At 55.0% G+C, this 57,671-nt stretch carries 39 protein-coding genes and 1 tRNA gene (1 of these 40 running past the window's edge); 19 read left to right on the top strand and 21 right to left on the bottom strand.

Annotation, left to right across the window (positions count from 1 at the left end):
• From B5F54_RS04545 to B5F54_RS04535, 3 genes are all read left to right on the top strand, one after another.
• Positions 1 to 899, top strand: partial view of a glycosyltransferase gene (locus B5F54_RS04545; protein ID WP_087231135.1) — the 3' portion only. It extends 82 nt beyond the left edge of the window; 899 of the gene's 981 nt are visible here — the last part of the coding sequence; its start codon lies beyond the left edge, outside the window; its stop codon occupies positions 897 to 899.
• Positions 900 to 1,112: 213 nt separating this feature from the next.
• Positions 1,113 to 3,029: an NAD(+) synthase gene (locus tag B5F54_RS04540; protein ID WP_207651949.1), complete on the top strand. Its 1,917-nt coding sequence runs from the start codon at positions 1,113 to 1,115 to the stop codon at positions 3,027 to 3,029.
• Positions 3,030 to 3,055: 26 nt separating this feature from the next.
• Positions 3,056 to 3,400 carry a TIGR04076 family protein gene (locus B5F54_RS04535; RefSeq protein ID WP_087231129.1) on the top strand — a complete coding sequence of 115 codons (345 nt, stop codon included), beginning with the start codon at positions 3,056 to 3,058 and terminating at the stop codon, positions 3,398 to 3,400.
• 319 nt (positions 3,401 to 3,719) lie between these two features.
• Here the strand turns inward: B5F54_RS04535 and B5F54_RS04530 are convergent, their stop codons facing one another.
• Together B5F54_RS04530 and B5F54_RS04525 are read right to left on the bottom strand one after the other, a co-directional pair.
• Positions 3,720 to 5,396, bottom strand: a complete 1,677-nt coding sequence (locus B5F54_RS04530) for a S1C family serine protease (RefSeq protein ID WP_242969632.1) — start codon at positions 5,394 to 5,396, stop codon at positions 3,720 to 3,722.
• Positions 5,397 to 5,831: 435 nt separating this feature from the next.
• Complete coding sequence (locus B5F54_RS04525; RefSeq protein ID WP_087231127.1) at positions 5,832 to 6,020, bottom strand: ribbon-helix-helix domain-containing protein; 189 nt, start codon at positions 6,018 to 6,020, stop codon at positions 5,832 to 5,834.
• A gap of 111 nt (positions 6,021 to 6,131) precedes the next feature.
• Between B5F54_RS04525 and B5F54_RS04520 the strand changes: the two genes are divergently transcribed.
• The 7 genes from B5F54_RS04520 (at position 6,132) to B5F54_RS04490 (ending at position 11,814) form a co-directional block, all read left to right on the top strand.
• The gene (locus B5F54_RS04520; RefSeq protein ID WP_087231124.1) at positions 6,132 to 6,425 is read left to right on the top strand and encodes a DUF6809 family protein; all 294 of its coding nucleotides are present in this window, start codon (positions 6,132 to 6,134) and stop codon (positions 6,423 to 6,425) included.
• A 155-nt stretch (positions 6,426 to 6,580) separates the two neighbouring features.
• Complete coding sequence (locus B5F54_RS04515; RefSeq protein ID WP_242969631.1) at positions 6,581 to 7,060, top strand: RNA polymerase sigma factor; 480 nt, start codon at positions 6,581 to 6,583, stop codon at positions 7,058 to 7,060.
• The gene (locus tag B5F54_RS04510) at positions 7,057 to 8,661 is read left to right on the top strand and encodes a DUF5050 domain-containing protein (RefSeq protein ID WP_087231121.1); all 1,605 of its coding nucleotides are present in this window, start codon (positions 7,057 to 7,059) and stop codon (positions 8,659 to 8,661) included. The genes B5F54_RS04515 and B5F54_RS04510 overlap by 4 nt, the downstream gene beginning before the upstream one ends.
• 13 nt (positions 8,662 to 8,674) lie before the next feature.
• Positions 8,675 to 9,202 carry a cob(I)yrinic acid a,c-diamide adenosyltransferase gene (locus B5F54_RS04505; RefSeq protein WP_087231118.1) on the top strand — a complete coding sequence of 176 codons (528 nt, stop codon included), beginning with the start codon at positions 8,675 to 8,677 and terminating at the stop codon, positions 9,200 to 9,202.
• A 25-nt stretch (positions 9,203 to 9,227) separates the two neighbouring features.
• Complete coding sequence (locus B5F54_RS04500) at positions 9,228 to 9,920, top strand: peptidoglycan recognition protein family protein (protein ID WP_087231115.1); 693 nt, start codon at positions 9,228 to 9,230, stop codon at positions 9,918 to 9,920.
• Positions 9,921 to 10,154: 234 nt separating this feature from the next.
• On the top strand, positions 10,155 to 10,685 hold the full coding sequence (locus B5F54_RS04495; protein ID WP_087231112.1) for an RNA polymerase sigma factor: 531 nt from the start codon (positions 10,155 to 10,157) through the stop codon (positions 10,683 to 10,685).
• Positions 10,678 to 11,814 (top strand): hypothetical protein, encoded by a 1,137-nt coding sequence (locus B5F54_RS04490; protein WP_087231109.1) that lies wholly within the window; start codon positions 10,678 to 10,680, stop codon positions 11,812 to 11,814. The genes B5F54_RS04495 and B5F54_RS04490 overlap by 8 nt, the downstream gene beginning before the upstream one ends.
• Positions 11,815 to 11,996: 182 nt before the next feature.
• Here B5F54_RS04490 and B5F54_RS04485 read toward each other — a convergent pair whose 3' ends face one another.
• From B5F54_RS04485 to B5F54_RS04475, 3 genes are all read right to left on the bottom strand, one after another.
• Complete coding sequence (locus tag B5F54_RS04485; protein WP_087231106.1) at positions 11,997 to 14,246, bottom strand: vitamin B12-dependent ribonucleotide reductase; 2,250 nt, start codon at positions 14,244 to 14,246, stop codon at positions 11,997 to 11,999.
• Positions 14,247 to 14,502: 256 nt separating this feature from the next.
• Entirely contained in the window at positions 14,503 to 15,090 is a 588-nt protein-coding gene (locus tag B5F54_RS04480; protein WP_087231104.1) for a response regulator, read from the bottom strand.
• A gap of 21 nt (positions 15,091 to 15,111) precedes the next feature.
• The gene (locus tag B5F54_RS04475) at positions 15,112 to 16,473 is read right to left on the bottom strand and encodes a sensor histidine kinase (RefSeq protein ID WP_172749572.1); all 1,362 of its coding nucleotides are present in this window, start codon (positions 16,471 to 16,473) and stop codon (positions 15,112 to 15,114) included.
• On the opposite strand from B5F54_RS04475, the gene B5F54_RS17535 reads away from it, so the two are divergent.
• The 4 genes from B5F54_RS17535 (at position 16,463) to B5F54_RS04460 (ending at position 20,719) form a co-directional block, all read left to right on the top strand.
• Positions 16,463 to 16,744 (top strand): hypothetical protein, encoded by a 282-nt coding sequence (locus tag B5F54_RS17535; RefSeq protein ID WP_172749571.1) that lies wholly within the window; start codon positions 16,463 to 16,465, stop codon positions 16,742 to 16,744. The two genes, B5F54_RS04475 and B5F54_RS17535, sit on opposite strands and share 11 nt — an antisense overlap.
• 80 nt (positions 16,745 to 16,824) lie before the next feature.
• A complete protein-coding gene (locus tag B5F54_RS04470) occupies positions 16,825 to 18,000 on the top strand; it encodes a M15 family metallopeptidase (RefSeq protein ID WP_087231098.1) in 1,176 nt (391 codons plus the stop codon).
• A 287-nt stretch (positions 18,001 to 18,287) separates the two neighbouring features.
• Positions 18,288 to 18,563, top strand: a complete 276-nt coding sequence (locus B5F54_RS04465; RefSeq protein WP_087231095.1) for a metal-sensing transcriptional repressor — start codon at positions 18,288 to 18,290, stop codon at positions 18,561 to 18,563.
• 287 nt (positions 18,564 to 18,850) lie between these two features.
• Positions 18,851 to 20,719: a heavy metal translocating P-type ATPase gene (locus B5F54_RS04460; protein ID WP_087231092.1), complete on the top strand. Its 1,869-nt coding sequence runs from the start codon at positions 18,851 to 18,853 to the stop codon at positions 20,717 to 20,719.
• A gap of 501 nt (positions 20,720 to 21,220) precedes the next feature.
• On the opposite strand, the gene nifJ is transcribed toward B5F54_RS04460, so the two are convergent.
• On the bottom strand, positions 21,221 to 24,787 hold the full coding sequence (gene nifJ, locus B5F54_RS04455; RefSeq protein WP_087231089.1) for a pyruvate:ferredoxin (flavodoxin) oxidoreductase: 3,567 nt from the start codon (positions 24,785 to 24,787) through the stop codon (positions 21,221 to 21,223).
• Positions 24,788 to 25,229: 442 nt separating this feature from the next.
• Between nifJ and B5F54_RS04450 the strand changes: the two genes are divergently transcribed.
• The 3 genes from B5F54_RS04450 to B5F54_RS04440 all read left to right on the top strand — a co-directional run bounded on the left by B5F54_RS04450 (position 25,230) and on the right by B5F54_RS04440 (position 28,925).
• On the top strand, positions 25,230 to 26,549 hold the full coding sequence (locus B5F54_RS04450; protein WP_237966913.1) for a hemolysin family protein: 1,320 nt from the start codon (positions 25,230 to 25,232) through the stop codon (positions 26,547 to 26,549).
• A 381-nt stretch (positions 26,550 to 26,930) separates the two neighbouring features.
• On the top strand, positions 26,931 to 27,476 hold the full coding sequence (locus B5F54_RS04445) for a QueT transporter family protein (RefSeq protein WP_087231084.1): 546 nt from the start codon (positions 26,931 to 26,933) through the stop codon (positions 27,474 to 27,476).
• Between the two features lie 57 nt (positions 27,477 to 27,533).
• Positions 27,534 to 28,925 carry a TrkH family potassium uptake protein gene (locus tag B5F54_RS04440; protein ID WP_237966914.1) on the top strand — a complete coding sequence of 464 codons (1,392 nt, stop codon included), beginning with the start codon at positions 27,534 to 27,536 and terminating at the stop codon, positions 28,923 to 28,925.
• Positions 28,926 to 29,561: 636 nt separating this feature from the next.
• Here B5F54_RS04440 and B5F54_RS04435 read toward each other — a convergent pair.
• From B5F54_RS04435 to B5F54_RS04395, 9 genes are all read right to left on the bottom strand, one after another.
• Positions 29,562 to 32,120, bottom strand: a complete 2,559-nt coding sequence (locus tag B5F54_RS04435) for a GLUG motif-containing protein (protein ID WP_087231081.1) — start codon at positions 32,118 to 32,120, stop codon at positions 29,562 to 29,564.
• A 441-nt stretch (positions 32,121 to 32,561) separates the two neighbouring features.
• Positions 32,562 to 33,224, bottom strand: coding sequence for a potassium channel family protein (locus tag B5F54_RS04430; RefSeq protein ID WP_087231079.1), 663 nt, complete (start codon positions 33,222 to 33,224; stop codon positions 32,562 to 32,564).
• Between the two features lie 200 nt (positions 33,225 to 33,424).
• The gene (locus tag B5F54_RS04425) at positions 33,425 to 34,048 is read right to left on the bottom strand and encodes a potassium channel family protein (RefSeq protein ID WP_237966916.1); all 624 of its coding nucleotides are present in this window, start codon (positions 34,046 to 34,048) and stop codon (positions 33,425 to 33,427) included.
• A gap of 587 nt (positions 34,049 to 34,635) precedes the next feature.
• Positions 34,636 to 34,712: transfer RNA gene (locus B5F54_RS04420), tRNA-Arg, on the bottom strand.
• Between the two features lie 335 nt (positions 34,713 to 35,047).
• Positions 35,048 to 41,143 (bottom strand): carboxylesterase family protein, encoded by a 6,096-nt coding sequence (locus B5F54_RS04415; RefSeq protein ID WP_087231073.1) that lies wholly within the window; start codon positions 41,141 to 41,143, stop codon positions 35,048 to 35,050.
• Positions 41,144 to 41,374: 231 nt separating this feature from the next.
• Positions 41,375 to 42,871, bottom strand: coding sequence for an ABC transporter substrate-binding protein (locus B5F54_RS04410; RefSeq protein ID WP_172749569.1), 1,497 nt, complete (start codon positions 42,869 to 42,871; stop codon positions 41,375 to 41,377).
• Between the two features lie 491 nt (positions 42,872 to 43,362).
• Entirely contained in the window at positions 43,363 to 44,364 is a 1,002-nt protein-coding gene (gene galE, locus B5F54_RS04405; protein ID WP_087231067.1) for a UDP-glucose 4-epimerase GalE, read from the bottom strand.
• Positions 44,365 to 44,537: 173 nt separating this feature from the next.
• Positions 44,538 to 45,518, bottom strand: coding sequence for a galactose-1-phosphate uridylyltransferase (gene galT, locus B5F54_RS04400; RefSeq protein ID WP_087231064.1), 981 nt, complete (start codon positions 45,516 to 45,518; stop codon positions 44,538 to 44,540).
• Positions 45,519 to 45,568: 50 nt separating this feature from the next.
• Positions 45,569 to 46,855 carry a galactokinase gene (locus tag B5F54_RS04395; protein WP_087231061.1) on the bottom strand — a complete coding sequence of 429 codons (1,287 nt, stop codon included), beginning with the start codon at positions 46,853 to 46,855 and terminating at the stop codon, positions 45,569 to 45,571.
• A 470-nt stretch (positions 46,856 to 47,325) separates the two neighbouring features.
• On the opposite strand from B5F54_RS04395, the gene B5F54_RS04385 reads away from it, so the two are divergent.
• Together B5F54_RS04385 and B5F54_RS04380 are read left to right on the top strand one after the other, a co-directional pair.
• On the top strand, positions 47,326 to 49,038 hold the full coding sequence (locus tag B5F54_RS04385; RefSeq protein WP_087231055.1) for a sensor histidine kinase: 1,713 nt from the start codon (positions 47,326 to 47,328) through the stop codon (positions 49,036 to 49,038).
• Entirely contained in the window at positions 49,016 to 50,629 is a 1,614-nt protein-coding gene (locus B5F54_RS04380; protein WP_087231052.1) for a response regulator transcription factor, read from the top strand. The genes B5F54_RS04385 and B5F54_RS04380 overlap by 23 nt, the downstream gene beginning before the upstream one ends.
• A gap of 184 nt (positions 50,630 to 50,813) precedes the next feature.
• On the opposite strand, the gene B5F54_RS04375 is transcribed toward B5F54_RS04380, so the two are convergent.
• The 6 genes from B5F54_RS04375 to B5F54_RS04350 all read right to left on the bottom strand — a co-directional run.
• Positions 50,814 to 51,875, bottom strand: a complete 1,062-nt coding sequence (locus B5F54_RS04375; protein WP_237966920.1) for a galactose ABC transporter substrate-binding protein — start codon at positions 51,873 to 51,875, stop codon at positions 50,814 to 50,816.
• A gap of 24 nt (positions 51,876 to 51,899) precedes the next feature.
• The gene (locus B5F54_RS04370) at positions 51,900 to 52,871 is read right to left on the bottom strand and encodes a substrate-binding domain-containing protein (RefSeq protein WP_172749567.1); all 972 of its coding nucleotides are present in this window, start codon (positions 52,869 to 52,871) and stop codon (positions 51,900 to 51,902) included.
• Between the two features lie 160 nt (positions 52,872 to 53,031).
• Positions 53,032 to 54,813 carry a sensor histidine kinase gene (locus B5F54_RS04365; protein WP_087231047.1) on the bottom strand — a complete coding sequence of 594 codons (1,782 nt, stop codon included), beginning with the start codon at positions 54,811 to 54,813 and terminating at the stop codon, positions 53,032 to 53,034.
• A gap of 54 nt (positions 54,814 to 54,867) precedes the next feature.
• A complete protein-coding gene (locus B5F54_RS04360) occupies positions 54,868 to 56,520 on the bottom strand; it encodes a response regulator (RefSeq protein WP_087231044.1) in 1,653 nt (550 codons plus the stop codon).
• A gap of 61 nt (positions 56,521 to 56,581) precedes the next feature.
• Positions 56,582 to 56,854, bottom strand: coding sequence for a hypothetical protein (locus B5F54_RS04355; RefSeq protein WP_140400324.1), 273 nt, complete (start codon positions 56,852 to 56,854; stop codon positions 56,582 to 56,584).
• Positions 56,855 to 57,105: 251 nt separating this feature from the next.
• A partial coding sequence (locus B5F54_RS04350) for an ABC transporter permease subunit (RefSeq protein ID WP_442856104.1) occupies positions 57,106 to 57,671 on the bottom strand: 566 nt, incomplete at its 5' end.

The raw sequence follows: 57,671 nt of genomic DNA, 5'->3' as shown, positions 1-57,671 counted from the left end.
TTGTAAAACAGACCTTTCAGGATCGGGAGATTATCGCTGTCAACGATGGTTCCACCGATCACTCCCTGGATATTCTGCGTGAATTTGAGCAAAAATATGATTTTATCACCGTAATCGATCAGAAAAACCGCGGCATGTCCAAAGCGCGCAACCGCGGCTTGAGCCTCGCCCGCGGGGAATATATCTGTTTTATCGACAGCGACGATTACGTTGCGCCCAACTTCTTGGAGCGTTTGTACAACGCCTGTGTGAAAAATGACGCACAAATTTCCTGCTGTTACTATTATTATCTCTTTCCAAACTCCGGCTTTACCTTTGAGTACCCGTTCCGGTGCAATGGGGTGTTTACCCGCGAAGAGGCAATGAACAAGCTTTTGCGCGATATGCAGATTCAAAGCCTGGTATGGAACAAAATGTACAAGCGTTCCCTGTTTACCGATTACAACATCCAGTTTCCAAGCATCGCGTTTGAAGACATGGCGACCGCAAACCGCGTGTTTGCCCATGCAGAGCGCATCGCCGTCCTGGATGAACCCCTCTATTATTATGTACAGCGCAGCGGCAGCACCTTGGCCACCATCAACGCCAGCAAGATCAACGATTTTATCCGCGCTGTTGCGATGGTGCGCGTGTCACTGGAAAAGAGCGGCCAGTTCTGCCAATACCGCAAAAGCTATCTTGCGCTCACGCGAAAAACCGCGCTTTGCTGTTACTGGTACGTACTCCGCATGCACAACGAAAAGAAATCCATGCGCGGCTGTTTAACCAACATGCGCCGGATTAACCGTGCGATGCGGCATTATACGGCGGAATCATTCGACCCGCTGTCCCCGCAGTTGCCGGATGTAGTGTGTGCGCCGACGGACAAGAAATTGGAAAAAGACTATTCCATCCGTTGACACGGACGTCAACCGGCGATGCAGAAAGCTGCATCGCCCTTTTTTCTTGTTCCGTGTTTGGGAACCGGTTCCTGCAAAGAAATTGGGAACTCTCCCGCCAATATCCCTGGAATCCTACGGCTCCCCCTCCCGCACGCAGCATATAGGAAAAATACCCGGAGCGGAGGGCTAAGCGATTTCATTTCGAAAAGTAGCAAGGAAAGGATGTCGACCATGAAAAATGACGGGTTTCTTCGGATCGCCGCCGCCACCCCGCACATTCGCGTGGCAGATTGCGTCTCCAACAAAGCGGCCATCTCCGCATTGCTGCGCGCTGCCAACGAGCAGGGCGTCAGCGCCATTGTGTTCCCGGAGCTCTGCTTGACAGGCTATACCTGCGGCGATCTCTTCCACGATACGACGCTGTTGCAAGCGGCGGAACGCGCGCTTCAGGAACTCATAGAGGAAAGCGCTTCGTACCATCTTCTGGCCGTTGTGGGCCTTCCCGCCGCGTTTGGCGCGTCGCTTTACAATGTGGCCGCCGTATTCTGCCGGGGAAAGCTGTTGGGCCTCACGGCCAAAAGCCATATTCCAAACTACAGCGAATTCTATGAGGCGCGCCATTTTTCGCCCGCACCGGACACGCCTATCCCGGTCACATTCTGTGGGCAGGAGACCTTGCTCGGGCGTGAACGGATTTATTCTTGCGCGGATGCGCCGGAGTTCACCGTGGGCGTGGAGATCTGCGAGGACCTCTGGGTCCCGGAGCCGCCCTCCAGCCGCATGGCCCAATGTGGGGCGACGGTGCTCCTGAACCCCTCCGCCAGCGACGAAGTAATCGGCAAGGCGAATTACCGCCGCAGCCTGGTCCGCGACCAATCGGCGCGGCTCTTCTGCGCCTATGCCTATGCGGATGCCGGGGAGGGAGAATCCTCCACCGACCTGGTCTTTGCCGGGCACGATTTGCTCGCAGAGAACGGCGCGATCCTGGCGGAAAGCCAGCCCTTTACCACCGGGCTGGTCACCGCAGAGGTCGATTTGCAGCGCCTGGTGCAGGAGCGCCGCCGCGCAAACACCTGGGCGGACCGCTTCGGCGGCCCGGCGCCCATCCCCTTCTCCCTATCCCTTCCGGAGCTGACCCTGACGCGCCCGTTTGCGCGCCTCCCCTTTGTGCCCCAGGATGCGCAGGACCTTTCCGGCCGCTGCGAGATGATCCTGCATCTTCAGGCATCCGGATTGAAAACCCGCTTAGCCCACACCGGCGTCCAACATGCCGTGGTGGGGCTCTCCGGGGGGTTGGATTCCACCCTGGCGCTGCTGGTGACCGTGCGCGCATTCGACGCGCTTTCCCTGCCCCGCAAGGGCATTTTGGCTGTGACCATGCCCGGATTCGGCACCACCGGCCGCACCAAGGGCAACGCGGAAAAGCTGGCCGAGCTTCTGGGGGTCGATTTTTGCACCGTGCCGATCGGCGACGCGGTGAGCGGCCATTTCCAGGACATTGGCCACGATCCCACGGTACACGACGTGACGTATGAAAACGCCCAGGCGCGCGAGCGCACCCAAATCTTGATGGACCTGGCCAATCAGAACGGCGGCTTGGTCATCGGGACCGGGGACCTCTCCGAGCTGGCGCTCGGCTGGGCGACCTACAACGGCGATCACATGTCCATGTATGCGGTCAACGCCTCCGTGCCCAAAACCCTGGTGCGCCACCTGGTCCACTATGCCGCCCAGCAGTCCGGCGGCGCGCTCTGCGAAGTGCTGGAAGACATCCTGGACACCCCGGTCAGCCCCGAGCTTTTGCCGCCCGTGGACGGCGTGATCTCGCAGAAGACGGAAAGCCTGGTCGGCCCGTACGAGCTGCACGACTTCTTCCTCTATCATATGCTTCGCTTTGGTTTCCCGCCGTCAAAGATTTACCGGATGGCGCTGCGCACCTTTGCCGGGAGTTACGACGCAGCCACCATCTATAAATGGCTATACACTTTCTACCGGCGCTTCTTCGCGCAGCAGTTTAAGCGGTCCTGTTTGCCGGACGGCCCCAAGGTCGGCACGGTCGCGCTCTCTCCGCGCGGCGACTGGCGGATGCCCAGCGACGCCAGCGCACGCCTGTGGCTGGAAGAGCTGGAAGCGCTTTCCATCGAATAGAAGAATATTTGTAGGGGGTATCTTGTATGAAAAAAGTTCGTATCACCATCTTAAAGACCACGCTGGATGAAGAACTCGCCAAGGAGTATGGCGTCGAGGGGCTGACCGCATGCCCCATGATGAAGGCCGGGCAGGTGTTCTATGCGGACCACGCAAAGCCGGAAGGGTTCTGCGACGAGGCTTGGAAAGCGATCTATCAGTATGTGTTCGCCCTGGCCCACGGCGCAGAAAACGGGCTCTTCTACTACGGAGATTGGATCCGCAAGCCGGGCGTGGCGATTTGCAGCTGCAACGATGGCCTGCGTCCGGTCATCTTCAAGCTGGAAGCGACCGACGAGGAAGCCGTCATCAACTATACGCCGGTGCGGTAACGGGAAAGCACCCTCCTGGATTTCTCTGGGCCGGATTCCGATTTTGCCGGGATGCCAATTAGTTGATCCCCATCCTCCCAGAGTTGTGTGAAAATTTTGAAAAACGGTGCCCTTCTCTGCCTATTCGATGGCAAGGGGCGCCGTTTTTTGGCTTCTATTGCCAAATTGCGCGATGTGGAAAAACCAACTGGTGTGTCTCCCATCCCTTGCCAACGCCACAACGCGCAAAATGCGCCAAACCGAAAGGGGCGGAGCCTTTCGGCCCCGCCCCTCCCGGTTTGGATAAGGAAGAATTTATGAAAAAGAGTCTTGTAATCGATTATTGGCCGCTGGCCTGTACCAGCGTTACATCCGCAGTGAATGTGCGTCCTGTCAGATCGTTTACTACCGTCAGCGTCACTTTGTCGCCCGGCTTCAGCTTGCTCACATAAGAAGTGATGGTACTGCTGCTTGTGATGTTCGTATCATCGATCTTTGTGATGATGCATCCCTGGGTAATGCCCGCGTTCGAAACGGATTCATTGCTGATGGACGCTACATACATGCCGGAGGTCAGGCCATAAAAACGGGCGGACATGCTGTCCAAATACTGGCCGGTAATGCCAAGCACCGCTCTGTCTTTCACATAGCCGTATTCCTTCAAATTGCTGATAACGGACTGTGCATCGTCAATCGGGATTGCAAAGCCCAACCCTTCGTAGCCTTCCGCCACGATTTTGCTGGAGTTGATACCAACCACCTGGCCATACATGTTGACCAGTGCGCCGCCGGAGTTGCCGGGGTTAATGGCGGTATCGGTCTGGATGCAATCCATCGTGTAGCCGGTTTCACTGTTGGTAATCTGGCGGTTCAGGGCGGAAACGATGCCCTGCGTCACGCTGGAACTCAGTTCCAAGCCGCCCGGGTTGCCGATTGCCATGACGCTGTCGCCAACCTCCAAATCGCCGGAGGAACCAAATTCTGCGGCTTGCAGGCCGGTTGCATCGATCTTAATGACGGCCAAATCCGTGATGCTGTCGCTGCCAACCAGCTGCGCTTCATAGCTTGTGCCGTCCGACAAAATCACTTTCAGGGAAGAGGCACCCTCCACCACGTGGGCGTTGGTGATGATATAGCCATCGCTCGTCGCAATGATTCCGGAACCCTCGCTTGCCGGAGAGACTTCATCGCCCGCGTCACCGCTCTGCGCCCCTCCACCGAAGAAGAACATCGAATTATTGTTGCTTCTCTGATAATTCTGGATGCATACCACAGACGGGATGACCTTCTTTGCCACCTCTTGGGGAGTCAGTTCACCGGATACCGTGCTGGCCGGCTGATTGTTGTCCACCAGTTTGTTGATGGTAAACGCCGGTTCTGTGGTACTACCGGAATTATTGACGGAGATATAGCCGTTGTTAATCAGGGCGACAAACCCGCCGATGGAGCCAACGGAAACCATCAAGCACGCCATCACACCGGCTACAACCTTCAGGGCTATCTTTTTGCCTTTGGACATCGGCTTCTTTTCTTTTTTCGGCTTCTGCGGCTTCTGGGCTGCCTGTGTATATGGGTTCTGATAGCTGTGGTAATAGTCGCCCTGCCACATCACCTGGCTTTGACGGTCGCTGTAATCGCTTTGTCCATTGGCGCTGCCGGAATATCCACCGTAAGGAGAATAGGATGGATTCCCCTGCGATTGGTGGTATGCGTTGTACGGCTGCTGGCTGTAATTGGCTTGATAATTGGAATAGCCGTTGGACGGATTGGTGTAAGCGGACGTATAAGACGGCGCCTGTGTTTGTTCGGTATGGGCTTCATTGGAAGCTTGGCTTTCGTAATGGTCCGCCTCTTGGGCGCTTTCAGAAGCATCCTGCACCGCTTCGCTGGTGGGCTCTTCCGATGCGTTTTCAAATTGGGCCTGCTCCGTAGAAGCGGCGTCCGCCTCCTGATTTCTATTTTCGGGATTGTTCAATCCTTCGTTCAAAGTATTGTCCATTTCGTTCGGATTATACATAAGCTCATTTCCTTTCCCAGAAATCTTCATATTTATTCAAATGGTTTATATTCTTGGTCATCCCTTGGGTTCCTTCCGTCCCCCTCGGTGTGATTTTATTATGCCAGTGCAATGTGACCGCTGTGTGAAGACTATTTTATGTTTTCCTGATAACTTGCAGAAGAATCCCTGTATTCCATACGCGAATATCCTTTTCTGGTTTTGCCAAACGTATTCGCCCCTTTCAGGGCCAACTTTTGAAATCGGAAATCCACAAGGAACGCGAGACAGCCGGGCACGAATCCGTGCCCGGCTGGTTCTTCTGCCGCCCCTTTTCAGGAACGCGCTATATGCGATTGCCGTTTTCCAAAAAGAAAAATCCTTCGTATTCGCAGCCAAGTGCTTCGGCAATTTCCCTGCATTCCTTTTCTGAAAAGGATCTTGCTTTCACTTATGTTACAGGTTTCTTCTCAGATTGTCTTCTATCTCATAGGAAACGCCGTTCTTCTTCAAAAAATCTTCGATCGCTTCATCCAGTAATTTTGAAAGGGGAATCCGTGTCTCAATGGAATACTTGCGGATCGCTCTATATAGCCCCTTATCCACCGAAGAGGATAGGCGTTCCCGATATTTTAAATCACCCATCTCACCGCTCCTTTCTCTCTTTCTTTATTATATTGCCTGATGGACTTGCATACAACTCACATAAGCTTTATAATATTATTAAGCTTAATAAGCTAGAAAGGAGCATCCACCATGAAAACCATCCTGCAAGACCTCTATTATGGGAATCTCAATCCCAGCGGAAAGGCGTTCCTCCCGGACTCGCCCTATGGCCGTCTGGTCAACGATCTCACCGAGACGGAGGAAAAACTTCTGCCCCTGCTCACCAGCGCGGAAAAGCAGCTCTATGCCGCCCTGGTCCAGCACAACCTGGATATCCAGTCCCTCTCCTGCGAGGAATCCTTCATCGACGGAGTCCGCCTGGGGGCGCGCTTGATCCTGGAAATTTTTTCAGAGGCGGACGGTTGCCTGCGTGCCCTTGTATAAACCGCCTCTTTCTTTTATAATAGAGACAATTGCATGGACTTCCCTGGGGCCTACCGCCCTTTGGGAAGAATTTCAGCTACCGGCGGAATTTGTCAACCCTTGAAAAGTTTCGGCCGTGTAGTTTGTATTATTACTAGAGGAGAGGAGGACGCGAGGTGGAACAGAAGGAGCAGGCGGAATTCACCGAACTGCTGCAAAAATATTCTTCTATGGTCCTGCGCATCGCTTTCTCCAATGTAAAAAACCTACAGGACGCCCAGGACATTGCGCAGGAGGTTTTTATCAGCGTGCTTACAAAGCGTCCGCAGTTTGACAGCGAAGAGCACGAAAAAGCGTGGTTGATCCGTGTCACCATCAACCGCTGCAAGAACCATGTCAAAAGCTTTTGGAACCGCCACACCGAAGGGCTCTCGGAGGACCTCAGCTATCTGCCCAAGGAGGAAACCGGCGTTATGCAGGCGGTCCTGGCTTTGCCGCAAAATTATCGCAACGTGATTCATCTTCACTATTACGAGGGTTACAGCATCAATGAAATCGCAGAACTTCTACATAAAAAGCCCGCCACGGTGGGCACCTGGCTGGCGCGCGGGCGCGCCGCCTTGAAAAAGAGTTTGAAAGGAGGGTTTGACGAATGAAACAGGACGAAGGCCGTGGGCCGCAGGAAAACACCGAACTCTATCGCGCCGCCATGGACCACCTCCGGCTTCCGGAGGACTTCGAGCAGCGCACGCTGGAGCTGGCGAAGAAACGCATGGAACAGGAGCAAGAAAAGCAAGCTGCAAAAGACGTCTGGCGCGCAAAGCCCTTTCACCGCCGTCCGGCGGCGCAGGTTTGTTTTGCCCTGCTGCTCCTGCTGGTGGTCGGCGTATTCCCTGTTTTGTATTTGACACAGCCCTCCTTATCCACACAGGCCACGGATGCCGCTGTCATGCAATATGATGCGGCAGGCGGGAACGGCGGTCTGGACGGTGGGGCAGAAGCCGGCGAAGCAGAACCCGAGGCGGGGGAACCGGAAGCAGCCCTTACCGCTGGGAACCCCGCAGAGGACCGTATGGATGAAGGCTGTATCCCGGAGGCTGCCTTCTTAGGAGGGGCGGCGGATGGCGAAGTGGAAGAGCAGGCGTCCATTTCCAGCCAGGACGCTGCCGTAGAAAAGCAAGTCCAGGACACCGCCTCAAGCGGGGCCGTGCCGCCGGACACCGGCACCCCCACAGCGAATTCCTCCTGCGCCCCGCAGGTTTTCCAGGAGGAGAACCCCATGCCGGTACAGGAAGGGGCCGGCGGCAGCGAGGCCATGGATCAATCGCCAACCCCCGGCGTGATGCTCCGCTCCACCCCGGAGGATGCCGGGCAGGCGCTGTTCTCTGCGGACGGCGGGACGCTGTACTTTCAGCCGGATCCCTCCAGCGAAAACGGCGGGAAACTGATGGTCTGGGACGGAACCACCCTGTCCGACACAGGGGTTTCAAACGCCGACAGCCTGCTTGCTGCCAACGGCGGATATTCTTACACATCGGAGAATAAACTGTATCATGGAACCTCCCTGGTGCGCGATTTCTCCGGGGAGGCGCTTCTCGGCACATCCTCCTTTACGCTGCGCGTGTTCGGCGCAGACAGCGGGTATCTCTATCTGTTCGCCAACAACAGCAACCCGTCCTCCGGCAGCGATGCCCCCTATGCCATCCTGCGCGTCACGCCGGATGGAACAACCGAGCAGATTTTGTTTACCGCCACCGGAGGTTCTACCGGCGGCAAGATTACCCAGGCCCTTCTCGCGGAGAACGGGGTCATCTACTTCTCCACGGAAGACGGCTTCTATGCGCTGCCCGCGTCCGGCGGCCAGCCGCGCCGCCTCACCGCCAACTACACATCCGTCCCGTTTTATCTCTGGGAGGGCGAGCTGTTCTTCATAGACGCCCAATCGAATCTCTGTGCTGTGCAGACAAACGGGGGCGGCGCCAGGAAGCTGGTGGACGGCCGCGTCCTCTACCAACCGGCTGTGTCCGGCGGGATCGTCTACTACACATTGGCGGCCTCCGACGCTTCCGCGTCAAACGCGATCTATGCGTTTGACCTGTCCACCGGGGACAACCGGCTTGTCCTGACCAATACCGCTGGCGGGGCGGACGATTTCTGCCAGCTTTTGCCCGCGCCGGACGGCCTGTTCCTGGCCAAAGCATCCGGGGAAATCTTTCATTTCCAGTCCGAGACGGGGGCTCTTACAAAAATTTCCTAAGCGGGAGGTCTGTATGGAAAAAGGGTTGATTCACATTTACTGCGGCGATGGGAAGGGGAAAACCACCGCCGCAGTCGGCCTATGTGCACGGGCCTGTGGCTGCGGCCAAAGAGTGCTCCTCGCCCAGTTCTTAAAGGACGATTCCTCCGGCGAGCTCTCTTCCCTTCGCCTGCTCCCCGGGTTTTCGTTGATCCCAGCCCCGAAGGTGGTCAAATTTACGTTTCAGATGAACGAAGCGGAGCGGCAGGAGGCCGCGCAGCGAAGCGCGCAGATGCTGGCGCAGGCGCGCCGGGCGGCCGAGGCCGGGGAATGCGACCTTCTGGTGCTGGACGAGTGCTTTGGGGCGCTCTCCACAGGCATGCTGGATACGGAGGCGCTGCTCGACTTCGTGGAGCACAAACCGCCCCATCTGGAATTGGTCCTGACCGGCCGCAACCCGCCGGAGGAATTCCTGGCCCTCGCGGATTACGTTTCGGAGATCCGCAAGGTAAAGCATCCCTACGACGTTGGAGTTGCCGCGCGGCGGGGGATTGAGTATTAATTTACAAAATAAGGGAAGCCCTTTTATGGGCTATTGGGAGAGCGAATACAGTATGCAAACCGATCTACGGGGTGCTGCATGGCGCAGATGGGCCATCGCAGTACCCATCCTTGTTTTTGTTGTGGTCGTGGCGGCCTTCCTGGTGGTGACGGTTGTGAACAGCCACCAGCCGGAGCCGCAGGAGAGCGTCTACCCGGAGGAGATCTTTGGCATCCCCGTCCACACGGAGCTGCTCCCGGAGACCTTGCCCGCCCGCCCCGGGGAACGGCGCACCATCAAATATGTGGTAATCCATGAGACGGGCAACACCGCCGAAGGTTCCGACGCCGCGGGCCACAGCGCCTATCTGTTGAGCGGGAAGAGCGGCGACACCTCCTGGCATTATACCGTGGACGACCACCAGATTTATCACCACATCCCGGACGATGAAATCGCCTGGCATGCGGGCGACCGGCGCACACGCGACGGCGGAAACCTCTGCGGCATCGGCGTGGAGCTCTGCGTCAACGAGGACGGCGACTTCGAAAAAACCTTTGACAACGCGGCCCGGCTGACCGCCTACCTGCTCGATACATACGGCCTCCAGCTCGGCGACGTCAAACAGCACGCGGACTTTATGGACAAAAATTGCCCCCAGACCATCCGGGACAACAACCGGTGGCCGGAATTTCTTGAAAAGGTCCACGAATACAAAAACCTCATTCCCTCTGAGGAATAAATTTCCCGCGGGCACGGCCTTCAATAGCCGTATCCGCGGGATTTTTGTATATTTGCAGCCCGTCCTAGGTGGCCGCTGCCATTCCCATGGGGCGCTTTCCTACAAACGCCAGGCCCGCTGCGGGATCCGCAAAATTTTTGCAAAATTTGAACCGCCCCCTTTCCCGCGACCATATAGGGAGTGAAGGGACTCTCCCCTGAAAATCCTCTCGTTCGAACAAAGGATGAAGCAACATTGAATATACAGGAATTGAACGAACTCATTCGCCTGCATGGCGCAGCCGTCTACAGCTTTTGCTGCCGGTTGGCCGCCAACCGGCCCGACGCGGAAGATCTCTACCAGGAGACCTTTCTGAAGGCCACTGAACTGTGCCGCAAAATTGACCGGTACGACAATCCAAAGGCCTTTTTGCTCGCGATCGCCCTCCGCCTGTGGAGGGACAAGCGCCGAAAATTTGCCCGGCGGCAGCGCATCGCCCCCATGGAATCCCTGCCGGAGGACGGCCCGCAAGGGCGTTTCACCGGGGCCAAAGAGGACCAGCCGGAAGAGATCGCCATCGCCCGCGAACAAGCGGAAATGGTCCGGCGGGCCGTAGAAGCGTTGGACGACGCGCACCGGGTCCCGCTGTATCTCTACTATACGGCGGAGCTGCCCATCGAGGAGATCGCCTCGTTGCTGAAGCTTCCCAAGGGGACGGTCAAAAGCCGGTTATACCATGCACGCAAAGCAATCCTGAAACGTTTGGAGGCTGCCGATCATGAATGAATCCGATCTGAACCGCCTGCTGCAGCAGGCGCTCGCGCCAAAAGAGTTCCCTTCTGACCAATTGAATCAAACCATCCGAAACCGTGTACAGGAGGAACAGACTATGAAACGGTTTTCCAAAAAGCGGCCGCTGGCGGCCGCGCTTGTTGCGGCGTTGGTCCTCGCCCTGTCCATCACCGGCTTTGCATCCTGGCGGTTCCTATCCGCTGGGGAGGCCGCCGAACACTCCGGCATGTCCAACCTCGCCCGTGCCTTTGAAAGCGGGGATGCGGTCTCCGTGAATCAAACCGTCGCCTCCGGCGGCTATACCTTTTCGTTCTTGGGCATCGCCTCGGGAGAAAACCTGAGCGGCTTCCAATCGGATTCCCAAGTGAACCCCAAGCGCACCTATGCGGTCCTCGCCATCGCCAAAACGGACGGGACAGCCATGGCAGCGGACGGCTCAGAGTCGTTCTTTGTTTCGCCCTTAATCAAGGGGCAAAAGCCCTGGCAGGTGAACATCACCACCATGAACGGCGGTTACACGGAATTTGCCGAAGGCGGCGTCCTTTACCGCCTGATCGAATGCGACGACATCGAGATGTTCGCGGACCGCGGGCTATACCTCTGCGTGAGCACCAGCGATTTTTACGACAAAAACGCCTTTACCTACGACGAGGAAACCGGGGAGATCACGACCAACCCGGATTACAGCGGCGCTTGCGCCCTGTTCGACCTGCCGCTCGACCCAGCGAAGGCGGACCGCGCCAAGGCGGACGCCTACCTGGAAACCCTTCTGGAACCGTGGGAGGACGATTCCCAGGAATCCAGCGGGGCAACCGGCACGGGCGATTGGGCGGATGCAATCGCCAACGGGACGGTCGTACCGGGCTCAGAACAGGCGGTCACCTACGACGAGGACGGGATGGCCCACTATTCCTTCGGCGGCTACAGTGAGACCTTTGACCCGGAGCTCTTGCTGGGGGACGGTTCGCTCGGCCCCTCCAGCTGCGCCTCCTTGACCGAGGATGCCGATGGGAACCCCTTGGCCATCTGTTATTACCGCAATGAACAGGGCGTTGTCATGGGAAAGGCCGTCCGTTTGCAGGAATTCCCCTCGCTGTTAAAGGAAGCCCAAGCGGAAGAATAGCGGCCCTTTCTTCCGGCGAATGACATTCCGAAACGGGTTCCATCCGCCTGAAAATAGCCCCCGCCCTTCGGAACTCTTTTTCATACCAATCCCAAATAGCACAGCAGGCCCGTTCCGGCGTTTGTTTCCGGAACGGGCCTGTTTTTCTATCTTTATAGAATGTTTGTCGATCAAATCCCTGGTCAGGAGCAATGGGAATACCCGCACTGGCGGCAGGTGACGCAGCCGCCCTCGTGCTCCAGCTTTGCGCCGCACTCCGGACAGAAGTGCATCCGGCCGGCGATGTCCACCGTGCCGCGCGGCTTCGGGGCCGGAGGCGCAAATTCCTTCCAGTGCCCCTGCTCCACCTGCTGGTTCCAGACTTTTTCGATCACGCGCGCAATTGCGTCCGGGCAGGACGTGCACTTGAGCCCCGGCTGCCGGATGGTGGACGGGCAGCGGATGCCGCGCAGCTGGTTGACGATCGTCTTGACGTCGATGCCGCTGCGCAGGGAGATCGAAACCAGTCGCGCGGTCGCTTCGCTCTGGGACGGGCATCCGCCCGCCTTGCCGGTGTTCGTGAAGACCTCGCAGATGCCCTTGTCGTCGTAGTTGACCGTGACATAGAGGTTCCCGCAGCCGATCTGCATGCGCTCGGTCACGCCCTGCACCAGGTCCGGGCGGAGACGCGGGACAATGGGCGCAGCTGCGCCGTCCTGCGGCTCCTTCCCCTCGCCCTCCTTGTTGACCTTGCCGATGTTGAGCACCTGCTCGCTGCGGCTGCCGTCGCGGTAGATCGTCACGCCCTTGCAGCCCAGATGGAACGCTAGGCTGTACACCTCCGCGACCTCTTCCCGCGTTGCATCGTGGCGGAAATTGACCGTCTTGGAAACCGCATTGTCCGTGCCGCGCTGGAAGGCCGCCTGCATCCGGATGTGATCCTCCGGGCTGATGTCGTGCGCCGAGACAAATACCCGGCGCAGGTCCTCCGGAAGCTCCTCGATGTGGGCGATGGTGCCCTCCTTGGCGATCCGCCGCATCAGCCCTTCGGAGTACAGGCCGCGCTTTTCCAATTCCTCCCGGAGGATGGGGTTGACCTCGACCATCTCGGTCCCGTCCATGATGTTGCGGATAAACACATAGCCGAACACCGGCTCCACGCCGGAAGAGCACCCCGCGATGATCGAGAGGGTGCCGGTGGGCGCAATCGTGCTGATCGTCCCGTTGCGCTGCGGCGTATCCTGCGGCAAAATGCTCTCTTCAAACAGCGGGAACGCGCCGCGCTGTACCGCGAGGGCCGCGCTCTCTTCGCGGCCACAGGCGGTGATGAATTTCATCACCTTTTCCCCGAGCGCCACCGCCTCCTGGGAGTTGTACGGGATGCCCATCCGGAGCAGGCTGTCCGCCCAGCCCATCACGCCCAAGCCGATCTTCCGGGTCTGCTTGGTCACGCGGTCGATGTTCTCGAGCGGGTACTTGTTCGCGTCGATCACATTGTCCAGGAAATGGACCGCGTCCTTCGCGGTGCGCTCCAGTTTCTTCCAGTCAAAGGAATAGACGCCGTCCTCTTCCTTGAGCATCTTTGTCAGGTTGATCGACCCCAGGTTGCACGATTCATACGGCAGCAGCGGCTGCTCCCCGCACGGGTTTGTGGATTCGATCTCCCCCTGGGATGGGACGATGTTGTCGCGGTTCAGGCGGTCCAGGAAGATGATCCCCGGTTCGCCGTTGCGCCACGCCGCGTCCACGATGCGCTCAAACACATCCCGCGCGCGCAGCTTCTGCACCACTTTCCGGGTGTGCGGGTCAACCAGCTCATAATCCCCGCCGGACTCCACCGCATTCATAAATTTCTCTGTGAGGCCTACGGAAATATTGAAGTTGTTGATCTCGGAATTGTTGCTCTTGCAGTCGATGAACTCCAAAATATCCGGATGATCCACGCGCAAAATGCCCATATTGGCGCCGCGGCGCGTCCCGCCCTGCTTGACCGCCTCTGTCGCCATGTTGAACACCTTCATAAAGCTGATCGGGCCGGAGGCCACGCCGCCCGTGGAGTTGACCGTGCTCCCCTTCTGGCGCAGGCGGGAAAACGAAAAGCCCGTCCCGCCGCCGCTCTTGTGGATCAGGGCCGCCTGCTTGATCGCTTCGAAGATCTCGTCCATGCTGTCCTCCACCGGCAGCACAAAGCACGCGGAGAGCTGGCCGAGCGGCCTGCCCGCGTTCATCAGCGTCGGGGAATTCGGCAGGAATTCCAGGTTAGTCATCATATCGTAAAAGGTCTTCTTGGTCCGCTCCACGTCGGCGTTTTTGTCGTGCAGCAGGTCGGAGGCCGCAATCGCCCCCGCCACGCGCTGGAACATGCCGTCCACACTCTCAATCGCCTTCCCGTCCGCATCCTTGATTAAATAGCGCTTCTCCAACACCAGCCGCGCATTTTCCGAAACTCCCATGAACGTTCCTCCTATATTGATTTCTATGGCTGCGGGCCCGTCCCCTTTTTGGCGCCCGCGTCTTCCATCCATTCCAGGCATCTCCCATGCCGCATACCATATATTGTACCACAGGATCGACCGTTGTCAATCGGTGGGGGCATCATTTGCTTTGCATTCCAAACTTGTTTTTTCTCCCTCTGCCCGGCGCGCCTTGCGCCCCATAAGGCGCAAAAACGTCCGTGCGCCGTAAATGGGCCGCGGACGTTTTATCATTCTATACCTGCATCCCGTGAAAAAGGTGCTCCAACTCTTTTTGGCTTTTTAATCCCAGCTTTTTGAGAAGTGCGGTCTTCTGGTTCGCAATGGTCTTTTGGGAGGACTGCAAGTGGACGTCCCTCCCCAGCATCATCAGGCAGACCGATTGCTCCGCTGGCGAAAGGTCGGCCAAAATCAGGGAAGCAATCAGATACTCCTGCGGCGTCGGGCCCTCCGCCGTCTGCCGCACAGTCTCTGTCAGGATACTAAACTGGCTTTTAAACACATAGGACGACGCAAACGAACGCTTACAGGCGTCGATCACAATGGACTGCGCTTCAAAGGCAGTCACAAGGATCACCTTCGCGCGCGTATACAGGCGGATTTTGCGCGCCGCCTCGATGCCGTCCAATTCCTCTAAGGAGAGGTTCAAATCCATCAACACAATGTCTGGGTCGAGCCTTTGGGCCAGATACACCGCCTCCTCGCCGCTGGCCGTACTCCCCAAGATCCGCATGTCGGGTTCCCGGCCCAATGTGTCGCCGATCAAAAAGCAAAAATCGTCGTCGTCCTCAACCACCAGGACGCCGATTGTTCCGTCCTTCACCCCAATCCTCCTTCTCAACCTTTATTCCCCTGGGAAACGCAGTACAAACGTTGTCCCGCGCGTTTCGTTCTGCCGGGCTTGGATGCTGCCCCCGTGCTTGCGCATCACATTCCGGCAGTAATAGAGCCCCAGCCCGATGTGATGGCCGTTGGTTTTGGTCGTGTAATACGGGCTAAACAGCTGCCCCAAATGTTCCTTTGCGATGCCGTCCCCGGTATCGGACACGCAGATCTGATACCCACGGCCTGTGGGCTTCCCCTCCACGGTGATGCTGCCTTGCCCGCGCATGGCCTCCCCAGCGTTGTTCAACAGGTTGTTGAGCACCTCCGTCAGATGCGCCCGGTCACAGAACAATTCGTCCCCCTCCCCACAGCGGACCTCCACCTGGACCCCCGGAGAGAGCTTCCGGTAATCCGCTGCACAGGCCTCCAAAAGCGGGGCTATTTGCAGCACCTGCCGGTTCAGGACGATGTCTTTGGAATAGTGGAGCGCTTTGCCGGACAGCTCCTTCAAGCGCGTGGTCGACCGCAGGATGATGTCGGCATAATCCGCTGCTTCCTCCGGCGCGGACTGTTGGATATTTTGGGCGCACCATTCGATTTTGACCACTTCATTCTTCAGCATATGCCGTAAGAACTGCGCGCTTTGGTTCACCAATTTGCCGTCCTGATTCCATTCATACGATTCATGTTGGAAGCGCGCACCCATAAATCCGCCTTTGAAGGCATTGTATAAATAGAAGATAATCAGGAACAGGATAATCGGCAAGTTTCCCTGCCACGCCTTAAAAAGGCCCTTCAGGTCCAACAGGTGAATCAGGAATGCGCTGATTAATTGATACCAGATCGGCACCAAGACCAGGATGGCCACCATCTTTTTCTGCCGGTATACGGCTGTCCGCCGCTCCCGCCAAAGCGTTCCGAGCAGCAAAACCGTCAGCAGGACCCCGTAAAGCCAGTTGTAGAGGGCTGCACAAAGATAGTACGTCCGGTCGTACAGCTGGTAGTAGCGGGTTTCCAGATAGGGATAAAAGACGCCAAACAGCAGCGCCGGCACAAAGACCCCTATGCGCGCCCAACGGAAAAGCTTTGGGCGGCGCTCATCCATACGGCTGAAATAGAAGCCAAACACCAGGGCGGCGGGCATGGCGAAATAGTACAACACCGCCGTGAGCACAGAATAAATATCCAGGGAGAGCTCCTCGGTCATCCATCCGGGCCACGCCTGCATGACCGCTGGGAACAGCGTAAAATAGAGGTACTCTTTGAATACGCCCATGCTGAAGCACATCCCGCTGATAAAGCACCAACGGTTCAGCCGGTTGTGCCGGTTCCCAAGATAGACCAGGAAAAACAGCACCCAAATCAGGAGGGTGAACAACAATAAAAATTCCCCCGGCAGCCCTTTTGAAGTCCCAATCAACATCGCCTTCCACCCTCAAGCACTTTTCTTTCATTATACACGTTTTTTGGGGCGCTGGGGGAAGCGCTTCCAAAAAAAAGGGCCCGATATTCCCAAAGTTTTTAGGAAGACAGTCACAGCAAACTATGCTATAATGAAACCGTCAATTTTCAATCGGGATCACCTGATTTCGAGAAAAGCCACGGCATTTTTTCTGCAAATGTTGGAAAATTATTCACATATTTTCGGTTGAAATTTTGGCCACTGTCCGGTATTATAGATTTCATATGGAATGGTTTCTGAGTGAAAGGGTAGAAAGGTGAAAGAACGGTTATGAAAAACAAGTGGATTCTTCTTCCTGTGGCAGCTGCTTTATTGCTCACCTCCTGTCAAAGCGCCAGCGGTGCGGCGGTCTACCGCAACAATCCGCTCGAGCTCGCGCAAAGGGTGGGACAAACCGTGCAGAAATCCACCGAAATTCACTTATCCGCTGATTTTGCGGAACCCACGCCGCAGGAATCGCTTTCTGCTTGCCTACACTATATTGCGGCCAATCAAGAGCGCTATTTGAGCTACCAGTCCGCACACCCGGAGATGTCCCCCTGGGACGTTGTCACCTATGTGAACATCGGCCTGGATCATCCGTTTTACACCAACATTCAGACCGTCAGCGACCCTGCCGGCCTGTTGGCGCTTTGCAACAAATATTGGAAACTTCCGGACGGCTATGAACCTTCCGATTTGCGCCCGCTTTCGTCCCGGGTTGCTGTGGGTGTCTCCAATCAAATGCGTTCCGAGGCGGCCGGCGCCTTTGAACAGCTCTGTGCGGATGCGAAAAAAGAGGGATACACTATCCTGGCGCAATCCGCCTACCGCAGCTATGCCCGGCAGAAATCCCTCTATTCTCAATACGCCGCCCAGGACGGGACGGAGGGCGCAGACGTCTACAGCTCGCGCGCCGGCCATTCGGACCACCAAACGGGCCTGGTGGTGGACGTCAAAAACGCCTCGCTCCCCTACAACCGCTTTGGCGAGACGGCGGAGTACCAATGGGCGAAGGACAATATCTATAAATACGGGTTTATCATCCACTATCCTGAGGGGAAACAGGCGATCACCGGCTATAAGACGGAGGAATGGCACTGGCGCTATGTGGGGAAAAAGGCGGCGGCGGAAATCCACAGCCTTGGCCTCACCCTGGACGAATATTGCGCGATCTTCCTGGCCAACCCGGGCAGCGGTGTCCCCGCTTTGACCTCCGACACGCCGGATACGCTCTCCCTTGCGCAGGGAAGCTCGTATACCTTTGCGTTCCAGCCATCCGGAGCCCTCGCCGTCCCCACCTTTACCACCGGCGACGGGACCATTCTCTCCACCGCCGGGCTGCGGTTCCGCAGCGGCACGTATCTGCTCTCGGTGCAGGGGCTGGCCCCGGGAAGCACCAACCTCTATGCGACCTTTGATGGACAAGCCCCCATCCGGCTTTGTTCCGTCACCGTCGAAGGATGATCTATCGGGCAGTCTGTACCAGCGCTGTCCGTGCCTTTTTCGGCGCTATGCAAGTTTCAGCCATTGTTTTCTATGATTTCCTCGGACCGTATGGCGGCCATCGCCCCATGCGGTCCGTTCTGTTTTGCGCAAAGCGCAGTGCAACCAAAAAGATTGCGCACGGCAGCCGGCCGGTCGTAAATTGCCCCGCGCCTGCGCCAGTCCATCCGGCACAGCGGCCCTTGACAAACACAAACTTTTCGCGAATAATAGATTCATATCCCTAAGTTGCACAGGAGGCGTGAAGGATGAGACAATGTATGGACGCGGATAATTTGCACCGCCGTTTGAAAAAGATCATCGGCCAGGTGCAGGCCATCGATCGGATGGTCGACGAAGACGTGCCCTGCGAGGACGTTCTTTCCCAGATCAATGCTGCAAAATCAGCGCTGCACAAGGTCGGCCAGGTTGTTTTGGAGGGCCATATCCAGCACTGTGTACGCGATGGGATCGAACACGGGGACGCAGACAAGACCATCGAGAACTTTACAAAAGCGGTTGAACGCTTTTCCAACATGACATGATTTTGCACACCGGCTGTACAAAACGGCCGGTGCTTTTTTATATCCATCGCCGGACTTGGAACATGTCCCCCGCTTCTTTTGCAAGTCCCTCACAAAACGCCTATAAAGATTACGCTCTATTTTCATTTCTTACCCCCACTATAAGATTTCTGTGCCCTTCTGGCAATCATCCATTTGCCCAATCCGCACGTACTTCTTTCTAAAAAATTTTTTGCATACTTGACAACCTATACCCGTATAGGTATTATATACATATACCCCCATAGGTATAGAAAGAAGGGTGCTCTATGCAAGCATTGGAACGGTTTTTAGAATGGGGCGGGCTGAAAAAAGACATCGCCTGTCTTGTTCTCTCCGGGATTTCCTTAGTCATCAGCATTTTCCATCTGCTTCCCCTCCCCTTTGACGCCGCCTGGGTTGCGATTATCCTTTGCGGCGTCCCCATCCTTTTGGAAGCCTTCATCGGGCTTGTAACCGCCTTTGACATCAAGGCCGATGTGCTGGTGTCCATCGCTTTGATCGCCTCGGTGCTCATTGGGGAAGATTTCGCCGCCGGTGAGATCGCGTTTATCATGCAGCTGGGCGCCCTTTTGGAGGATCTGACCGTTGCAAAAGCGCGCGCCGGCATCGAAAAGCTGGTCCATCTAACCCCCCAGACCGCCCGCAGGCTTGCCGGCGGCCAGGAGGAAATCATCCCCGCCGAACAGGTTTGCGTGGGCGACCTGCTCCGCGTCCTCCCCGGGGAAACCATCCCGGTGGACGGGAAGATCGTCTCCGGCGAAACGTCGATCAACCAGGCGGTCATGACCGGCGAGTCCCTGCCCGTGGACAAACATCCCGGTGACCCGGTATCCAGCGGGACTGTCAACCAATTCGGTTCCTTCGATATGAAGGCGGCCAAGGTGGGAGAGGACAGCTCCATCCAGCGCATGATCCGCCTGGTGCAGTCGGCAGACGCCGGGAAAGCGAAGATTGTCGGCATTGCAGACCGGTGGGCAACCTGGATTGTTGTGATTGCCCTCAGCGCAGCCGCCTTGACCTGGCTGATCACCGGGGAGATCATCCGGGCGGTGACCATTCTGGTGGTCTTTTGTCCCTGCGCCCTGGTCTTGGCCACCCCCACCGCCATCATGGCCGCGATTGGGAATGCCACCAAACACAGCTTTCTCGTGCGCGAGGGCGATGCTTTGGAGCGGCTTGCATCCGTCTCCAAGATCACGTTTGACAAAACGGGGACGCTCACCTATGGGAAACCGGAGGTCGTCGCCGTCCACAGCCTTTCGGACCATTTTGCAAAGGAGGACCTGTTCCTCTACGCGGCCAGCGTCGAATCGCACTCCGAGCATCCCTTGGGAAAGGCGATTGTATCCAGCTATGGCCGCAAAGGCAAACGGGAACTCTTCCCGGTTGACCAATTCCAAATGCTCCCGGGGCGGGGCGTAAAGGCGCGGATCGGCGGAAAGGAAGTCCTGGCAGGAAATGGGGAACTGCTCGCGGAGGAAAATATTCCGACTCGTGCGGCGAAAGAACCGGCCGGCCGGTATCTCGGCCAGGGGTGCACGGTCATCTATCTGGCGATCGATCACACCCTCGCGGGATTCCTTGCGCTCTCCGATACGCTGCGCGAGGACGCCAAAGCGATGATCCGCGCTGTAAAGGAGGCAGGCGTCACCCCCGTCCTACTGACCGGCGACCACGAGAATGCTGCGCAGACCATCGCCCAACAGCTCGAAATCGACGAGGTCCATGCGGGCTGCCTGCCGGAGGACAAGCTACACTGGATTGACACCTACCAGAAGGAGCGGCATTATGTCTGCATGATCGGGGACGGCATCAACGATGCACCCGCACTGAAAAAGGCGTATGTGGGCATTGCCATGGGAGGCGTGGGAAGCGACATCGCCGTGGACGCCGCCGACATCGCGCTGGTCAACGACGACATCAAGGAGCTGCCCCACCTTTTGCGCCTGGCAAAGCGCATGATGGTCACCATCAAATGCAATTTGACGTTCTCCATGGCCCTAAATTTCATTGCGATCGTCTTGGCGATGACCGGCATTTTGAACCCTGTGGTCGGCGCGCTGGTCCATAATGCGGGCTCTGTGCTCGTCATCGTCAATTCCTCCTTGCTTTTGAAATGGAGGAAAAAGCGCTAAGAAATCTTCCATGTATCATGTATTTTTACCCCGCAGACATTTAAAAACAAATCGCTCATTCGCTTTTATGATCTCTTGAATGTACCATTCCTACGGAAATACAATTGTCAGAGAACCAGCGGCTTGGATTTTCAAAGCCGCCGGTTCTTCGATTGTATATATACAAATTGTATAATTTAAATTAATATATCTATTTGTTATATCCCTATTGGATTTCTTTGATGCGGTACCTCCCCCAGCAGCAGTGTTACGTGCAGAACCGTATTTTAAAGCATGGAGTGCGCCATCATTTCTGGCGTGGTGTAAGGTTTCTGCGTTCCTGGATGCTCCGTTGGAGTTCTCGAGGATGTTCCAACGATTCTGAAAATGATATGGGAAAACAAAACCAAATATTGGGTTTCAATCGTATTTCCTATTGCAACATAAAAAATCCCCTGCTGCGTGATGCAGCAGGGGATTTCACCTGTTGTGTCAAAAAGGGATTTGCTGGGGGAATGCGATTTATTCTGCGATTTCGCCCTTGGAGAGCTTCTCGAGGTGCTCGTAGTTCTCCTTCGCGACCTTCTCTGCCTCTGTGAAGAGCTTCTCTGCACGCTCCGGGAACGCACGGGTCAGGGAGTTGTAACGAACCTCGCCCATGATGAAGTCACGATAGCTGGCGGTCGGCGCCTTGCTGTCGAGATGGAACGGATTCTTGCCCTCTTCCTTGAGTCTCGGATCATAGCGGAAGTTCTGCCAGTAGCCAGCCTCAACTGCCTTCTTCTCTTCCTTCTGTGCAATGCTCATGCCGCCCTTGATGCCGTGGTTGATGCAGGGAGCATACGCAATGATGAGGGACGGGCCGTTGTAGCTTTCTGCCTCGGTGATCGCCTTGATGCACTGGTTGTAGTCAGCGCCCATTGCAACGTGAGCAACATAGACATAGCCATAGCTCATTGCGATAGCCGGGAGGTCCTTCTTCTTCGTCGCCTTACCGGTTGCCGCGAACTGTGCCACGGAGCCGATCGGGGTGGACTTGGAAGCCTGGCCGCCGGTGTTGGAATAAACCTCGGTGTCGAATACCAGGATGTTGACGTTCTCGCCGGAAGCGATGACGTGATCCAGGCCGCCGAAGCCGATGTCATATGCCCAGCCGTCGCCGCCGAAGATCCACATGGACTTCTTCGCGAGGAAGTCTTTGTCCTTCAAGGTCTTCTGGGACAGCTCGCAGCCAGCCGCAGCAGCCTTCTCCAGCTCCGGAATCAGAGCGTCGGTCGCCGCACGGTTAAGCTTGCTGTCGTCGAAGGTATCCAGATAGTTCTTGCAAGCTTCCTTCATCTCCGCGGAGGACTTATCGGAAGCTGCGATCTGCTCAACATATTCGGCCAATCTGCCGCGGATCGCCTTCTGAGCGAGCGTCATGCCGTAGCCGAACTCTGCGTTATCTTCAAACAGGGAGTTGGACCATGCCGGGCCATGTCCCTTCTCGTTGCGGGTGTACGGAGTAGCCGGTGCGGAACCGCCCCAGATGGAGGAGCAGCCCGTTGCGTTGGCGATATACATTCTGTCGCCGAACAGCTGGGTGACCAGCTTAGCATACGGGGTCTCGCCGCAGCCTGCGCAGGCGCCGGAGAATTCAAGCAGCGGCTGCTTGAACTGGCTGCCCTTGACGGTGGTCTCCTTGAACTTGTCGATGACTTCCTGTTTCGGGCCAATCTTGCGGCCATATTCGAAGCCTTCCTGGCTCTGCAGCTGGGTCTCCATCGGCTTCATGACGAGCGCCTTCTCGCCCTTCATGCCCGGGCAAACCTGTGCGCAGGAACCGCAGCCGGAGCAGTCCATCGCGGAAATGGTCATTGCGAACTTCATGCCCGGCATGCCGGTCATGTCCTTGTACTTCATGCCAGCCGGTGCATTGGCGGCCTCTTCCTCTGTCAGAGCGACCGGGCGGATAACCGCGTGCGGGCAGACATAGGAGCAGAAGTTACACTGGATGCAGTTCTGCGGGTTCCATTCCGGAATATCGATTGCAATGCAGCGCTTCTCGTAAGCGGAAGAGCCAGCCGGAGCCGTGCCGTCCTCCATGCCGAGGTCGACAAACGTGGAAACCGGCAGTTCATTGCCTTTGTATTTGTTGCAGGGATTCAAGAAGTTCTTGACATATGCCACGGTGTCCGCATTGCCCTCGATGGCAACGTCGGCCTTCGCCTCGTCCACGGCGTTCTTCCAGGACTCCGGCACATTGACCTTGTGGTACTCGTTCGCGCCGCGCTCGATGGCCTCGTGGTTCATGGCGACGATCTTCTCGCCCTTCTTGCTGTAGGACTTGGTAGCGGCGTCCTTCATGTACTGGATCGCCTGGTCCTTCGGGATGATGTTTGCGATGCTGAAGAATGCGGACTGCAGGATGGTGTTGATGCGGCCACCCAGGCCGATCTCCTTGCCCAGCTTCACACCGTCGATGGTGTAGAAGTTGATGTTGTTGTCCGCGATATACTTCTTCATCTTGGCCGGCAGGTGCTGGTCAAGCTCTTCATCGCTCCACAGGCAGTTCAGCAGGAAGCTGCCGCCCGGCTTAACGTCCTGAACCATGTCATACTCGTTGACATAGGACGGCTTATGGCAGGCTACGAAGTCAGCCTGGCTGATATAATAGGTGGACTTGATCGGCTTGTCGCCAAAACGCAGGTGAGAAACCGTCAGGCCGCCGGACTTCTTGGAGTCATAGGCAAAATAGCCCTGTGCATACATATCGGTGTGGTCGCCGATGATCTTGATGGAGTTCTTGTTTGCGCCGACGGTGCCGTCTGCGCCCAGGCCCCAGAACTTGCAGGAGGTGATGCCCTTCGGCGTGGTGTCCGGGTTCTCCTTGATCTCAAGGGAGAGGTTGGTCACATCGTCCACGATGCCGATGGTGAAGCGCTTCTTCGGGGTCTCGGACTCCATGTTGCGGTATACAGCGACGATCTGGCCCGGGGTGGTATCCTTGGAACCGAGGCCATAGCGGCCGGTGTAAACCTTCACGGTGCCGAACTTCGTGCCGGACAGAGCAGCCAGCACATCCAGATACAGCGGCTCGCCGATGGAACCGGGCTCTCTGGTGCGGTCGAGAACGGAAATCGTCTTCACCGTCTCCGGCAGGACGTCCGTCAGATACTCCGCTACAAACGGACGATAGAGGTGAACCTTTACAAGGCCAACCTTGTCGCCGGCAGCGTTCAGATAGTCAACCACTTCTTCTGCGCATTCGCAGACGGAACCCATGGCGACGATCACGCGCTCTGCGTCCGGTGCGCCATAGTAGTTGAAGGGCTTGTAATCGGTGCCGATCTTTGCATTGACCTGGTTCATGTAGTCAACCACAACGGCCGGCAGCTCGTCGTAATATTTGTTGCCAGCCTCGCTCGCCTGGAAGAACGTGTCGTCGTTCTGCGCAGTGCCGCGGGTGACCGGATGCTCCGGGTTCAGGGAACGGCGGCGGAACGCATCAACCGCATCCCAATCGAGCATGTCGGCCAGATCTTTGTAATCCCATACTTCAATCTTCTGAATCTCGTGGGATGTCCGGAAGCCGTCGAAGAAATGGAGGAACGGCACGCGGCCCTTAATAGCAGCAAGGTGCGCTACAGCGCCCAGGTCCATAGCCTCTTGGGGGCTGTTGGAGCAGAGCATCGCATAGCCGGTCTGGCGGCATGCATACACGTCGGAGTGATCGCCGAAGATGCACAGCGCATGAGTCGACAGCGAACGGGCGGAGCAATGAATAACGCTCGGAAGGAATTCGCCTGCGATCTTATACATATTCGGGATCATCAGGAGCAACCCCTGGGAAGCGGTGTAAGTGGTGGTCAAAGCGCCAGCCGCGAGGGAACCGTGCACTGCACCGGCAGCGCCTGCTTCGGACTGCATCTCCGTAACCTGTACTTCTCTTCCGAAAAGATTCTTTCTGTTTGCAGCAGCGTACTTGTCCGTCTCATCCGCCATCGGGGAAGACGGGGTGATCGGATAGATTGCGGCAACGTCCGTAAACGCATACGATACATGCGCGGTGGCGGTATTGCCGTCCATGGTTTTTCTTTGTCTTGCCATTCTAATATTTTCCTCCTTTTAAGGATCTTGTAATCTCCCGGTACAATTTACACCCACACTGTACCAATCTAAATTTTAGCATCTTTTATGGCGCATGTAAAGGAAAAAAACCGGATTTATCCAGAGAATTCCGCAGAATATTCGTTTTGCCCCCATAGAAAAATTTCTTTCCCAGGCCGGGCCAATCCTCTTTGCTCCGCCAAAACGCCCTAGCGGCGCATAACTTTTCAAAATGGGCGTTCCGTAGGGATTATGCCGCTGTATCGCGATTGACAGCTCCCCTCGGTATAGGCTAAAATAAGAATCACCATACTATTCTTATACTATGCAGGTTTTCACCTGCCGAAAGGGGAAAAATTTATTTATGCCTCCGGAACCCGCAGGCCATTTATGGCCGCTGTCAACGAGTGTCCAACCCGCCCAGGCGGAATCATCCTTCTCTGTGTTTTCCATTATCCTGCTGATTATCTTGATCTTGGTCAATGCGTTTTTCGCAGCGTCTGAGATCGCAGTCATCACCCTGAACGACAACAAGGTCCGCAAAATGGCAGAGGAGGGCGATAAGCGCGCTAAGCGCGTCCTCAAGCTCACCAAGGATTCCAGCCGTTTTTTGGCCACCATCCAGGTCGGCGTAACATTGGCAGGTTTCTTGACCTCAGCAGCGGCTTCGCAAACATTTGCCGGGAAACTGGCCGACGCGCTATCGTTCATACCCATTTCGCACGATATCCTCTTTGGCGTGTCCACCGTCCTAGTCACCCTGCTGCTCTCCTATTTTTCGTTGATCTTCGGCGAATTGGTGCCGAAAAAGATCGCTATGCAGCGGGCGGAATCGCTTTCCTTTAAATTCTCCGGCATTTTAAACGCCGTCTCCTCCATCTTCCACCCGTTTATCTCCTTCCTGACCGCATCGACCAATTTCGTGCTCAAATTGATGGGATATGACCCCAACAAAGATGAACAGACGGTCACCGAGGAAGAAATCCTCATGATGGTGGACCAGGGCGAAGAAACCGGCGTGATCGGGGAGAGCGCCAAGGACATGATCTCGAACATCTTCGATTTCAGCGACGCGACCATCGACGAGGCGATGACGCACCGTACGGACATCACTGCGGTGGAGGACACCGCAACCATCCAGGATGTTGTGAACCTCTCTTTGGAAGACGGCTTTTCCCGCATCCCCGTATACCACGAGGATCTCGACAACATCATCGGGATTATCTATGTGAAAGACCTTTTAAAATACGTTGGGAAGCAGACGGACGACCACATCCCGCTGACCAGCCTGATGCGGAGCGTCTATTTCGTCCCGGAGACCAAGCAGTGCAGCCAGCTCCTCACTGAAATGATCGAGCGCAAGCTGCAAATCGCCATCATTGTGGACGAATACGGCGGCACCGAGGGCCTCATCACCATGGAGGATCTGATGGAATCCATCGTGGGCAATATCCAGGACGAATACGACCACGAGGAAGAGGACATCTATCAGGTGGACGAGAACAAGTTTACCGTGGACGGCACCACGCCGATCGACGAAATTTCCGACCTTGTGGGCGTCGAACTGCCGGAGGGCGAATACGACACCATCGCGGGCCTTATGGTGGAAAACCTGGGGCGCATCCCAAAGCCGGAGGAACATCCGAGCATCGACATCGACTGCTTGACCTTGACCGTCCTGGCGGTGGACGACCGCCGGATTGCGAAGATCCTGATCGAAAAGCACGTCCCGCCAAAGGCGGAGGAAGAAGAAGCATCCTGACCGCATCCCAATCCGGATGCCCAGGGGGTGCCAACATTCTATATAGGCAATTCTGATACCAGCCAAGCGCATTCATGCGCTTGGCTTTTTTGTGCTTTATACAAGGTATACGCACCCAAAATTCCGCAGGCTATCCCCTGCAAAACACCCGGTTTTTTCGTGGGTTTTCGCCTGCCTCCGGAAACCGCGGCCGCCACAAAAACGACGCGCTGCGGGGAGCCATTGCCCTCCGCTAAAACGATTCACAAAATGTTCATTTTTACCTTGCTTTTCTCCGCGAATTGTAGTACATTATAGGGGCCGTCCAGCATGGATCATGCGGGCTGGGCACCGGTCAGTCGCAAACTCCTGACCTAAAAGAAAACTACGGAGGAATCTCAAATGAAAAAACAAACCCGAAGCACGGTTTTCCTGGCGCAGGGCGCCATGATTGCCGCCATCTACACGGTCCTGACGCTTCTGGCCGCCACCATGAACCTGGCCTATGGGCCGGTCCAATTCCGGTTTTCCGAAGCGCTCACCATTTTACCCTTGTTCACACCCGCAGCAATCCCTGGGCTGACCATTGGATGCCTGCTGAGCAACCTGTTCAGTGGGTATGGGGCGGCCGATATGATTTTTGGCACGCTTGCCACTCTATTGGCAGCCATAGCCACCCACATGTTGCGGAATGTAAGGATCAAACATATCCCTTGGCTGGCGCCATTGCCGCCGGTCGTTTTTAACGCCGTCATCGTCGGCGCAGAAATCGCGTTCTTTGCCCCAGAAGGTTTCCTTTGGGCCGGTTTTGCCGCTTCTGCGCTTTCCGTCGGCTTGGGGGAGCTGGCTGTTTGCTATATCTTAGGTTTGCCCCTGGCGGTATTCATGGAACGCACAGGGCTTTCCCGCTATTTGACCGATGGACCGCTTCGCCTATCCAGCCGTTAAGGGCAGCCAAAACTGGCTGTCCTGAACATAAACTGTCAACCACAAGACTATTTCGAGGTGATCGAATTGCAAGAAAGCTTTTCCTTATTCAAACGTCTAAAATCTGTCCCCCCCGTCCGATTGATTGTCGTCAGCTTTTTTGTTGTGATCATGATCGGTACAACGCTTCTGACGCTCCCCATCACAAGCCGCAGCGGGCAATTCACCGCCGTGATCGACGCGCTGTTTACCGCGACCTCCGCGACCTGCGTAACCGGCCTGGTCACATTTGACACCTGGACCCACTGGAACGTGTTCGGGCAGGTTGTGATTATCCTCTTGATCCAGACCGGCGGCCTGGGTGTGATTACCTTCACAACGGGCTTTACTCTCCTCGCCCGCCGGAAGCTGGGCTTGCGCGAATTGCAGCTCGCGTCGGAAAACACCTCCGGTGATACGATGGACGTCTATCAATTGGTTCGGACCATTTTGATCTTCACCTTTAGCAGCGAGTTGATCGGGGCAGCCGTTCTTGCACTCCGTTTTGTCCCCAAATTTGGCGCCCATGGAATATGGATCTCCGTGTTTACCGCCATATCTGCTTTTTGCAATGCCGGTTTTGACATCCTTGGCTTTGAAAAGCCGGACAACAGCTTAATCGGATATGCGAACGATCCATTAGTTTGCATTCCTGTGGCCCTATTGATCATTGTGGGCGGCCTCGGATTTATTGTGATCCATAATATTTATTATGCAAAGCTGTTCCCCAGCTTGAAAAAGAAAAAACGCTTGCCGCTAAACCTGCATTCCCGCGTCGCCATCTGCATGACGGTCGCCCTGCTTGTCATCGGTACGGTTGGTTTCCTTGCTTTTGAATGGAACAACACACTGGAGGGGAAAAATTTCTTCCAAAAGTTGTTGGTCTCCTTCTTCCAATCGACCAGCGCACGTACAGCGGGTTTCGCCTCTGTAGATATCGCCAGTGAGCACGATATCACAAAACTCCTGACGGTTATCTTGATGTTCATCGGTGCGGCGCCTGCCGGTACCGGCGGCGGTATTAAGGTGACTACATTCGTAGTCTTGGTGGCTACGGTCGTCAGCGTCATGTTTGGTAAAGAAGATACCACGTTAAACCATCGCCGGATTGAAAAGGGCACTGTTTACCGCGCCTTGTCCATTACAACTGTCTCGATGTTGGTCGTCTTTTTTGCCACAGGGGTTATCCTTGCCACAAACGACCATCCAATCAGCGCGATTGACGCCCTTTTTGAAGCAACCTCCGCATTTGGCACCGTCGGCCTGACCGCCAGCTTAACTCCGACCTTAAATTGGATTTCAAAATTTGTCTTGAGTTTGACAATGTTCATCGGGCGCGTTGGCCCTATTTCCCTTGCCTTGGCCATCGCGATCAAGCGTGCCCGCAACAAAGGGGCTATCCTGCCAGAAGGCAAAATCGTCGTCGGATAAAGGCCGCCTGGTAACGGTTGGCCAAAGGGCATGCCGCTGTTTACCACCCTGAGGGCCGGCGTCACCGGACGTGCCCTGTGTGGACAGCCGTCCATTTCCACGCAGCCCATCTCCGATGCCCTTGAGGAAACCTTTTATCGGGCTTCCCGCAACAACACACCTTCCAATAAAAGGGGTTCGGCCCGAATGCATTGGGAGGATTGGGAAAGGCTTATTGCTTGCGCCCCGCAGGCAATAAGCCTTTTTTGCCGGTCCTGCTCCCCAAGGGGGTCCCGCCCGTCCCTCTGCCCTTTCTGGAGGGACAAGGCCTGCTTCAGAAAGGCCCCTAGCTAGCCCCTCTAATTTCCAAATCTGTGCGCAATCCTCATCCGGGCAGGGCTATGCCTCTCCAGGAAAAGGCCCCTTCCCCACTTCGTACATACCTTTCCGCCGGTGGCCCCGTGCTTCTATAGGGCTGTGTCTTGGCTGCGCGAAAGCCGATAAAGCAAACAAAGGGCCCGCATTTCGAAACGAAATGCGGGCCCTATCGTTTATATTCTTCTCCCTTTGAGAAGGTTCAGCCGGCAATCCAGCCGCTCCCCTCCTTCCGGGGACACTGCCTTTCCAAAAGGTTTTCTATAGCAGGGGCTATAGGGATCACATGGCGTCGTTGCCAGAGAACTCCCCTACATAAACATTCTCTGCTTCGCCGGTGTTGTTCACGCTTCCCGTGGCTTCGCAGTCCTCTGCCGGGTCGCTCAGCATACCTGCAAAGCCGCCCACATAGATTCTGCCGGCCATGCCGGTGCTCTCGTTGCTGACATTGCCCTTTGCGCTGGAATTGGATGCCGTGCCGTTCATCCAGCCGATCAAACCGCCCAGGGCGATGGTGTCTTCATCCTGCATATCTCCGGTCATCGTCACATTGCCGGAAGCCGTGCAGCCGTCGACCATTGTATTCAAGTATCCCTCGCCGATCAGGCCGCCCACATAGACAACGGAGGTTGCCGTTCCTTCCGCCGTCACGTCCGCAGTGGACGAGCAATCCGTCAATGTGGAATCGCCGATGGCATCACCGGCCACACCGGCCAGGCCGCCCAGATAGCAGGAACCCCCTGTATCGTCCCAGGTAACCGTACCGCCGATGACATGGCAATTCTCCACGTTGGTGCTGCTCAAAACGCCTGCAAGGGCGCCGCCATATTCGCCTGTGGTGACCTGCGGGTCTACCAGCACGACATTTTTGATCTCCGCATTTTTGCAGTATGTAAACAAGCCCGCATATTTCAGAGGCTTTTCATCCTTTGCAGCTTCTACATGCAAACCCGTGATCTTGTAGCCGTTGCCGTCGAAGGTGCCGGTAAAGTTGTTTTTGCTTCCTTCCCCGCCGATCGGCTGGAAATCAACGTCAGAGAGGTCAATCCCTCTTGCAAGCTTGTAATAGCCGTCCAAATTTTCGTTGATCTTCTCGAAATCTCTGGCCTTGCGGATCCAGATCGCCTGCTCCTCCGAGCTGCCGTCGCCGTCCGTATACAGCATATCTTCGTTTCCTGCCAGCTCGCCCACGTAGGTTTCCGCTGCCGAGCCGGTGTTGCTGACGTCGCCAGTGGCGGTGCAGCCCTCTGCCGGTTCGCTCAGCGATCCAGCAAAGCCACCCACATAGATTTTGCCTGCCGTGCCGGCGCTCTCGTTGCTGACATTGCCCGACGCGCTGGAATTCACCGCTGTACCGGTTACCCATCCAACCAAACCGCCCAGGGCGATGGTCTCGTCATCCTGCGTGCTGCCGGTCATGGTCACATCGCCGGAAGCCGTGCAGCCGTCAATGGTCGAATTCAAGAACAAACCGCCGATGAGTCCGCCCAAATAGACCTTATTTTTTGCCGTCCCCACAGCCGTCACATCCGCAGAAGACGAGCAATCCTTCAGGACAGAACTGCCAGTGTCCTCGCCAATCAAACCACCTATAGAACATTCGCCCTTCGTGTAATCCCATGTGATGCTGCCGCCGTTGACCTGGCAATTTTCAATGCGGGTGTTGCTCACAACGCCTGCCAAGGCCCCGCCGTACCGGTTCGTTTCCACCTGCGGCGCTTCAAATACAAGGTTCTTGAGTTCCGCGTCTTTGCAATATCCGAACAGGCCCACATGGAGCATCTGTTTCTCCCCTTTGATCTGCATCCCCGCGATCGTGTATCCGTTGCCGTCCAAGGTGCCGGTAAATTTCTCCGTTTTGCTCCCAGCGCCTCCAATCGGTTCCCAAATCATGCCCGAGAGGTCGATATCCGATCCCAGCTCATAATACCCGTCCATATTGTCGTTGATCTTGCTGAAATCCTCTGCCGAACGGATCCAGATGGCCTGCTCTTCCGAGCTGCCGTCGCCGTCCGCTTTGAATGCGACTTCAAAGGAAGCGGTCTTATCGGTTGTAGAGACCTCAACGGTCGCATCCGGGTCCGCCAGCACATAGCCTGCGGGCAGCTTATTCGCGTCAGGCTTGAGCGTCATGGTTGTTTCCCCTTCGGGGAAGGCCACCAGGTAAGAGCCGACGGTTTCGCCGTCCTTTACCCACTGGACCGTTGCCATTTCGGCTGCGCCTGCGCCTTCGTCGGTCTGGAACGCCTTCACGACCAAATTGCCGTGGAAGTGTTTGCCTTGGTATTCATTGCCTGCTGTCTCCGGCAGATATGCGCCGACCACATAGGTCTGCTCACCATTGCCCGCTGGCAACGCCAGGCCGGGTGTATAGGATGTGCCTTCCGAATCCGGGTTAAGGTTGTCCGCTATGGGCGTCCACGACCCGTTGACCTTCTCAAAGAGAACCAGTTTCAACACATCTGCCAGGCCGTTCGTGCAAACCGCCTCACCGTTTTGACTGCTCTGCACAATGGTCTCCGTTCCGTCGGCATTTTCGGTAATTGCAATTGCTTTCTCGCCGCCTTCCGGGCATGTCGCGCTTGCCATATCCAAAGCTTCCACTGAAAGCTGGATATACGCCGGGAGTGTCCCCGCATTTTCCACAACGACCGGCTGAAAATAGACCGGTTTTGGGTCATAGCCATCCACATTTGCATTGCCGTTGCCCGCATCGTTGATCTCTTCCAAGAAATTTTGATACTGCATTGGGCGCAGGTTCACAAAGGTCAGGGGTGCGGTAGCCCCTTCGCCCGGCTCTACAGTGATGTCCAAAACGCCGGCGGTAAAGTCCGCATCCATCTTCTCCGTATCTGTAAACTATGCCATGGTCCCGCCTATCAGCAGGCAAAGCACCAGCAGGATGGATACGCCTGATAGCAATACTCTCCTTTTTTTCATGCCGAATCCTCCTCGTTATAAATGATTAATCTATCTACAGCAAAATTCCACGGCAAAAGCGTGCCATTTCGCAGTAGTATTGAATTAATAGAATTTAAATGCGTTCTTTCTTTTATTTATACATTGTATAATATAGGATGATTTTTTTACCATTCTTTGGGTTACATGTCAATCCTTCAAACAATTTGTATATATTATACGATAAAAGCAAATAACATCTGGAAAAATTGCGCTTTAAAAAACTGCATCTTGTTTGTGTGACTTTTATCCAGCAAAATGCATAAAAGCACGTGTGTATTTTTATACACACGTGCTTTTTCGGTTTTCTATTCTATTGCCCGATCACTTGCGTTCCCGCAAGACACGCAAAAGCTGTTTCTGGCTCTTGCCCTCGCACACAGCGACAATTTCATCATTCGCATGGATCACCGTATTACCATTTGGGATCATCATTGCATCCCCGCGGACAATCGAAATCACCAGCGAACTCTCTGGGAGGTCGACATCTTTCAGCGTAACGCCCTCCAAAGCGGTATCCGGCGGCAAAGTCATTGTACAAATGCCAGCGCGGCCCTTATTGAGCGTTGCCAAGAGATGCATTTCCGCGATATCGACTTCCTGTTCAATCAAATTCGTAATGATTTCCGTGCTGCTAACAACAATATCCGCTCCCAAGATGCGCAATGCATCCATGTTCCGTGGATCGTTCGCCCGTGCAATTACTTTAATCGCCTTAAATTGGCGCTTCGCGAGCTGGGAAGCCACCAGGTTGTCCTGGTCCTGGCCAGTCACCGCGATGAAGCAGTCCGCATTCTGTGTCCCTGCATCTTCCAACGTCTCAATCTCTGTTCCATCGCCGCAGATTACCTCGACATCCAGCTCATTCGCCAGCCGCATGCAGCGAAGCTTATTCTTTTCAATCAAACGCACATCATGCTTGCGGTCCAGCATAATCGTGGCCAAATGATAGCCTAATTTTCCGCCTCCAACGATTACAATACGCATCGTCTTTCCTCCCAGATAATACTATCTGTATTTTTATGTTTTAAAAATACAATCTGTTTCATTATTGTCTTAAATTTCCGAATATAGCCTTTCCCCGCTTTGCAAAAGGCAGGTGCAACCTGGCCGGGAGGCTCCCCAGCCCTACTTGACGCCCGCTGTATTGCAACAAAGGGCGGAGCGAAGGCAATCTCCCGGAAAACTCAATCGATAATCTTGGCAAACACTAGGCGGTCATTTTCCATAATCAACTGATCCTTCCGCCCGGTGTTAAGCACCATTGTCCCATCCGCATGTACAACGCCAAAGAGGATCTGCCCTTCCTTCATCGGGAACCGGTCCAGGGAAAGCCCATACCAAGCGCGGTCCGCTTCCTTGGTATAGAACCCCGCAGTTGCCGTCCCAAAGGTCACCTCTTTGGAATCCCAGGGCTGCGTCAGGGCGGCAAACATCGCGTCCCCGGCGAGCTTTGTGTGGCAGACGGTTTTTAGGCCGAACCGTTTAAAAACCTTTTCGCGCGCCGGATCTGAAATGCGCGCGACCACATTCTGGACCCCGAAAAACTCTTTTGCAATCTGTGAAATCGTGATATTCAGATTATCGTCCGGCGTACAGACCGCCACTGCATCACAGCTTTCGATCCCCGCATTTTTCAGCACATGGGTGTCCATGGGAAAGCCTGTAACAGTCATCCCATTAAAATCATCTTCCAACATCCGGAATGCATCGGTGTCAGAATCCACGATTGCAACATCGTGGCCATGATGGTCCAACAGCTCCGCCAAGCGTCTGCCCAGACGGCCGCATCCAATCACTAAAACGTTCACCCAGAATCTCCTCCCGGCAATTCAATTTGATTTTCTCCGGTGCTTGGGAAGGGCAAAGCCCATACCGCCCCATGCCACCTGGTTTCTAAAAGGATCTTTATCACGCCCCGGCCTGAAGCCAGAGGCGCTGCTCATACGCGTTTTTCCCGGTTCGATCTCGAAGGCAGGTTCATAAAAACGCATTGTATGACATCATTTGCGCTGGAGCGCCTTCCTTTTTTCTGCTTCTATACAACAAAAAAACCTTTTCCCAAAAAAGGAAAAGGGTATCCATCACGGCTCTAACGGCCGTTTGACGCAACATATGCTATTTTGTTGTACGGATCACAAGCGCCGGCCTCCATTCCATTCTCCAGTATGGGATACAAAGCCAAGTCCTCCTTCGTTGCTGGCAACAGCCATTCGCCTGCCCAGCAGCCACAAAATTGACGGAACCAGAGAACCCCCTGGAAAAAGCCCTTGCACGGGGCACTTCCATCTGCTGATTGATCCAACGATGCAGCTCCCTTCGCCTGAACCCTTTCAGATTCAGGCCGCCGGAACCCGGCGAAAGAAGGATGCATCCCGTGTGGGTCACCACACATATTTGGCCCGCCCGGAGGGATTCGAACCCCCGGCCTTCAGAATCGGAATCTGCTGCGATATCCAGCTTCGCTACGGGCGGATGAAGACTGTTAGTAATTATAGCACGCCCTTGGACAAATTTCAATCATTAGTTTCCCAAAACTAGGGGATTTTCCGCAGGCATTCCCAGATAAGGTTGTGCTTGAAAACTGCAATAGGGGGCATACGGTCTGCTCTTTAACCGCACGCCCCCTACAGCTTCATTATATAATGGGTTTAAGGAAGATGAAAAAGAAAAGGGTTAAGCACTTCTATCGAAGAGATTCTGCTTCCCTGGTTGCCGCCCGGCTCCCCGGGCGGCCCCAAGAGAAAAGCAGCTTTGCTGGGCAGAAGATTTCTGTTGCCCATCAACCGCGCCCAGCCTAGAAAAGTCGTTTACGCTGCAATGGTTACTACGCAATGCTGCTGTGCGGTCTGTCCCGGAAGCGTCGTGTAAACGCCGGTGGACTCGCCGACATTGCCGATTGCCCAAATGCGGAAGTAGTAGTCATTGCCGATCTGCGCAACATACTGGGTCTTGAACACGCTGCCGTTGCCCACGGTGAAGAGAGGCAGGATATTGCTGCCGTTGACCAACGTCATCTTGAAGCAATACGCCTGGCCCTGGCGGACAGTAAACGGAAGCGTCGTATCGGAACGCACATATGGTGTAAGTGTAGAAGTACCCGTGCCCGGCGTTACCACGCTGGTTCCATCACCGGTGTTGCCGTCTCTCACAGGGACATAAACCGTTGTAGAACCGCCACCGGAAGAAGAACTGCTTCTCGGCACAAGTGCCATGATCGCATCGTTGATCGCCTTCACTGCGGCGTCTACTGTGGGCTGCGTTGCGGTGGACGGCAGGGCCTTTGCGGCTGCGACTGCCTCTTCCAGGGCTGCCCAAGAATCGCCGGTGTACTTGCTTTCGGAGCGGGACTCCGCATCCTGGATTGCTGCATTCAGCTCATCGAAGTTTGCATCCAGGATCTGATACGGATAGTAAACAATGTTTGCTCTGCCATAGGAAGCATAGCTGGCTTCTCTTCTGAAATAGACGGTCGGCTCGATGCTGCCGTCGATGATGCCTTCTGCGCAGTTCATCAGGTCGTCGAGATATTCCTCTGTGAACGGTTCGAGGTTCTCATCGTGGCCCGTGCGCAGCGTTACCTGGCGGCCGTTGACCTTGTCGATGAAGTGCTGCAGGGACTTGGTATAGGTCTGGATCGAGCACATGCCGATCTGCATCCACAGGTCGCCGGAACCAACAGCGTCGCCGGTGAATACATCATCGCCATAGAACAGGACGATGGAGCCTGCGGTATGGCCCGGAACTGCGACAACTTCGAGGTTCTCGCCGTTGCCGATGTCGATCTTGTCGCCATCCTTCACGATGGATACCTTGCCGGCATCTTCGCCCATCTTCCGGATGATTGCATCTTTGTCGCCCTCTGCGACATAGACATTCTTCACCTGATCCTTGCCGACAAAGTCGTCCAAGCATCCAATGTGGTCGCCATGGTTGTGCGTCAAAACGACGTCGATATTGGCGTCTTTGTTTACCAAAACATTGTTGACAATGTAATCGAAGAGATCGCCCGCGCCCATGCCGGTATCGATCACGGTCGCGCCATCCTGGTTTTCAATGACCCAGATCTGGCCGAGTTCATAGTCGCGCACAACGGTCAGGCCCGGCTTGATGGTCTCCTGGGTGTATCCCAAGGACGGGTTCTGGGTGTGGTCCGCCGAACGGCTCCGCGACTGCTGGAACAACCAGTTGTACGGCGTGCCGTTGCGGTCGCTATATACCTTCTGCCAAACCTGATGCGGGTCCGGCGTTGTGGAGCCAGCGCTGTACTCTTCGTACTTGATGCACGGGCTGCCAACTGCTCTCAGGGCTTCCACGACCTTGCGGGTATTTTCCACCGGAACGGTGCTGTCGTCCGCATTGTGGAAGGTCCAGATTGCCATATTCTTAATCTTTTCAAACGCTGCGTTGTTGTTTGCATAGTAGCTGTCGTCCACGCCGCCACACATCGGCATTGCCGCTGCAAAGACCTCCGGATGATCGAGGATGATCTTCCAAGTGCCATAGCCGCCCATGGACAAGCCCTGGATGTAGATGCGGTCGGTATCGATGGTGTCCGCATGCGCTGCGATGAATTCATCGAGCATCTGCATGACGAGCGCCTCGTTGTCCTCCTGGACCCAGCCTTCCGCCATGCTCGGGCACTGCGGTGCCAGCACATAGCACGGATTCATATCTACGCGGTCCGCCCAAACAACAGCGCCCTTGTTTGCGATGATGTGGGAGATGTTGTTGTCGCCGGATTCGCCTGCGCCATGCAGGAAGATCACGACCGGGTACTTGCCGTTGGCATCCTTGCCAGCGGAGCGGATCGGGTCATAATAGCGGTACGGGATGGTCTTGCCAGCTTTGTTCGTAACCTCAGCCGCCTGGAAGTCGTCCACGGTCAGGTTCGTAACCGAGCTGCTCGCATAGGTCCCGCCTGCCGCTACGGTCTCGCCGTTAGCCAGCTCAACGGTGCCCACCTGGGTAACCTGATAATCCAGGTCGAACATAAAGGTCTGGAATGCGTTGTAATCAAAGTAGCTGGTGCCTGCGGTTGCATCCGTCGGGTCGAGGGAGATGATGACTTTGTTGCCATCCACCTGGACGCCGGTGATGGTCCGCATGCCAACATTGTTAAAGGTTGCATTGTCTGCGTTCTGCTCTGCGCGCACCTGATAGGTTGCAGCGGAGACAGAATCCGGGTTCACGTCGTCCGGATAGGTGACGACTGCTTCGATGACCTTCTGGCCGTCGTCCATAACCTTCGTTACGATCTCAACTTCGCAGGTATCGGTGACCTTTGCCGGATCGTAAACGATGGAAGCGGTGCCATAAGTTGCCACCTTCGCATCGCGGACATTGCCGCGGAGGTACTGCGTGCCCTCGATGGAGCCGTCCACAATGCCCTGTGCACATGCGAGGATGTCGCGGACATACTGGTCGGTCATCGTGCCGCGGTACTGGGTGTGGCCGCCGTAGACCGTCAGGTCGCGGTCGCCGATTGCATCGTTGAGATGCTGCAAGGAATCCACATAGTCTTCGATGGAGCACATGCCGATCTGCATCCAGACATAGCCGGAGCCGATGGCATCGCCGGTGAAGAGCTTGTCTTCGATCATGTAGCCGACAGAACCAGCCGTATGGCCCACGATATCGATGACCTGGAAAGACTTATTGCCGAACGGGATCTTATCACCGTCGTTGACTGCTGTGAGCTTCTCGGTGCTGACGCCCCGGCGCTCCAGGTTTGCTCTCACAGTGGCTTCGTCCGCCGCGCCGATGTAGATGTGTTCCACATCCGCTTTGTCCGCGAACTGGTATGCCTGGGCGATATGGTCGCCATGGCTGTGGGTGAGCAGGACATCAATCGTCGTTACGCTCTCAGGCAGGATGCCCTTCAAAGCGCCATACAGGTCGCCCTGGCCCATGCCGGTGTCGATCAGGACGGCGCGGTCGCCGTTGACCATCACATACATCGGGTCGACGTCATAGTCCCAGATTCCCTGCACGCCGTCGCCGTAATCCTTCACGGTGTAGAGGGTCTTCAACGGTGCGTCTGCATTGTGGTTTCTCGAAGTATTCTGCTCGAACAGCCAGTTGTAGATCTCCTGATCCTCATACACGGCTTCCCAGCTGTGATGCGGGTTCGGGGTGATGGAGCCCGGCAGATACTTGTAATACTTCACGGAATTGTTGCCGTGGGCCTGCAAAGCAGCGACTGCGTCGTCAGAGCCCTGGATATTGACGGAGGAATCGTCCTCTGCATGGGCTACCCAAATCGGGAGGTTCGCCAATGCGTCGAATGCTGCGCCGTCGTTTGCATAGAATTCGGTCGGCACACGGCCGCAGATCGGGATGGCCGCTGCGAATTTATCCGGATGGCTGAGGATCATATTCCAAGTGCCGATGCCGCCCATGGACAGGCCCTGGATATAGATGCGGCTCTCGTCCACCTTCGGATGCGCTGCGATGAATTCATCGAGCATCTGCAGGACCAACGCCTCGTTGTCCTCGCTGATCCAGCCTTCCCGTGCGGACGGGCACTGCGGGGCCAGGACATAAACGGGGTTTTCCGCTACGCGGTCGGGTTCTACCCAAGCAACCGCGCCCTTGTTTGCAATGATTTGAGAGAGGTTGTTGCTGCCGGATTCGCCGCTGCCATGCAGGAACAGGATCAGCGGATACTCGCCGTCAGCGCTCACGCCATTGACCTCGATCGGGTCGTAATAGCGGTAGTTAAGGGTCTTGCCAGCCTCGTTCGTAGCGCTTCCAACCTGGAAGTCGTCCACGATGCGGTTGGTGATCGCGGTGTCTTCGTATTTTGCCGGCTCTACAACGCCGTCCGCCGTCTCAATTTCGCCCTTCTGGGTGATGAGATAGGAGACGTCGTACACATTCGTGGTCCCGCTGTAGAAGCTGGTGACCGCGGCTGCATCATCTGTATCGAATTTCAGCGTCACAACATTGCCGTTGACATCGATATCGGTGATGGTCCGGTAGCCGTCCATATCGTTGGAACCGTCGCCATAGGTGAGGGTTGCCTTGACCTTGAAGTCGTCCTTGGAAACGCTGTCTGCATTGACGGCGCTCCCATAGGTCAAGTTGGCTTCCACAACGCGCTGGCCCTGTGGGATGACTTCCGTAACGAGTTCCACCGGGATGTCGCCGTAAGGGATGTTATAGGACATCTGCAGGTCGTCCTCGGTCAGCCCGAAGGAATCCAGGTTTGCCGCCATCATCATGCGGTCGCGCGCCGGGTAATCCGTCTTTGTTGTGCAGACCGCTGCAACGCCATCCTCGACGTCCTTGAAGTGCATGAATGCGCCGTCCGTGTCAGAGGTGCACTCTTCCCAATTCGGGAGGCCTTCGCCGTTCGGGTCGCCGGTCTTGACAAAGTTTGCCCAATAGGTGGACATGATGTCGCCCAGCTCATGGTCTGCGTCCGTCCAGTTGCGCTGGCCTTCGATGTCGTCGCGCATGGAGTTGAACATGAACCACAGCTCGCTGGAGTGGAAGGAACCGTAGAAATCTTCATCGCGGTTGCCGACCGTCTCCGGATCGTGCGGCGCCAAATCATGGTCGAAATAATACACATAGGCATTGTGGTCTTCGTTGTGGGTCTTGCCGTACTGCGCAGAGATGCGGTACTTGGCCAAGCTGCTGTCGCTGGTGGAGCGCAGGTTCATGCGATAGGCCTGCGTCTCGTTCATCGGGTTGTAAGCAGCACGGTTATAAAGCTCGCCATACTGCCGTTCCATTCTCTGATGGAACGCATCAATGTCCATCGTACCGTCCGGCGTGCCGGACAGGGAGGTGTACTCATCCGCGGTGCCGCCGATCATGATGTCGATGCCGTCGAGCGCGCCCTCGCGGGTCAGATCGATGGATTCTTCCGTAAAGACATAGTTGTCCAGCGCATTGCTGCCAGCTGCGCTCTTCAATGTGTTATAAATACTGCTCTCCATGAACGCAGATGCATCCATTTCGCGGAGCTCTTCCAGGGTGATGTCTTCGCCAAAGGCTTGTTCAATGGCGGTCTGGCATCTTTCTTCCTTGGATTCCAGAGACACGTAGCTTCCCGGAGCTGCATAGCCGCCGAAGCCGCTCTGGATGATCGCACGGTTGAAGAGGCCTTCCGTCATCTCCGTGGACAGCAGCGCCGTCACGGACATTGCGCCAGCGGACTGGCCGCAGATCGTCACGTTGTCCGGGTCGCCGCCAAAGCCTTCGATGTTTTCGTTGACCCACTCCAGCGCCTTGATCTGGTCCAGGGTGCCGTAGTTGCCGGAAACGCCTTCTTCGTTTTCCGCGCTGAGCTCGGGCAGAGCCAGGAAACCAAACAGGTTGACGCGGTACTGGATGCATACCACGATGATGCCCTGCGCCGCCAGTTTGGAGGCGTTGAACTCCATCTCGGAGGCATGGCCGTGGTCATAGCCGCCGCCGTGGATCCAAACCATAACCGGGAGCAGCTCGTCTTCCGCATGCTCCGGTGCATAGACGTTCAAATACAGGCAATCTTCGCTGATTTCCGGATTATAAGCTTCATCAAAATAGAACTCGTCCCCCCAGAACTCGCCAACGGGGTTCAAGTCTTCCGGCTGCATTGCCTGGTTGCCCCATTTGTCGCAAACGCGCACGCCGTCCCACGTCTCCGTGAGATCCTGCGGGGCTTTCCAACGCAATTCCCCTACCGGGGGCTGTGCAAACGGGACACCTTTATAAACGGTGACGCCCTCGGTATCTGAGGGGACGCCCTGGATGTCGCCGTTGACGTTACCGCCACTGCTGATCGTGACGATGCCGGGTTCTACGGTTTCCGATGCACTGCTCGACGTGGCTGCAAACGCGCTGGTGCATGTGCCGAGCAGCATCGTGAATGTGAGAACCAGCGCCAAAATGGATCGATGGATCTTTTTCATTCTGCTTTTCTCTCCTTTTCCAAAAATGTGAACTGCTAATAAACGGCCGCGCGTCTCTTCTGCATGGGCATCCCTCCATTTCCTAAAAAAGTGTGTAGAAAAGAAAGCCTGTCAAAGATTTGCTTTTGACAAGCATTGGTGCGCGTATGCAATTCTATCGTAAACGGGCCTATGGCCCAATATCACCTGTGTTTATGCAAAAAGGTTTCCAGGCATCTGGTTCGCACATGCCTACCGGCCTTGTGCCGCCAACCATCGGTCAAGCTGCCTTTGTTTCTCCTGGATGATCTTATCGATCCCGGCCGCTTTCAATTCCTGGTTCATACGCGGCAATACGACAGATGGGTCCAGGGAACCGCATTCCAATGCGTTGCGGTATGCGTCCAGCACCCCATTGCAAGCGCTTACTTCCCCCAGTACATCCCTATTGTCCCACACAAACCCGCGCGCCGGAGAAGGATGTGCTTCCCGGTTAAACGCTTCCACCTGCTGCCAGACATCCGGCGGGTCCTCCTGCCAGACATTCACAATCAGCTCGTTTGGCCAAGACCACGTCATAAAGCTATAAAAGAGGCTTGCATCGTCCCTGTTTTCGGGAAACCCTATGATTTTTTGCTCGCGGTCAAGCACTTGATAGGTCTTCCCCTCGATGCCATAGGTGAGCAAATTGGCCAGCTCCGGGTTGGTGTACATCTCATTGAGCACCTTCACCGCCTTGTCGGGCCGTTCGCTCGTAGAGCCGATACTCCACATCGAAGAAACCAAAGTGGTTTCGCTATATGCCGGGACAATTTCAAAAATCCCGATCTCATATCCAACATTCCGGGTGGCTTCCCCATATTTATCGGGCTTTACATTGGCGAAATGCCCAAAGCCTTTCCCTGCCCGCATCATAGAAAACTCGTCCACAGTGTTGGCAGCGCCGTCGGGCATCATCAAGCCTTTCTTCGCCCAATCCCACTGCAGTTCAACCATTTCCCGGTAAGAATCCGTCTCAAACAGATTGACCACCTCGGTGGAATCAGAGAAACTGTCCTCCAATACACCCAGGTCGTCGCCCAGGCGGTCGTAAGCCAAGGGCAGGCGGGCCAGCCCTGAACTGGTGACCACTGGATACATCCCTGGATAAGCATCCCGGACTTTGATCAGCAAGTCCTCCAGATCCTGCATCGTTTGGAGATCCTCCTCGTAGACGCCCAACGCCTCTGCGAGATCCTTCCGATAGATAAAGCCACGCCCCGTAGCCTTTTCCCGGTTGATCGGTACGCCACAGATCATCCCATTCACGGTGACACATTGCCAATCCTCCGGAGGGATTTCCTCCTGGATCTCCGGGCCGCACAGGGACAAATAGTCGTTCAGTGGGGTGACCAACCCGTAATTGACCATCACAGAAACGCCCATTTCAAACGTTGGGAACAGGTCAACCTTTTTTCCCGTAGAAACCGCCAATTTCACTTGCTGGAGGCAGCTCTCTTCCAACCCCTGGTAATGAATGCTAATTTGCGCCCCGCAAGAATCCCGGATAATGGCATTCGCGCGGGCCTCGATCTCCTTCCGAAGGGGTTCTGAGGCGCGTCCCAGTGCATACACGTCCACTGTGTAAAGGCCGCTGGGATCACTCTCTGGAGCGGCTTGCTCCGTCCCGGTGGTTCCACCGTTACAGGCAACCAGCTGGAGAAGAAAAAAGCCCGTAAGCAGAACCGACAACCATTTTGCCCGTTTCATGTGACGCCCCTTCCTTTCCTTTGCCGCAGAGCGGCGCACGAAAACGCTATAAGGATTTTCCTCTTGGAATGTCCGGCTAAGGCGCCGTTTGCTTTGGGAATCTTCCCCTTTGTCCATTTGGCCTTTATGATTCACTGTGTGTATATTGTACTCCGTTGATCTTTTCGTTTCTGCCAAAATCCCGACCTCCATTATCAAAAAACCGACGACTTTTCTATATTCTTCTATGCATGAAACAAAGATTATCAAAAATCCGACCTGACACTATCAGGAATCTGACTTTCACACCCTTCTATTATACTACAAAACAGGCTGATCCCCATCCTTTTCCCACCTTTTCGCGGACCTTGCCCAAACAGGGGCCACCCCATCCCCTTTTCCAGCCCTTGCAGGCACAAAACGGGGGCGGCTATTGTTTAACGGCCCATTGCAATAAAAAAAGTACGCCGCGGACTTCCGCAGCGTACCCCACTGATGAATGTATTGTTTCGTTATTTCTGGTTCTTTGTGAAGTTCCAGGAATCGCGGCACATGTCGTCCAAGGTATACTTGGCCTCCCAGCCGAGCTCTTCCTTGGCCTTTGTTGCATCCGCATAGCACTCGGCAATGTCGCCCGGGCGGCGCGGCGCAATCTTGTAGTTGATCTTCACGCCGGAAGCCTTCTCGAATGCTTTCACAACATCCAGCACCGAGCTGCCCTTGCCGGTGCCCAGGTTGTAAACCTCAGCGCCCTGGATGCTGTCCAGCTTCTGCAACGCCTTGATGTGGCCCACAGCCAGATCACACACATGGATATAATCGCGCACGCCGGTCCCATCCGGGGTCGGATAGTCGTCGCCATAGACGGAGAGGCACGGCAGCTTGCCGGCAGCCACGCGGGCGATATACGGCATCAGGTTGTTCGGGATGCCGTTGGGGTTTTCACCGATCAGGCCGGACGGATGCGCGCCGATCGGGTTGAAGTAGCGCAGCAAAGCGACCTTCAGATCCTTATCCGCAACACAGACGTCCTTCAGGATCTGCTCGATGAAATACTTGGTCGTGCCGTACGGGTTCGTGGTGCCGCCCGCGGGCATATCCTCCTTAAACGGCACCTTATTGTTCATGCCGTAGACCGTTGCGGAGGAGCTGAAGACGATCTTCTTTACATTGTATTTGCGCATGAGGTCGAGCAGGTGCAGGGTGCCCGTGATGTTGTTGTGATAATACTCCAGCGGCTTCTGGACGGATTCGCCCACCGCCTTGAGGCCCGCAAAGTGGATCACGGCATCGATCTTGTTCTCTTTGAAGATCTTCTCAAAGTTGTCGTAATCGAGCATGTCGCACTCGTAGATCGGGAAGGTCTTGCCCGTGATCTTCTCCACGGCGCGCAGGGCGTCCGGAGAGGAGTTCACATAGTTATCCATCACGATGATATCAAATCCATTGTTGAGCAGCTCCACACAGGTGTGGGAACCGATAAACCCGGCGCCGCCGGTCACCAGTACGGTCATAATCAATCATCCTTTCCAGTATCCGGCCGTCACCGCACGCCCAGCGCACCGCGCGCCGGACAGCAACCGCCGGTCATTTCTATTCGTTCCAGGTATGCAGGCCCCAAAACACCGCCCGCTTACCTGTGTGTGCAGGGGTCCATTTCCGCCGGGCTTTCCGGCGCGAGAACCTCTTATTCGCCCTTCTTGCTCTCCATGAACTTTGCGTAAGCGGCGCGCAGTTCCTTGGAGGTCTCCTCCGGGCAGGTCGGGTTGCAGTGCGCCCATGCGCCGGTTTCGCTGGAAGCGTTGAACTTCTGCTTGTCTGCGCTGCGCATCGGCGGGAAGAACTCAATGTGGAAGTGGAAGTCCTTGGAGTAGTCGCCCGAGTTGACCGGCGCATTGTGCATGCACATCATGTACGGGAAGCGATAGTCAAACAGGCTGTCAAGCATCCCGACGGTGTCGCGGATGGTGACGCCCAGGGTGTACTTCTCCTCTTCGGTCAGGTCGGTGATATACTGCACATGGCGGTTTGCCATGATGTAAACACCGTAAGGATACTCGCAATAGAACGGAAGGTACACGGTAAAGTGCTCGTTCTGGAAAATAATGCGCTTTTGGGCCTCGAGCTCATTCTTCAGCGTATCGCAGAAGAGGCAGTTTCCGGTCTTCTCGTAATATTCCTTTGCAGACGCGGTCTCCAGCCGCAGCTTCTTCGGGATGAACGAGTAGCCGTACATCTGGCCGTGCGGATGGGGCATGGTCACGCCCACCACTTCGCCGCGGTTCTCAAAGGGGAAGACGTACTTGATCTTCTCGTCGGAGCGCATCACATTGAACCGCTCGCACCAGAGGTCCACCAGCTTCTTCATGTGGTCGTAGGACAGCTCCGGCATGGTCACCGTATGGCCGGGGGAATACAGAATTACTTCGCATTTGCCATAGGACGGCTTTACTTTGAAGAAATCGTTTGCAATCCCCTCGTCCGGCTCCGGCGGGTTCTGGGAAAGCGCCGGGAAGTCGTTGTCATACTCCAGCACCTCATAGTCCGGCACATTGCCGAAGCTGGGGCAAAACGGGCAGTAGTCCTTGGGCATCTGGGGGCGTCCCTGCCGGTTGGACGCAATCATCACCCAGTCTTGAATCAATGGATGCCATCTCAATTCCGCCATGATAAATTTCCTCCTATATCCCTATGTAAAATTTGGTACAAAATGATGTATTACAGGACGCGCGTGCCGCCGACCGGACGGATGCGCAGGTTGTGGCAGCTTCCCTCGCCGGTGACCGCTTCCATCGCCTTGACGAATTCCGGCAGGTAGTCCACCGGGACAAAGGTCTGCACGGTGCCGGCAAAGCCGCCGCCGTGTACGCGGTAAGCGCCGCCGCGCTTCTCCAGCAGGCGCTGTGCCAGCGCCAGGACGATCGAAACACCCTGCTGCTGCGGGTGGCTGGCCGAGAACACGTTTTGCAGATACATATAGCTGGAATAGCCGGATTCAATAACCAGCTTCTTAAAGGCGTCAAAGTCGTTTGCCTTGAGCGCCGCCGCCTCTTCGAGCACGCGGGCGTTCTCTGCAAAGAAATGCATGGCGCGCAACACGCAGCGGTCGCCCATCTTCTGGCGGAGCGCCGCAATGTTGGCATAGAACTCTTCTTCGTCCACCTCGCGCAGGACTTCCTTGCCGAAGAAGGCCGCGACCTCCTTCATCTCCGCCGGGACCGCCGCATAATCCGGCGTCAGGTCGGAGTGGCTGCCCTTGGTGTCGATGATGCAGAGCGCATAGCCGCACTTCGTGAAATCAAAGTCGACCTTCTGGGCCTCCGGGTGATCCTTATCCTGGAAATCGATCTGTACAAATCCGCCCACGGAGCTGGCTGCCTGGTCCATCAGGCCGCACGGCTTGCCAAAATACACGTTTTCCGCATACTGGCCGATCTGGGCGATGGAGAGCGCGCTCTCTTTGCCTCCGCAGAACAGCTCGTTTACGATGGTCCCCACCAGCACCTCGAAGGCGGCGGAAGAGGACAGGCCGGAGCCGGTCAACACATTGGAGGTCGTGTATGCGTCAAAGCCGCCGACCGTATAGCCCAGCTGCTGGTAACGCGCGCAGATGCCGCGGATCAGGGCGCGGGACGTGTTCACCTCGGAGGGGTTGACGTCCTGGTTCTTCGCGTCGATCTCATCCCCCCGGTGGCCTTCGGACTTGATGCGCACCTTGGTGTCCGGGTTCTGGGAAACAATGGCGATAACGTCCAAATTGACGCTGGCCGCCAACACGCGGCCGCGCTGATGGTCCGTATGGTTGCCGCCGATTTCCGTACGCCCAGGCGCGCTGAAGATGGAAATATGGCGGTCTGCGCCATAGAGCCCTTCGAACGACTCGATGGCCTTTATGAATCTCTCGCGGTAGCCGGCGACGTCCGCCGTGCTGCACGCATAGATGTAGGCCAGCTTCTCATCCAGGCCGCCGCTGGAGATCAGGGTTTTGACTTCTGCTGAAAGCATGATTGGTACCTCCCGTTTTTCCTATGTTTTTTCCAGAGCGGAACATCCTTTCCGCCGTCCGGTTTTGTTCCTTTGTCTTGTTTTCATTGTATCCCCATTGGGGCACACAGACAAGGGCAATCCGTATCAATTTTATGGATATTTGATGCAGGGATCTAAAATTTTCCTGCCCTGCGCCCAAAGCGCGTGCTAAAATAGGCGCTTTCCCTCCAAAAAATCGCATTTATTAAATTATACCATATTTTATAAAGATTACCACTGCTTTTTAGAAAACATCCGGCGCAGGTTTGCATCCCATCCATTCCGCCAAGAACGCCCCATGAATCTATCCGTATTTTTATCTGTACTTTTTCCCCACATTTTTTTGTGTATAATGCGATAAATCCGTCAAGAACTTGCTTCACTATCGATTTCATTATAAAATAGTACTTAGAACCGTTCCCAAACTATACAGAAACGGCGTGTGCGCTATGAACACTCACATTTCTTCCAAAAAGCAAATCCTCCAGGTATTGATGCTCTTCGTCGTGCCGTTGGTCCTCTTCCTGACCGGCTACAATTTTTATACCATGCGCGCGATGAACGAACGCGTTGCGGAAAGCAACCGCAGCGCTGTTTACCTATATGAAAGCTCCCTGGAGAAGGACCTCCAGGATATCGACCTATTCCTCGCCAACCTCGTGGTGGGCGACACCAATTTTCAAAGGCTGCACAGTGAAATGGAGCCCGTGGAAGCGCACCTTTGCGCCAAACAAATCGTGGACCGCTATCAGGAGCTGATCTCCACAAAACAGATCATCGGGGGGATGTTCCTATTTACCGAGCCAAACGGCCTTTACCGGGAGATATACGGCGGGGCATATTCGTATTCGCTTAAGGAACAGATGCTCACGTATTTTGAACAGCTCACCCAATCCGGTTCGATCGACCGCAGCCGTTGGCAGGTCCTGTCCTTGGATGGGCAGGCATTTTTGTACCGCGTACTGGGCACCAACGGCGTCTATTCGATCTGCGCCGTGGATCTCGACATGCTGTTGGCCCCGCAGGACTCTACCGACCCATCCAGCGGCGTGCTTCTCTACACAGGGCCGGATGGAACGCTGCTGACCTCAGTGGAATGGGCGCAGGGGGCAAACATCCAAATACAGTACACCGACGACGCCTTTTACCTGACGGGCGCAGGCAAGTATCTCGCTGTACAGGACTATTCCGATGTGGCGGGGGTCTGGTTTGTCTATCTAACGCCCTACCAGAATTTGTTCCACCAGATGGACTTCCTCCTTTTGTTCCTGATGTCCGCCGTCCTCCTGATTTTGCTCCTGGTCTGCTGCTATATCTTAAAGGGCCTGTTCCTAAAACCGATGGACCATCTGGTCCAGACCATGAACGCCATCAAAAGCGGCGACCTAGATGCAAAGATGGAGACCAACTACCGTGTAATGGAATTCCAGCAGATGAGCGATACCTTCAACGGGATGATGGAGGAAATCAAATCGCTGAAAATCTCCGCTTATGAAAAAGAACTGGAATTGCAGCAGGCGCAGCTGCAATATTTGCAGATTCAGATCCGCCCCCACTTTTTCCTGAACTGCTTGAAAAATCTCTACGCATTGGCACAGGAGCAGCAATATGACCGGATTCAACGGATGATCCTGGCCCTGTCCGACTACCTGCGCTATCTGTTTTCCAACAATATGACGTTTGTCCCCCTACAGGATGAATTGCGCAGCGTCAAGCGCTACCTGCTGCTTGAGCAGATGAGCGCTTCCTGCCCGCCTGTCTGTGAAATCGACGCGGACGAACGTCTTTTAGACTTCCAGATCCCTCCCATGTCGATCCTGACCTTTGTCGAAAACTCGGTGAAACATGCCTCCCTTCCCGGGGAAGCCCTTTCCATCTATATCAAGGTCATGGAGCTAAAAACCGAAGATGCCCAATACATCAATATCTCGATCTCCGACAACGGCAGCGGCTTCCCCCCGGAAACCCTGGAAAAACTCAACCGTGCGGAAAAAATCGAGTACACCGGGCAACACGTGGGGATTCTCAATGTAAAGCACCGCTTTGCGCTGCTTTACCAGGGAAAGAGCATCTTCTCCTTTAGCAACCTGAAAAAAGGGTCCCGGATTGAACTATTTATTCCAGAAGAGGGTGGAAACGATGACCGTTCTTGTAGTCGATGATCAAACCAATGTGGTCAGCGGGATTATTTCCGGGGTCCATTGGAGCGATATCGGGGTGTCGAAGGTCCTGCCGGCCTACAATGCCTTCGAAGCAAAGCAGGTTCTCTCCACAGAGAAAATCGACATTATGCTCTGCGACATTGAAATGCCGGTGGAAAGCGGCCTTGACCTATTCCGCTGGGTCCGGAAGCAAGGGCTAGATACCGAATGCATCTTCTTGACCGCCCACGCCGACTTTTTTTATGCAAAAGAGGCAGTCCGCTTGGGCGGGTTCGACTATATCCTCCAGCCTGCCCGGTATGAGGACATCCAGGCTTCCGTCCTGCGGGCCGTCCAAAAAGTAAAAAACCGCCGGGAGCAGCAAGAATATTATTCCTATGGCAAGATGATGTACCGCCGGCGGGACGTCCTACTGGAGGGGTTGCTTAAAGGATGGTATATTGGCGAGGATGTCCAGCTCGCTTCGATTTTGGAGGATTTCGAAAAGCTGGAATGCCCGATCCGCGCGGACACGCCCATCTATTTCGTTTTGATCCAACTGCTCCGCTGGAATAGTCAGGACGGCATTTGGAACCGCGACCTGCTAAAATATGCCTTTTCGAATATCTTATCGGAACTTTTCGCCCAATACGGCCAAAAAATCCTCCTGGTGCAGTTGGACCGTGCCTCCTTGGCGTTTCTCTCTTATTCCGATGAATCCGTTTTTATGGATGAATCCGCCCTGCGCCGGCAGCTTACCGCATTTACAGAGGTGTGCCAAGCCCATTTCCATTGCGAAGTAGCCTGCTATTCCGGGCCTCGCCTGTCTCCCCCTGAATTGACTGCGCGCACCAGGGAACTCTTCCGCCTGCGGAACCGGAATGTGGCCCTCGCCAGCGGGGTGTTCTTTCCAAACGAATCGCTGGAGGCCCCGCAAAAACATGTGGACCCTCCCAGCCTGAAACGTTGGGAAAGCCTTTTGGGAAGCGGTTACGCGTCCCTTGCCTGCGACGAGGCCCAAGCCTATTTGGACCACCTCGCCCAGTCCGGCGCGCTGGACGCAGAGAATCTGCAACTTTTTTATCAATCCGTGCTCCAGATGCTTTGCAATGCGGCGGAAACAGCCTCCGTCCCACCGGGGGAATTCCTGCCAGAACAAAAACTATTCCAGCGTTCCTTGAACACCTACCTGACGATTGACGATGTAAAAAACTGGATGTCGCATGCTTTCCGCGCATTCCAGGCGGACGCCCACCCCAAAAAAGACACCAAAAGCCAGATGGAGCAGATCGTCCAATATATCCAGAACCATATCGAGCGGGATGTCCGGCGCACCGAGATCGCAGAAGAATTCTATCTGAATCCGGACTACCTCTCGCGCCTTTTTAAAAAGGAGATGGGGGTCCAGCTCAAAGATTTTATTGTGGCAGAAAAGATGAAGGTGGCGCAAAACCTCCTGCGGACCACTGCGCTCCCGGTCAGCATGGTTGCAGCAAAAGTTGGCTATACAAATTTCTCCCATTTTTCCCAGGTCTATAAAAAGATGATCGGCCGTTCCCCCGCGGAAGACCGTGCCTCCCAAACGGAAAAGCCCAGCGATTTTTCTGTCTAAAATGGTCGCTACAAAACCTCCAAGCGATGTTGCCCTTTGGGAGAGGACTAAAAAAACAGCCCTGGGCTTTTCCCCAGGGCTGAGAGGCCCGCGGCAATGGAACTGTGCCCCTCTTGTTATCCAGTATATCAATACCGTCTAACAAATGGGGGTCAGTTTCTAAAAGCCGCGGGCCTCTTTGCGTTCATTCCGATTGGGTGAGATAAGCGATCTCCTGCCCTACATTTTCTTTCGTAACAATCCGATGGGGCGCCCGCACATATTGGCCGTTCATCCCTTCTACCACTTGCTGGGGGTCGCTGCCTTCCGTGAGCGCACAGGCAATATCCAGCATGGCCTGTGCCTGGAGCTGTGCATCGTTGACCACAGAACCGAGCATTTCCCCATTCTGGATCGCCTCCAGAGCGGCAAGCGTCCCGTCAACCCCCACTACGACCGGTCCATTTTCAAGCATATCCTGCGCTTTCAAGGCGTCAATCGCGCCGAGGGCCATGTCGTCGTTGTTGCTGAGCACCACTTCGATTTCATCACCAAATTGGTCGAGCCAGGAGGTCATCTTTGCCGTACCGAGGGAACGCTGCCAGTTGGCTGTATCGTTAGCCAGCTTTTCCATCTGTACGCCGCCGGCCGTGATCGTTTTCACCGAATATTCGGTGCGGATCAGGGAATCCTGATGTGCTTGTTCCCCTTCCAGCATCACATATTGCAGCTTTCCATCCCCGTTTTTATCGATCCCCGCGTCTTTTTTGAGCGCATTCAAGATGATCTGGCCCTGCATGATCCCGGATTCTTTCGCATCCGTCCCCACGTAATACGCCCGGTCCCACATGCGGATATCCTCTTCCACCGGCTCCCGGTTGAAAAATACCACCGGGATATCCGCCCGTTTCGCCTTATCGATGATGACCGCCGCAACGGTGCGGTCCACCATATTCACACAGATGACATCGTACGAACGGGAGATGAAATTATCCACCTGGTCGTTTTGGTTGGATTGGCTGTTTTTTCCGTCCGCAATATTCAGGATGATCTTTTTGCCTGTCTCGCTCTCCATTTGTTTCGAAACCCTCTCCAGGTCATCGCATAGGGCTGTGATAAACGTATCGTCGCTGCGGTAGGTTGCCACGCCGATCCGGACGGTTTCGATCTGTTGTTCTGGGTTGTTGGTTTCGCAGGAAGCGGAGAGCGCAAGGCATGCCACCCCCAATAGCGCACACAGTGCCCTTTTTACAAGTCGCTGTATCACGGTATCACCCCTTTCTTCGGCCGCTTAACGGACAAATGGGAAGAGCAGCCTTTGATTTTCTGGAGAATACATATCCGCAGAATTAACAATGGCAAAATTGATGGTGGCGCTCTCAGCCTCGTTCCCCTGGATCTGGTCGACCGCCGCCTTCACGCCCAAATAGCCGATATTGAACTCATTTTGCACACCGATGGATGTGATGACTTTCTCCTCCAAGTAGGAGACAACCTGGTTTGTCCTCCCTACCCCATAGATATCCACCGTGGTCACGCCGGGTGGGCTGAGCTCTTTTTCGGCCCGGGCCACAGCTTCCAGCGTAGCGCCATCTAACGCCACCGCCTTGTTGACGTCCTGCCGTTGCAAAAGCGTTTTTGCCGTCTCATAGGCCTGCGTTGGATCGTCCGGGATCTCCCAAAAGCCCAATTCCATCCCATATTGTTGCAACACTTCCAACACGCCCTGGTAGCGCTCCTTCACACTGGAGCAGGAAAGGCTGTTTTGTAAAATCGCGACTTTGGTGCCTTTGCCCCCGCTGGCAAGGATTTCCTCCCCCAGCGCCTGCCCAAGGCTGACATTGTCGCAGCCAATATAGGGGAGTGTCTCCATCCCCGCCACCGTGGATTCGATCGCGACGACCGGCACATGTTTTTGGGCCTCCTCAATAGGGGCGCGCAGGTCTTCCGAATTGGCCGGCGCAATCAGCACCGCATCCGCGCCATTCTGCACTTCCCGGTTCAGGAGGGAGATCTGCTCGGACGCATCATTCTCACTGGAAAGATAGATCGGCGTAATCTCTACATTCAGGTCGTTTGCCGCCTGTTCAATCCCCTGTTCAATGGTGCTCCAGCTTTCTGTCTTTTTTCCGCGGGCAATAAAGGAAATCTGAATCGTCTCGTCCTGTTTGGGGCTCCAAACACTATCGCCGGACAACCGCACCAGGGAGACGCCCAACAATAAAAAAACAATTGCGACCACCAATATTTTTTTCTTACTCATGAAAAACCTCCAGCACGGCCCACGCCGGGATGTTTTTTCCACAATCCTTCCGGCAAGTGTTGAAAACCCTTCCCCTGGCGGGACGGCGCGTCCCCCGGACCTTTGGGCTTTGCCTGCGCACCGGGCCGTTCTTCCGCAGTCCATCCAAAGGGACCGCTTTTTAGGTGACCGGCAAATGGATGCGGGCTGTCGTCCCTTCGTCCGGCTCACTGTAAAGGGAGAGGCCGTAGTCGGCGCCGAAATAGAGCTGGATGCGCTCTTGCACATTTTTAAGCCCGATCCCAGACCCCTTCCCGCGCACCTTCCCTGTATCCTCAGTCAGCAAGGCGTCGGCCTGTTCTTGCGGCATGCCGAGCCCATTGTCCACCACGTCAATATACAAGTCTTTGCCCTTTCGGTATGCGCGGATGTGGATTTCGCCATCCCCATCCATAAACTCCATCCCATGGTAGATGGCGTTCTCCACCAACGGCTGTACAATCAATTTGATGGTCTGGCAGCTGAGTGTCTCCGGCTCTGCGGTGATGTCGTAGGAAAACTTATTTTTATAGCGGATCTTTTGGATCGTCAGGTAATTGCGCACATGTTCCAGTTCGTCCGCCACGGTGATAATATTTTTCCCCTTGGACAGGCTGATCCGGAACAGCTTCGCCAAAGCGGTAACCATCTGGATTGCGCCCTCATACCTTTCGTTTTCCACCATCCAGACAATGGAATCCAAGGTATTGTAGAGGAAATGCGGGTTGATCTGCGATTGCAGGGCGTCCATTTCACTCTTGCGCTTGCTCTCTTGCTCTGCCACCACATCGTCCATCAGCTTCCGCATCTGCTCCGCCATGGACCGGATCGCCTTGCCCAAGTGCTGGATCTCGTACGACCCTTTGATGCTAATATGGGCACCCAAATTCCCCTTTTCCAACTCTTTGACGGAACTCTCCAAGGATTTGATGGGATTTGCAATCCTTTGGGAAAGGAACATATTCACCGAAATCAAAAGAAAGATGGCAAAACAGACAAAGAACATCGAAAACATCTGGAATTGGCTATAGTCGTTCGTAATGTCCGGCATGGGCACCACGCCGACAATGCGCCAGCCCGTATACCCGACCGTTTTAACGGTCACCAGGCGCTGCTGGCCTTCAAACGTCTCTGTGTGGGTGCCGTCTTCATATTCCGCAGCCTGCCGATTATTTTCATGGAGCAAGTCGGAGTAAATCAACTGCTGGCGCGGGTGATAAATAATCTCGCCGTTGGAATCGATGAGATACAAATATCCCGATTCCCCCAGGTCAACATTTTTGCAGATCTGTTCAATGCCGCTGAAATTCATATCCACCAGCAGCACGCCGTGCACGATGGAGCCGCTGCGCGTAAGTTCAATGGAACGGCTGAGGGACACCACCCAGTTGTAGCGGTTGTCGGAATTTATAAACAAATTCTGCACATGCGGGGTGGAAAAATGCAAATTTTCGATCCGTTCGTTTGCGTCCACAAACCAGCTTTGGCTCTTTGGGTCCACCGTCGCCTTCAGCTGGGAGAGCGGCTCCGCTGCAACCACTTCGCCGTTGTCCGTAAAGACCGCCACGCTCACCAAAAGATCCCGGTTCGTCTCATAGAGCAGCCCCATATCTTTGGTGAGGCTTTCCATATCTGTATCGATATCGACATTTTTGATCACGCGGTAATACATCGAATCCGAAACGCGCATCATATTGTGCAGGTAATTATCCAAGTTCAAATTGACCTGGTTCAACATGCGGCGGTTGTCATCCGAAATCATTTGCTCGTTGGAGTTGACAAAGCGTGCAGACAGGATCACCGCCACCAGGATCATTCCGGTCACCGCCACCAAGGTAAAGGTGATCGAAATGGTAAACTGGAGGCTGCGTTTTTTAAAGGCATGTTTGATTTTTTGCGTGAGATATCTCAGGCGTCTCAGCATCACAATCCTCCAAAAGGTATGCAGCTCGCAGCCTAGCCCTTCCAAATGCGCCGCTTATTCCAAGCGGCCCTTGTCCACATCCTCTCTCACAGGCGGAGCAGACTGGCGGTATTTGGACGGGGAGACCCCGAAGCGCTTTTTAAAAACATAACTAAAGTAATTTGGCTCCGTATAACCCACTTTCCCTGCAATTACATAAGTCTTATCATCCGTTGTATTCAGCAAATTCAACGCATTCTGGAGGCGGACTTCGGTTAGGTAGGAGACAAAGCTCATCTCCGTCTCCCGTTTAAATACGGTGGAGAAATACGCGGGACTCACATGCAGAACGGCGCAGAGCTTTTCCACGGAAATCTCCGGGTCCATGTAGTGTTCTTCAATATACTGTTTGGCATTGCGCGCCAAAAGCTTTGTGGAATCCAATCGTTCCCGCTTCACCTGCGCGCTGATGCGAATACAACTTTCAATCAGCCATTGGCGGATCTTAGAAGGGGAATGCGAAAAAATAGTTGTAAAGTAGTTGAACTCTTCGCCAAAAATTTCATCAATATTCAGCTCATACGTGCGCACAACGCGCAGCAAGGATGTAACGAGCTCAACCAGATAGACCTGGTATTGCCCCACCGGGATCAGCTGTGACTCAATGCGGGAGAACATCTCATTGATCACCTTGGTGATCTCCTCTTCCCCGCCCAGTTTGATCGCATTGATGAGCGCACGCTCCTCCTGCTCGCCAAACTGTAGCTGCACGGATGTGTCCGGCTCCACGTCCTTGATATAAATGGCGCGTCCTTCCCCGATAATGGCGCTGTAGTCCAGAGCACTTTGCGCCTCCTGGTACGAGCGGCTGATCTCATTGAGGTTGGTGCAAAGCCCCCCAATGCCGGCGGAGATATCCCCGCCCCAGATGCGCCCTGCGCTCTTGCAAACTTCGTTCAATCCAGTGATCAAAGCCGCAACGCTATTTTCCCCTTGGAAATCGGCTAGGATAACCACGTTATCCATATAAAGGAAACTGGTAAAATGGCAGAAACGCCCCAACATTTCCTCCACGGTCTTTGCCACGGAAAGCGGGACCAACTCTTGTGCGCTGCGCAGCGGGCCTGCATTGGCCAGCGCCTGGGAGGCGTCGCCCTCCGCGTGGACCAGCGCAACCGCCCAATATTTCGCATCCAATTTCAGTTGGAACATCCCCGCCTGTGCCTGTACCCGCTGCCGGGGTACACGCCCTTCCAGCAGGCCGACCAGGAATTGCTCCCGCAAAACGGGCAGGCTTTCCTCATAATTGCGCCGCAATTTTTCAATATCGCGTTGGTCCGCAAGCTCTTGATCGAGCTGGCTTTTCAACTTTTTGAGCGTCTGCGTAAGCTCCTGTGCATTGACCGGCTTGAGCAGATACTCTGTAACATTCAATTTGATGGCCTTCTGTGCATATTCGAAATCATCAAACCCAGAAAAAATAATCATTTTTACAGAAGGCATCTTTTCTGCAATATGCTCGCACAGCTGCAAGCCATCCATAAACGACATCTTGATATCGGTCATAATCACATCCGGGTGCAGATGCTCGGCCAATTCCAACGCTTCCACACCATTTTCCGCACTGCCGACTACTTCATATCCCAAAGCATTCCAATCGATCTTGCGGATGATTCCTTCACGAATCTCCTCCTCATCATCCACCACAATTACACGATATTGTCCCATAGGAAACTCCTTTATTGATTTTCAACCAGCGGTCTTTCCTGTAGCATTTCGCAAATTTTGCTTAAAAAACGGCAATTTTTCCATCTATTTGATCGGTGTTTAAATTTATTGTACCATTCTTACACAAATTACGCAATACTTTCCGTTTCATCAGCACTCCTGCCATCATTGCCGCATGGGCAGGCACTTTGAAATTCACTTCCATAGGATATCCCTTTGGAACGGCCACTTGGCTTATAAACAAAAAATTGTATTCTTTTATTTTAACAGATTCTTTGCCATTCTGCTTCAAATTTGGAAAATTTCCTCCCCTAAAGCCATTATTTTTTGCCAAATGCCCTCTGGAGCCCGCGGTATAACCCCATGTCCCTTCTTACAGCTGTACAAAGTTTTGCCCATATCCCCTCTTTTGCCCGGCCATATAGGAACTGCGGACCGCCTCCCGGCTTTTCCTCCCGCTATAAGGCCCGTTCCATATGGGAAATGCATGCAAATCCACGTTCAAGGGCCCCCCAAAATGCCAACCATAAAACAAAAAGCCTGTTCCGGCAAAGCCGGAACAGGCTTGAATTTTCGTAATATAAATTACTTTCTTCTGTACTTGGACAGGTCGATTGCAACAGCGATGGCGATGATGATGCCCTTGATCACCTGCTGCCACATCGGGCTGACGCCGATGAACTGCAAGCCATACTGGATAACGGTGAAGATCAACACGCCGCTGATGATGCCGCCAACGGTACCGATACCGCCGTTCAACGATACGCCGCCGACCACGCAAGCTGCGATTGCGTCGAGCTCATAGCCGTCGCCGTAGTTGTTCGTTGCACCAGCCGTTCTAGCTGCTTCCAGAACGCCGCCAACACCATACATGAAGGAAGCGAGGATGAAGATACCCATGATGGTCTTGAATACGTTAACACCGGAAACAACAGCTGCTTCACGGTTGCCGCCGATTGCATAAACGTTCTTACCAAAGACCGTCTTATTCAATACGAACCAGATAGCAATGGTGAACACAACGGCGATCGGAACCAAAACAGAAATTCTACCAAACAGCTTGGTCTGGCCGATTGCGGAGAAGTCCGGACGGATACCGCCGATCGGCTGGGAGCTGTTCGGAGGCATATCGAAATACAGGGAACATGCGC

Origin of the sequence: Anaeromassilibacillus sp. An250 (assembly GCF_002159845.1) — a bacterium.
Taxonomy (GTDB): domain Bacteria; phylum Bacillota; class Clostridia; order Oscillospirales; family Acutalibacteraceae; genus Anaeromassilibacillus; species Anaeromassilibacillus stercoravium.
This window is presented reverse-complemented; position numbering and strand designations above follow the sequence as displayed.

Excerpts from the sequence above, each read along its gene's own strand:
- B5F54_RS04470 (WP_087231098.1), top strand. The coding sequence starts at position 16,825 with ATGAAAAACAAGTGGATTCTTCTTCCTGTGGCAGCTGCTTTATTGCTC.
- B5F54_RS04385 (WP_087231055.1), top strand. The coding sequence starts at position 47,326 with ATGAACACTCACATTTCTTCCAAAAAGCAAATCCTCCAGGTATTGATG.
- nifJ (WP_087231089.1), bottom strand. The coding sequence starts at position 24,787 with ATGGCAAGACAAAGAAAAACCATGGACGGCAATACCGCCACCGCGCAT.
- B5F54_RS04395 (WP_087231061.1), bottom strand. The coding sequence starts at position 46,855 with ATGCTTTCAGCAGAAGTCAAAACCCTGATCTCCAGCGGCGGCCTGGAT.
- B5F54_RS04435 (WP_087231081.1), bottom strand. The coding sequence starts at position 32,120 with ATGGATGCGGACTTTACCGCCGGCGTTTTGGACATCACTGTAGAGCCG.
- B5F54_RS04510 (WP_087231121.1), top strand. The coding sequence starts at position 7,057 with ATGAAACAGGACGAAGGCCGTGGGCCGCAGGAAAACACCGAACTCTAT.
- B5F54_RS04485 (WP_087231106.1), bottom strand. The coding sequence starts at position 14,246 with ATGGGAGTTTCGGAAAATGCGCGGCTGGTGTTGGAGAAGCGCTATTTA.
- B5F54_RS04520 (WP_087231124.1), top strand. The coding sequence starts at position 6,132 with ATGAAAACCATCCTGCAAGACCTCTATTATGGGAATCTCAATCCCAGC.
- B5F54_RS04500 (WP_087231115.1), top strand. The coding sequence starts at position 9,228 with ATGGGCTATTGGGAGAGCGAATACAGTATGCAAACCGATCTACGGGGT.
- galE (WP_087231067.1), bottom strand. The coding sequence starts at position 44,364 with ATGACCGTACTGGTGACCGGCGGCGCCGGGTTTATCGGTTCCCACACC.
- B5F54_RS04430 (WP_087231079.1), bottom strand. The coding sequence starts at position 33,224 with ATGCGTATTGTAATCGTTGGAGGCGGAAAATTAGGCTATCATTTGGCC.
- B5F54_RS04540 (WP_207651949.1), top strand. The coding sequence starts at position 1,113 with ATGAAAAATGACGGGTTTCTTCGGATCGCCGCCGCCACCCCGCACATT.
- B5F54_RS04410 (WP_172749569.1), bottom strand. The coding sequence starts at position 42,871 with ATGAAACGGGCAAAATGGTTGTCGGTTCTGCTTACGGGCTTTTTTCTT.
- B5F54_RS04365 (WP_087231047.1), bottom strand. The coding sequence starts at position 54,813 with ATGCTGAGACGCCTGAGATATCTCACGCAAAAAATCAAACATGCCTTT.
- B5F54_RS04380 (WP_087231052.1), top strand. The coding sequence starts at position 49,016 with ATGACCGTTCTTGTAGTCGATGATCAAACCAATGTGGTCAGCGGGATT.
- B5F54_RS04360 (WP_087231044.1), bottom strand. The coding sequence starts at position 56,520 with ATGGGACAATATCGTGTAATTGTGGTGGATGATGAGGAGGAGATTCGT.
- galT (WP_087231064.1), bottom strand. The coding sequence starts at position 45,518 with ATGGCGGAATTGAGATGGCATCCATTGATTCAAGACTGGGTGATGATT.
- B5F54_RS04525 (WP_087231127.1), bottom strand. The coding sequence starts at position 6,020 with ATGGGTGATTTAAAATATCGGGAACGCCTATCCTCTTCGGTGGATAAG.
- B5F54_RS04415 (WP_087231073.1), bottom strand. The coding sequence starts at position 41,143 with ATGAAAAAGATCCATCGATCCATTTTGGCGCTGGTTCTCACATTCACG.
- B5F54_RS04370 (WP_172749567.1), bottom strand. The coding sequence starts at position 52,871 with ATGAGTAAGAAAAAAATATTGGTGGTCGCAATTGTTTTTTTATTGTTG.
- B5F54_RS04505 (WP_087231118.1), top strand. The coding sequence starts at position 8,675 with ATGGAAAAAGGGTTGATTCACATTTACTGCGGCGATGGGAAGGGGAAA.
- B5F54_RS04530 (WP_242969632.1), bottom strand. The coding sequence starts at position 5,396 with ATGTATAATCCGAACGAAATGGACAATACTTTGAACGAAGGATTGAAC.
- B5F54_RS04460 (WP_087231092.1), top strand. The coding sequence starts at position 18,851 with ATGCAAGCATTGGAACGGTTTTTAGAATGGGGCGGGCTGAAAAAAGAC.
- B5F54_RS04490 (WP_087231109.1), top strand. The coding sequence starts at position 10,678 with ATGAATGAATCCGATCTGAACCGCCTGCTGCAGCAGGCGCTCGCGCCA.
- B5F54_RS04465 (WP_087231095.1), top strand. The coding sequence starts at position 18,288 with ATGAGACAATGTATGGACGCGGATAATTTGCACCGCCGTTTGAAAAAG.
- B5F54_RS04535 (WP_087231129.1), top strand. The coding sequence starts at position 3,056 with ATGAAAAAAGTTCGTATCACCATCTTAAAGACCACGCTGGATGAAGAA.
- B5F54_RS04445 (WP_087231084.1), top strand. The coding sequence starts at position 26,931 with ATGAAAAAACAAACCCGAAGCACGGTTTTCCTGGCGCAGGGCGCCATG.